The following is a 56,935-nucleotide window of genomic DNA, read 5'->3' as shown; positions in this document are numbered from 1 at the left end:
ACATTTTCAAAGCGGTGATGATGCCGGTGCTGGCGCCATCGGGGGTGCAGGAATACCTCGACTACGGCATGCATGGCTGGGCCATGTCGCGCTATTCCGGCTGCTGGGTCGCCCTCAAAGCGGTGGCCGACACCGTAGAGAGCGCGGCCGTCGTCGACATCGACATTCATCGCGTACAACCGATCATTCCCAATATCCCGCTGCCCGAAGGAGGCTTGAATATCCGTTGGCCAGACCCACCCCTGGCACAGGAACAGCGCCTGCTGGAACACAAGCTATATGCTGCCCTCGCCTATGCCCGGGCCAACCGCCTCGACCGTGTCGTGATGGACTCAGCGAAAGCGCGCATCGGCATCATCACGTCAGGCAAATCGTACCTCGACGTTTGCCAGGCACTGAAAATCCTCGGCATCGACGAAACACTCGCCCAGCAGATTGGCCTGAGGGTCTACAAGGTCGGCATGGTTTGGCCGCTGGAGGCTGAAGGCGTCCGGCAGTTTGCCGAGGGCCTGGAAGAAATCGTGGTGGTGGAAGAAAAACGCCACATGATCGAATACCAGTTGAAGGAAGAACTCTACAACTGGCGCGAGGACGTACGCCCGCGCATCGTCGGCAAGTTTGACGACAAGGGTGAGTGGAGCCTGCCACACACGGGTTGGTTGCTACCAGCCATCAACGACCTGACCCCGGCGATGATCGCCCGTGCGCTGGCCAAGCGTATTCTGCGCCTGCATCAAAGTGGCCCGCTGCAAGTGCGCCTGGCCGTGCTGGATGCGCAACTGGCCAGCAAAGATCAATTCAGTAACCTGATGGAACGCGTGCCCCACTACTGTTCCGGTTGCCCGCACAATACATCGACCAAAGTCCCGCAGGGCAGTCGCGCACTGGCCGGCATTGGCTGCCATTACATGGCCGCCTGGATCTATCCGCAGACCCAGACTTTCAGTCAGATGGGCGGCGAAGGCGTAGCGTGGATCGGCCAGGCACCGTTCACCACTACTCAACATGTGTTCGCCAACCTCGGTGACGGAACCTATTTCCACTCCGGCATTCTCGCTATTCGGGCTGCGATCGCCGCCAAGGTGCAAATCACCTACAAGATTCTCTACAACGACGCCGTGGCCATGACCGGCGGACAACCGGTGGACGGCAGCCTCAGCGTGGCGCAAATCAGCCGGCAGCTCGTTGCCGAAGGCGTGCAGCGCGTGGTGGTGGTCAGCGAAGATGTCGAGAAATATCAACACATCCATGATCTGGCAGACGGCGTTCCGGTGCTGCGTCGCGACCAGATGGACGAAGTGCAGGAACAGCTGCGCCAGTTCCAAGGCGTATCCGCAATCATCTATGACCAGACGTGCGCTGCGGAAAAACGTCGGCGGCGCAAGCGCGGCAAGTTCCCGGACCCGGCACGCCGGGTGGTGATCAACGAAGCAGTCTGTGAAGGCTGCGGCGATTGCAGCAGCAAGTCCAACTGCATGTCGGTGGTGGCAGTGGAAACCGAATTTGGCCGCAAGCGCGAAATCGACCAGTCTTCATGCAACAAGGACTTCACTTGCCTCAACGGCTTCTGCCCGAGTTTTGTCACGGTCGAAGGCGGGACGTTGCGCAAACCCAAAGCGCTGGCCGCTGCAGCAGATGAAGTGTGGGACCTGCCGACGCCTTCGACTGTTGCGCTGGACGTGCCTTGCAGCATTCTGGTGACCGGCGTGGGCGGTACTGGCGTGGTGACGATTGGGGCCCTGCTCGGGATGGCGGCGTTCATCGAGGGCAAGGGCACGCTCAACCTGGACATGGCCGGCATGGCGCAAAAAGGTGGCGCGGTGTGGTCGCACATCCGCATCGCCGCGCACCAGGACCAGTTGTTTGCACCGCGGATTGCCGAAGGAGAAGCGGCCCTGCTGCTGGGATGCGATCTGGTGGTCAGCGCCAACACCGAAACCCTGTCCAAACTGCGCCAAGGTGTTACGCATGCGCTGATCAACAGCGAAGAAACTATCACCAGCGCCTTTGTGCGGACCTTCGCGCAGCAGGCGGAAAGCGGTGACTTGCTCAAGCACCCGGATCCAACATTCAAGACCCAAACCATGACGGCGCAAATTGCTGAAGCGGTGGGTCATGCTCAGGCAGACTTCATCGACGCGAGCAAAATCGCCACAGCCTTGATGGGCGATTCGATTGCCACCAACACCTTCATGCTTGGCTACGCCTGCCAGAAAGGCTGGTTGCCGGTGGGCGAGGCAGCGCTGCTGCAGGCCATCGAACTAAACGGCACGGCGGTGCCCTTCAACCTCGCCGCGTTTGCCTGGGGCCGGCGCAGCGCCGAAGATTTGCCACGGGTATTGCGCAAGCTGGAAGCAGGCAAGGTACAGAATGCCGACCGCCTGTTGTCGCAAAGCATGGAAGAATCGCTGGAGCGGCGCGTGGCATTCCTCACCGACTATCAGAACAAAGCCTATGCCCAACGCTACCGGGACAAGGTCGAGCAGTTCATGAAGGCGGAGACTGCGCTGCTTGGGCAACCGGGCGAGCTGTCGGCAAACGTCGCCCGCTACTACTTCAAAGTGCTGGCAATCAAAGACGAATATGAAGTGGCGCGCCTGTTTACTGATGGCCAGTTTTTGAAAAAAATCCAGGCGGGCTTCGAGGGTGATTTCCGCCTGCGCTTCCACCTCGCTCCACCGCTGCTGAATGATAACGGCAGCGGCCGTGAGCCGAAAAAGCGCAGCTTCGGCCCGTGGATGCTACAAGGCTTCAAGCTGCTGGCCAGGTTTCGGTTTCTGCGCAACACCTGGGTCGATCCGTTTGGTCACACTCACGAACGCAAGGTGGAACGTAACTGGCTGGCCAATTACGAACGAGTCCTCGATGAAGTCTTGATGGATTTGACCGCCGACAACCTGAGCCTGGCCCAGGAACTGGCACAGCTGCCAGACAGCGTGCGCGGTTATGGTCCGGTCAAGGAGCGCTTCCTCGTCCACGCCCAACAGCGCCAGGCGCAATTGCTTGAACGGTGGCGCGATGGCTCGAACGCTCAGTTCCACGATGCCAGTCAGACCGGCAGCAAGATAGCCGTTACCCAACTTTAAGCCGGAGTGTGGCAGGCGTTGATTGCCTGAAAAGGCATCACGCCGTTCTACCGGAAACGGGAGCACAGCATGCTTGAAGTCGTGATAGTTGCCGCCGCCCGCACCGCCATCGGTACCTTCCAGGGCGCATTGGCCGACACCAGTGCCGTGGAAATCCGTGATGCTGGCGGCTCAGGCGATTCGCTGTGGGGATTCGCTGTGGCGATGCGTAGGTGGTGATTGCCGGCACTATGGAAAACATGAGCCTGGCTCCCTGCACGCTGGCCAAAGCGCGCACCGGGTTGCGCATGGGTCACGCGCAACTGGCCGGCTCGCTTCTGCAGGACGGCCTGATCGAGGCCTTGCACGAGTCATGAGCGTCCTGCTGCTCGCGGGTCGAGAAAGACGCGAGCGTCACCGCCGGCAACGCCTCGATGATCAACGATGTGCCGGGACTAAGAGCGCTCGGCACACACCAAGCGTGCGCGTATCTGCCGCTGATTGAGCTCCCGACAGTCAATGCCGAAGGTCTCTGCGATCACCTTGAACCGCTCGGGCGCGGAGGTATAGTTGAACGCTACGACGTGTTCGACAAGCACGGCGTTGCACAAGCCGTGCGGCAAGTCGAGGTGACCACCGAGGCTGTGCGACATCGCGTGTACCGCGCCAGTCGACTTCGCCGATCGCACTTGCTTGCGTGGGAGCGGAGGTCTGAGGCGACGGTCGTAAAAGCTGTACTAATCGATACTTCGCAAGCCGTTGATGAGGTCTTCCTTACACTTCAGTAGCGCAGCCTCTACCGTTTCCTTCGCCTGTTCGATTCGCCAAACCGGGCCGACCACATCGATAGCATACCGGCCTTGAGGCGTCTGTATGCCCACCGCTATGGCACCGACACCAATCGTGTGCTCATCGAAGTCATAGGCGAACCCGCCTTGCCTGACCTGCCCAAGCTGTATCAACAACTCTTGGAGCGTAGGTGTTTTGGGGGTGAATTGTTTGAGCTCCGGCCCCAGCAGCTCGCAGATAGCCTGGTCATTCAGGGTGGACAGCAAAATTTTTCCCCCTGACGTTGCGTAGATGCTCAAGAAACTGCCCGCAACGGGTGCAACCCTGAGTGCATGTGGCGAAACGATAGATTGAAGAATCATCAACTCCGTACCACTCGCCCCGACCAGAACTGCCGTCTCCCCGGTGACTCGCGAAAGTTCCTCCAGATAAGAGCGGGATTTTTGAGTGATATCGACATGACTGTGCGAGGCCAGGCGCATGAGTGCCGGCCCCAGGCAAACACCACCCCTTCCATGCACCTCCAAAAGATCCTCGTGTGCAAGTGCATCCACCAACCGCTGGACGGTTGAGCGCGGTAAACCGCTTAGTTTGGCGATTGCGCCAAGGCTTAACCCCGAGGGTTCGTTTTCCAGGCAGCGAAGAATCGCTGCCGCCCGAGAGATGACCTGGACGCCACCGCGATCAGATTCCTGAATTGTCATAGCATTGCCTTTAGTATCGCTCATTGGTACAGTGTACCGCATCGTAGGTTGTATATCATTTTGCATAGCAGGAATTTCTCCCTTGTCCGCATCCATTTCACCCCCCGCTCCTGCCCCTTTCGGCTTGAGGCTCGCCATCGGCTTGATCGGCGTTTTGATTGCCGCCCTTACGTCAGGCATCAATGACCGAGTCACTGATATTACCTTGGTCGATATCTTGGGCATCTATGGTCTCGGCCATGATGAAGGCACGTGGGTAAGCTCTGCATATGCGGCCGCCGAGGTATCCGCGATGCTTATAGCGCCGTGGCTTGCCGTGACGTTTTCACTTCGCCGTTTTGCGATTGTTGCCACTTTTGCCTTCACCACTTTCGGTGCAATCATTCCTTTCGCACCCAACCTTGAAAGCCTGGTTACGCTGCGGGTGCTGCAAGGTTTGGCTGGCGGCGCGTTGCCACCCTTACTAATGACTGCCGCTCTGCGTTTTTTGCCTTGGCACGTCAAGCTCTATGGGCTCTCCGCCTATGCCCTGACTGCTACCTTCGGTCCAAACATCTCAATGCCACTGGCCTCACTTTGGACTGAAGGTGGGGATTGGAGAATGGTCTTTTGGCAGATCGTACCGACAGGTTTGATCGGTGCAGCATTGATTGCCTACGGACTGCCGCAAGATCCAGTTCGCCTGGAGCGTTTCAAGCAAGCCGATTGGCGAGGAGCACTGCTTGGCATAAGCGGTATTTCAATGCTCGTTATCGCCCTGACTCAAGGTGAGCGACTCGACTGGTTGAATTCGTCGTTGATCGGCATCCTTCTTCTGGGGGCTGCGGTGTGCCTGCCGCTTTTCCTATTGAATGAGTGGTTTCACCCCCTTCCATTGTTCAAGCTGCAACTGCTGGAAAGGCGCAACTTTGCCTACGGCATTATCACTTTGTGCTTGTTTCTGTTTCTGTCCATGGCCGGCAGTGCAATCCCGGCATCATATCTGACTGAAGTTCAAGGGTATCGCCCGCTCCAGACAATGCCAACAGCGCTGATGATTGCCTTGCCACAATTGTTGCTGGCTCCGCTGGTTGCGGCCGTGATCAATCGTAACTGGGTCGACTCGCGCTATGTCATTGGCGGCGGTCTTATGCTACTGGCGCTTGCTTGTGTCGGCGGTTCGTTGATCACCAGTGACTGGATTCGGGACGACTTGTACGTACTTCAAATCCTTCATGCCTTCGGTCAACCCATGGTTGTGGTGCCCTTGCTGATGAACGCAACCGGCGTGATCCATCCAATGGAAGGCCCGTTCGCTTCGTCGATGGTCAACACAATGCGCGGGTTGTTTTCAGTGGTCGCAGCCTCGGCATTGGAGAACTTTGTCACGCATCGCGAGCACCTGCATTCCAATACTTTGCTCGATGCCTTGGGCTCAAAACACCAAGCGCTTGCTCCCCTGCTCAATGAAAACACCACCAGCTCCATTGCCGAGCGCATTCGTGAGCAGGCCTTTGTATTGAGCTTCAGCGACGCATACCTGGCATCGCTGTCTGTCATCACCGTTTTGCTTGTCGTCCTCCTGACCTTGCCCAAACGCGCCTTTCCACCGCAACCCCCGGTATCTCCATGAAACAACATAGAACTGCAATTGGTTTAATCACTACCGCCATCGTCATCTGTGCCGTCTACACCGGCTACAAACTCCTGAGTGAAGGTTCTGTCCAGCGCACGGATGACGCGTACATCAGAGCCGACTCAGTACTGGTATCGCCTCGTCTGTCCGGACAAATCACAAAGGTTGCCGTGGACGACAACCAGTCAGTAAAAGCAGGCCAGTTGCTGGCAGAGCTGGATGACCGGGACTTTCTCGTTGCACAGGCAGCGGCGGCGGCAAACGTTCAAGCGGCAAAAGCCGAGCTGAAGAATCTTGGCGCCAGTATCGAACGCCAATCAGCTGTCATAGATCAGGCCGCGGCGACGACACGCTCCACTGCCGCTTCGTTGAAGTTCGCGCAAGCGAATGCCCAGCGCTACTTCAACCTATCGAACGCGGGCGCGGGGACGCAGCAGGAACGGCAAAAAGCCGAGGCAGAGCTTCAAGGCTGGCAGGCTACGCGAGATAGGGATGAGGCTTCCCGGATCGCTGCAATGAAAACACTGGAGGTATTGAAGGCTCAGCTTGATGTTGCTAAGGCCGCGCTGGAAAAAGATGAAGCGGCGCTCAGACAGGCTGATCTCAACCTGTCCTACACCAAAATCACCGCTCCCCAGGATGGAATGGTTGGCCAGCGTTCTGTTCGCGTTGGTGCGTACGTCTCTCAAGGGCAGCCGCTGATGGCTATAGTCCCCCTACGCGAGGCATTCGTGGTTGCCAACTTTCGCGAGACACAACTGGCTCACATGAGAGAAGAGCAGGCTGTGGACTTGCGTGTCGACAGCTTCCCGGATCACAGATTCAAAGGACGTATCGAGAGCCTCGCGCCAGCCACTGGCCTGTCGTTTTCGGAAATTGCCCCCGACAACGCCACAGGCAACTTCACAAAAGTCGTCCAGCGTATCCCGGTAAAAATCGTCTTCGACGAGAGCCAACCTGACCTGGATCGGCTACGCATAGGGATGTCGGTGGTTGTCAGCGTCGATACCATCAAGGAGCACTGAAATGAAACGTACTCTTTTGTTGATCGCGTTGAGCAGTCTTGGTGCTTGTGCGGTGGGGCCGGATTTTCAGAAACCGGAAAACCAATTGCCGACAACCTGGCAAGACTCCGTACAGTCTGGCGCTACCTTGCAAGGAAAGGTCGACAGCCAGTGGTGGCAGCAGTTGGGTGACACACAGCTGACCAGCCTGGTGGAACGGGCAGCCAACGCAAATTTCGACGTGCGCACCGCCAGTAATCGTCTGGAGCAGAGCCGACTACTGCGTCAGGTAACAGGCAGTGAGCAGTTGCCGGGAATTAGTGCCAACGGTGCGTACAAGCGCGCGCGAAACAGCTCGATGGGCGTGCTGGATGAATCCAACTTGAACGGCAAAGCGCCCTTCGAACTTTGGAGCAGCACCATCGACGCCAGTTGGGAGGTCGACCTTTGGGGTCATGTGCGCCGCAGCATCGAGGCTGCGGACGCAGAAGTCGATCTGACCCAGGCACAACGCGATGGAGTGCTATTGAGCATCGCTGCGGAGACCGCCACTGACTACATCCGCCTGCGTGGTGTACAGGCGAAACTGGCGGTCGCCAAACAGAATCTGGAAATTGCCAGGCAAAGCAGCCAGCTCACTAAAGCCCGTTTCGAGAATGGAGTGACTACCAACCTAGACACCTCCAACTCGGCCGCCCAAGTTGCGACGATTGAGGCTGTGTTGCCGGTGCTCGACGCTCAAAAAGATCGATTAATCAATGCACTGAGCTATCTGCTCGGCGAAGCACCTCGAACATTGCATGCTGAACTGATCGAACCCAAGGCTATTCCGAATCCGGCACCGGACGTTCCTGTCGGTTTGCCATCTGAATTGGCGCAACGCCGTCCCGATATTCGACAAAGTGAAGCCGCCCTGCATCGAGCCACGGCCGCCATCGGGATCGCGAAAGCAGATTTTTATCCTCGCGTCAGTCTGGGCGCGAGCATGGGTTTCCAAGCCCTGGATGGATCGAACCTGGGGGCATGGAACTCCCGGGAATGGTCTTATGGCCCGAGCCTGTATCTACCTGTTTTTCAAGGCGGCCGGTTGACCGGAACTCTTGAACTACGCAAGCGCCAGGAGCAAGAAGCCGCACTGAATTATCAGCATGTCGTACTTGGGGCCTGGCACGAGGTCGATAACGCCATGACAGATTACGCGGCCGAGAAAAAGCATCACTCCGCTCTCGAGGAGGCCGTCCACCAAAATAATATTGCCCTCAGTACGGCCAGGGATAGATACGCCCAAGGCGCAGTGGACTTCATCAACGTGCTGAACGTGCAACGCTCACTGCTGGCAACACAAAGCGATCTGGTAGACAGCGCTACCGAAGCGGCGCTGGACCGTGTGCGTCTGTATCGCGCGCTCGGCGGCGGCTGGACCAAGAGCTGAAGAGAGAGACTATGGATTTATTTTATGCCATGCGCGTGTTTGTGAGAGTCGTCGAAACCGGCAGCTTTACGGCGACTGCGGACTCGCTGAACGTCTCAACTGCACATATTTCTCGGTCAATCGCGTTACTTGAGCACACAATCAAGGCTCGCTTGATACAACGCTCGACTCGAAGCCAGGTCCTGACAGACGTAGGAGCCCGCTATCTAGAGTCCTGCAGAGAAATCATTGTGCGGGTTGACGACGCCGCTTGTGAGGCGGGTTCGGCGTCCCATAAGCCCAGTGGGTGCCTGAAAGTACATTCGGTCACAGAGTTCGGACTTGAGTGCCTGATGCCTCTGGTGGTCGAGTATTCCAGGAGTTGCCCTGAGGTGACCCTCGATTTGTCGCTGGCCCGCCAGAGACCGCACTTGATCGACGACAACATTGACGTCGTGATTAACCTCTCGCGCAGTTTGCCGGATTCGGATTCGGTGGGTCAGCATCTCGGGAGCTTTTTCAGCGTGGCCTGCGCATCCCCGCAATACCTGACTCGCTGCGGAACCCCACTAACCCCATCTGACTTGGCTCACCACACCTGTCTGCGACTCACAGACTCGATGTCTCCCGACAGCTGGGTTTTTGAAGGATCGGAAGGTGAAATGGTCATTGATCCAGGCGAGACCTTCAAGGTAGACCTTTCGCAAGCGCTTGCATTCAGTGCTGCTGCGGGTATGGGGATCTGCCTCTTGCCAAGCTACGTCGCGAGCAAGCTCCTAAGGGAAGGTAGCCTGATTCGGGTGTTACCTCAGTACAGAATTCACGAACGAAGCGTATTCGCCACCTATTCCTCCCGAAGATATCTGGATGCGAAGATCAAGACTTGGGTAGAGCTGTTGAAAGCTCATCTTCCGAAGATTTTTGAGAGTCATTTGTCAATCGTAGACTCTCCAAAATATTGGGTCGATGGTCAACGCCAGACGCCATTGGAATGAGCGCAAGCACCCTGTGCGCGCCAATACCCATGCGCTCTTTTTTCGCTGGAAAAAAACAATGCTCAATTACTGATCTTCGCAGTGTTGGTCTGCGTGCTGCCCGTTAGCAGAATGACAAAAGGAAAGGCCGATGCCCGCCAAATCCCAACACGAGCTTCCCGAACAAAACGATCTTACGGCGCAAATTGGCTTTGACCTGAAAAACGGAAAAATCTGGTTGCATGAGCAACGGCTGCTGCTGACCCCGACCTGGTTTTTCAAGAACTTGCGCGCCGAACTGATCACCACCCTGGGCCCTGTCCGCACCAAAAGCTTGTCAATGCGGCTGGGCTATCTGTCCGGCTGGCGCGACGCCCAACTGGCGAACGCCTTGCGCCCGGACCTCAGTGCGCAGGAAAAATTCTGGGCCGGTCCGCAGCTCGCGGAACTCAAAGGGATGGTCAACATCAAACAGCGGCGGCTCGAACTGGATCGCGAGGCCGGCCTGTTTTATGCCGAGTTTGAATGGTTCGATGCCTTTGAAGTCGAGGGCATTGAAGCGGGAACTCCGGAAATGGAGCCGATGTGCTGGTTCCTTACCGGCTACGCCAGCGGCAATTCCAGTTACTACATGGGATGCAACGTGCTGTTTCGCGAAGTTCAGTGTAAAGGCTGCGGAGCCGATCACTGCCTGATCATCGGTAAAACGGCTGAACATTGGGAAGAACGTGAGGAGCTGGAAGCCTTTCTTATCCCGGACAAGCTCGAACAAGCTTTACAGCGCTTGCAGGATCAAATGATTAAGGCGCGAAACCAGGCTTCCTTCGAACAGGACCCCATCGTTCACTCCATAGGCCGCTCACCGGAATTCCGGCATGCCTGCGCACTGCTGAAAAAAGCCATGGGGGCCGACATCGCGGTGCTGCTTCAGGGCGAAACCGGTGTCGGCAAGGAGATTTTTGCCCGCTCGTTGCATCAAGGCTCTGAACGCCGCAACGGCCCTTTCGTAGCGGTCAACTGCGCCTGCTTTCCTCCAGACCTGATCGAAGCAGAATTGTTCGGTGTAGAGAAAGGTGCCTACACAGGCGCCCATAGTAGCCGTGAAGGCAAGTTCGAACGTGCCAATGGCGGTACCCTGTTCCTTGATGAGGTGGTGGAATTACCAGCCAGAGCCCAAGCGGCATTACTCCGAGCATTGCAGGAAGGTGAAATAGAACGTATCGGCGGTGGTCAATGTGTGAAAGTTAACGTACGTATCGTCGCTGCCAGCCATGAAAACTTGCGCCAAGCCGTAGAGCAAGGTCGATTTCGAGCTGACTTGTACTATCGACTGAGCGCCTTCCCAATAACCATTCCACCGTTACGCGAGCGGCGCGAAGATATCCCTCTGCTGATTGAACACTTCCTGGGAAAATTCCAGGAGCGCTACAGCAAGCGTATTCCTGGTATGACCGACAAGGCGCGCCAGACCCTGATGCAGTACGCCTGGCCGGGTAATATTCGCGAACTGGAAAACATTATCGAGCGCGGAGCGCTGCTGGTGGAGAACAACCAGCTCATTGATGTGCCTAGCTTGTTCCCATCCCTGAGAGAGCCCACCCATCCGCTGAATTACGTCAGTGAAGAAGGACGTATCGTCCCGGGTGAATCGGACGATGAGGCATTTTTCAGACAATGGATGCAACAAGGTCAAAGCATCGGAGCACTCGAATCACGGCTGGCCAAGGGCGCCCTCAAGCACGCCAACGGCAACATATCGCAGGCGGCGCGGCTACTGGGGCTGACTCGGGCGCAAATGATTTATCGGTTGGAAAAGCTGAAGAATCAGACTGCACAGTGAGCCACGCTACTTACTCCTCTGACATCCAGGGAAGCCCTCAGTAATTCTCTGACGCTTGTGCTTACCTCGGCCACTCGGGTGATGTTGCCGTCTTATGGCCTGACACCTTCATAAGCATTCTGCAACAGCTGTCGCAGCGGCTCGCGTTCCAGCGGACGTGGGTTCCAGTAAGGGTTGTCCAAGGCAATGTCCAGCGCCACATCGACATCCTCAGCCTTGAGACCCAAAGTCTTCAGGGACATGCAAGCCCCGTTGTCCCTCGCCAAATCATAAAGGCCTTGAGCCGCATTGCTGCAACCCAACGCCCGCTGAATGCCAGCCTCCGCTTGCGGGGCGAACGCCAAGTTGTAAGCCAGCGCGTGGGGCAATACCGCGGTGTGGGTTTCGGCATGCGGCAGGTTGAAGGTGCCGCCCAAGGTATGGCAGAGCTTGTGGTGCAGCGCCATGCCGACGTTGCCCAGTACTTTTCCACACAACCAGGCGCCATACAGGCACTGCGAACGCCCCTGAGCCGTCGAGTCGCCGTCTTTGATCAACGATAACCCTCCGGCCAGGACCCGGATGCCCTCCTCCGCCATAAGACTGATGATGGGATTGGCATCGCGCGTGTACAAACCCTCCACGGCATGGGCAATAGCATTCATGCCACTGGTGATAGACATTGAACGTGGCAGACTGTAGGTCAGCACCGGATCGTAAATCACTGTAAGTGGCTGGACCCTGGGGTTTCTGCCAGTGGTTTTAAGTTGGCTTTCGGTAATGCCCCACAGCGGTGTCATTTCCGAGCCCGCATAAGTAGTCGGCACGGCAATGATCGGCAAACCAATACGCAATGCCAGGGCCTTGGCCAGACCGATGGTTGAACCGCCGCCAATCGCCAGGGTGCCGTCGGCGTGAGTTTTCAGTGCCTGATCAATGGCCTGGTTTACGACAACTGCGGGCACGTGCATCACCGCCAGGTCACAGATGCCGACACAGCGCTCACCCAACGCCTTGGCTGCACGTAACGCCTGAACCTTTTGGTCCGGGGTGCAAATCACCAACACGCGCGACAGGTTCAGTTGCTGCGCCTCACGCTCAAGACAGCTATAGGCAGCCTCACCGAATACCACGCGACTGGCTACTTCATTATAAATAAACGGTTTCACGCCAAAGCTCCTGAGTGTCGAGAATCATCAGTCGTACCCTTAATTGTTTCGGTCTGCAGCAGGAAGTTAAGGCTGTGGAAGGGATGCTCGCTATGCTTACTCAGGCGCACCTTACGAGAAAAATTGTGCAGGAGATTAACCAGGATCTCATGACGGTCTTGAGCCGAGGGGTTTCGCAATCGGCTTGCTGCTTTAGAACAGCATCGCTGATGCTTTTCTCGTTGAGATTGATCATGGGTGATGCTCCTAATTATTAATCAGTTCGCCGCCAGCGCCCCGTGTTCCTGGACGACTTCAACCAGGCCTTCAACCGGTTGCACACGTTCTCATCGAGGAAGACGAATCAATTTTGATGCCAAGTTAAAAACAATCTTAACTTATTGAATTATTGAGATATTTACAAATTTCAAGCGTTGGACAAAGCGCCGCCATGAAGTAAATTCGACACTTTCAATAATTTTCAACACCCACTCTGGAAGCCTTGAGCATCCCAAGTACTCAGGCTACGTTTGGCCGCATGGCACCTGTTTGTCATGAGAACCCGGTGCGATATTTACACTTGCGAAAACGATCGCCGCCAGCTCTGTTGGAGCTGAAGGTTGATGCTCGGATTTCTAGTGAGTAACTTCGACATGACGACACAACTAACTGATCACCGCAGGCAACTTTCCGAGTTTCAGACTGGCAGTTGCCCTCGAGAAGTAGATTTTGCCAACCGAGCACTAAAATGGGTGATGGCTAACGAAGGAGCCTAAACGAAAATCCTCCACCAGCTTGACCCAGCAATCAGAGCCCAGGCGGGTTCATCGCTGGCTATATCAGGTCTGATTATCCGACGTCATATTCTTAATACTGGAATTATGTTCCGTTGAACATAGTAGGAATACAGAACAGTTGCTCTTGGTCGATGAAGACCCGCTGGACCCGCATCTCCTCGGGCTCAACACCCAGGAAGCGGCAGCAGCTTTTATCACTGCCAGCATCGCGGCGCATGCGATGCGCAGCTATCTCAGCGCCGTCGCCTACTGGTCGGCCTGGCGTAACAGCCAGGCGCTGGGTAACGCCCCACTGCAGCCGTCAGTGGCGATTCCGTTCGTGCTGGATCACTTGTCGCTACCGCTGGAAGACGGCACTTGGCCGTACCTGATGCCGCCAGGTGTAGGCGCGGCGCTAGTCACCGCCAGGGTCAAGACCAGACTGATGCTTGTTTGAGGCTATCTGCGCTGCTGGAATCTTTAGTGAAAGAAAAGTTGAAAAACGAACCTGACGTTATGATACGAAGCCCTATCCCATCATGGAATGAGATCCATAATGGCCTACCGAGCAGTCACAGGAGTCTTTTTACATGCAGGATCTCATCACGCGCATGGACGGGTGGTTGCAACAGCACCGCCCAGCCTATTACGCAACGCTTGCTACTGGCGTGTCAGTTGCTGCATTGGATGATTACGAGCGCCGAACTGGCATCACACTCCCAGCAGACCTCCGGGCGCTCTGGTTATGGAAGGATGGGAGTACCGAGGAAGCGCTATTTACCAATCACATGTTCATCTCTGTCAAAGACAGCCTGAGCAGCAAGCTGGAGCTAGACGCAATGATAGGTTCTGACTTCGAAGACCCAGAATGGTGGAAACGGCAGTGGGTACCATTTACGCAGAGCTTTGGCGGCGATCATCTCTGCATCAATATAGTGTCTGAAAAACCAGGTGAGATCATCGACTTCTGGCACGACGAGCCACTACGCGAAGTGGTTGCTCCAACGCTGGAAGATTGGTTGCACAGTCTTGTGGAAACCATGGAGTCCGGGCGGCTGGAGCTGGCCTAGTCCCTGTCTTTGCCATCTAAAGCGTATCGCGTTATCCGCCACCCATCTGGGGGGCAACATAGCGCGCTATACGCCCTACGCTACGCCTACGCCTACGCGAAACTCGATGATCCTGACGCACGTACGATTAGCCGCCTAACCAAGGAAGCCAGGAGCGCCTCTACATCGACTTGACCGATACTACTTCCACATACTTGTACTTCTTCCTGGCAGCTTTCACGGCTTCTTGCTCGGCAAGCAACGAGCTCAACGTGTCGGCCTCGTGAATTAACTCGTGCATCTTCCCCTCAAATTCGTTGCCAACCCGAAGCGTGACTCTAAGCCTAGGCGTAAATGCTTTCGCTACCGCTTTCTTAACTATGGGAGCTTCAACCGGCTTGGTATGTACAACCTCGGGCGCAGGCTCCTGCACCGGAGGAGCAGAAACCTGCACTTCGGGCTCATCCGTACCGAACAGGGCACGACGCATTTCTTCTTCAGTTAACTCAGAGTTCATAGGGCATCTCAAAGGAGTGGTACTTAGCTCGACAAATGTTACTAGGATTGTTACTGAGTGGCGTCATTGGGGAACCTGCATAGACGTCACATCTCCACTTCGAATTCGATCCGAGAGCCCCTCAAAGCTCGCGATCCCAGCTCTCGGCGGCAGCGAAGCTTGTATCGCTGGATTGGGGTCCGAAGATGGACGCGAATTCTACGCGGAATTTTTCAACCCATGGCGAGAAGAAGGCGCAATCAGCAGGCGATTGATGACTTTGCGGCTAGGCTGGTTATCGAATTGCAATGTTTAAATCTTGATTTCGTTATTTCGCGTAATTGGAAATTAAAAGGAAACCCCTATGAGCAGCAAAACTATCTTCGTCCAACCCGGTGGCGGCTATGAAAAGGTTGTGGTTGGCAGCAGCGAAGTCCGAGCCGCAGCTCGTGGCGAAATCACCGTACGCCTCCACGCCAACTCGCTCAACTACCACGACTTCGCGGTGGTCAGCGGTATGTGGGGCCCCAGCGAAAAACGCATCCCCATGGCCGATGGTGCCGGTGAAGTCATTGCTATCGGCCCGGATGTCACCGAATTCAAGGTGGGTGACTCGGTCGTCAGCACCTTCTTCCCGGAGTGGATCAACGGTGCGCCCCTGGTCGAAGGTTTTGTTAGCGTGCCAGGTGATGGCATTGACGGCTACGCTCGTGAGCAAGTGACGGCCAAAGCCACATCGTTCACCCTCGCGCCTACTGGCTACAACCATGCTGAAGCGTCGACGCTTACCACCGCCGGCCTTACTGCATGGCGCGCCCTGATGGCCGATGACTCACTCAAGCCGGGCGACACCGTGCTGGTTCAAGGCACTGGTGGCGTTTCAATTTTCGCCCTGCAGTTCGCTAAAATGGCCGGTGCTACCGTCATTGCTACCTCTTCAAGCGACGAAAAACTTGAACGTCTGAAAGCGCTAGGTGCTGATCATGTGATCAATTACCGCAAAGACCTTAACTGGGGCGAAACTGCACGCGTTCTAACGGGTGGCCGCGGCGTTGACCACATCATCGAAGTCGGCGGCCCTGCGACGCTTGAGCAATCGATGACTGCAATTCGGATTGCTGGTCACATCTCCATCATCGGGATATTGAGTGGCGTAAGCGGTGCAATGAACTTTGTACCGGCACTGATCAGGCAAGTGCGTCTGCAGGGTGTATTGGTGGGTAGCCGCAGCCAGCAGCAAGACATGATCCGAGCCATCAATGCTAATGGCATGCGCCCGATTATTGATCGTCATTTCCCTTTGAGCGAGATTGTCGAAGCGTTCAAGTATCAGGAAACCAACCAGCATTTCGGCAAAATTTGCCTGGATATCTAAGCACGCATGAATGGTCATGATCCGTATGCCTATTTCATAGATGTGCTGACATGGCTGCCTACGCATCAGGCGAGAGAGAGTCGACGCTCTGGCAACGTCAGACACTTTTTCGGCATAGCCGGCGATCTCGCCTGTATGAAGGTAGCTGCGGGTCTAGATAGCCAATGCCTGCTTGATCTTTCCCTCGCTACGTAACCCTGAGCCATACGCGCGACGTTCCCCAACTGTTTTTCGAGCTTTATGAATAAAGCGGTGCGCTTGGCGTAAAACGTGTCGCGGGCACTCAGGGTGCCAGAGCCGAGGTAATCGCGGTGTAGTTCCTCGGTCTCCTCAAGTGTGAGACTTTCACCGGATTCAGCGTGCAGTGGCACGGATACCGTGGGACCTGCGCACCTTGTCCAGCTGGTTCAACGTGATGGACATGGCCGGTTTTTAACGGGTGGGCCTGCAACAGCCGCCGCACCCGCAAAGTCCGGTGCGGCAGTCGTTGCTGCTGGTGGCTGAGCCGCGCTTCCCGGGCGTTAAGCTGGGTTACATGCGCATCCCTTTGAACGGATTCCAGCCCTGCTCGCCCTTCTGCTCCTTGAGGTAGTACGCGTAGTTAGTGGACAGTGCGTAAAGCAGATTAAACGCGAAACCCACGGCAAAGTTGACGTTATTGGCATACCTGAAATCAATCAGCTCATAGACCAGATCCAGCACGAAAGTCAGCGCAACGATTAGCGCAATCAGTGTCAGGTTCTTCTTCCACAGTCCCAGGAAAAACAGGTAGATGGGGCCGAAAAAGAACGCGATGATGTTGGCATTGACGGTGATCTTCCTTTTAAATGGAAGCTGCTTGAGGGCCGGCTTGTAGCCGGGTGCATTGGGAGCCCCATGGGCGTCAAAGAAAGCAAAACGCTCTTGCCATTTTGCGCTGTATTTACTCTGATCCTGTACTTGATCCGTGGTGTTCATTCGATAAATCCCTGTAGTCCCTGAATGGAGTGGTGCTTCCCGCAATCCTGTGTAACTGTTGTCGCACGTGCACCATAGCCTAATATGCCGGAAGAGGGTTCCAGTTCCCGAGCGAAACATCAACACTTCTGAACCGGCCCCGCAATTGCGCGACCTGCTCGGCACTGCACACCCTGATCCGCAGCATTTCGGCTGGATAGTCCACGCCCTGATTCTCGGCAACCCCCCTATAAGTAAGGCTGGCCATCGCTCCGCTAGAAGCAAGTGAGGTCGTAGGCACGCCATCGCCAACCGCTCATCAGCGCCGGATGAAGGTTCCATGACCTTAATGATCAGCGAGCCATCTCCATTCAGCATGTAATAAAGCTCAAGAATCCCGGACGCCATCCTGCAGATAATTCAATCGCAGTCCCCCGACCTTCTTGGGTTTTGTTCCTCGCTTCGCCTGGAGGCACTATAATAGAACCCACACGCCAGATAAGGATTTGCAATGTCAGCCCAGAAGGCGGTTGCCATGCTCAGAGTTGCGGTAGTGATATCTACCGCAGCTTGCTGCGCTTACTTTATAGGGAGGCAGATCGATTACCTGCATCAAAAGCTTTCCCCGCCTGCAGAAGATCTGAATTTCACGACCGAATGGCCCAATACGGAAATGGCTCTCCCAAAACTGGAAGACCATTTTTCTGGTCGCTTACAAACGAAATCTCAGTTAACGCTAACTGATTTTTCTACTGAAGAAGCGGTGATGCACCCATCACGATAATTTCACATCTGCAGGCGTACAGTCGTACCAGCTCCTTTAGTGATTCCTGGCCCGCTCCCCCATCGCGGGCCTTTTTTTGTGTAGAAAAAGGGATCAGCTGCGAATCGGTTCAGTACGTGGCTCTCACGTAGCTCTGACGGGCCGGGCTTTCCCTGAATAGCTGTATTCACGAGTGGACAGCTGTATTGCGCATACACAGTCAGCGAGGATCCCGCTGGTTATCCATCACCGCATTATCCGTTTCTTCCCGCACCCGCCCAGGATCCAACCCGGCGTTGTCATCATCAAGCGGACGCTCGCCTTCATTATCCGGAAGTTCGTCAACCTCCTCCTCTTTCATCGGGTCAACTTCAGTGCGCCCCGGACTCAATGGATCAGGTGATGTGGGCATTGGGTCATCCTCACCCATACCGCCTTGCAGCTTCGAATCGCTATTCATACACACCTCTCAGTACCCTCAATGGTGAGGGTATGTAGCTTGGAGAGGCTTTGAATTTCGAGTGTTCGATTTATCGGCTTACCGATCGTCGCCATCGCGCGATTCTGCCTTTCAGTCATCTCGATGGAACGTTGCGCCAAGCCGCATCCTCTATCGCAACACCAGCGAATCTGAGGACTTCATCATGATTGACCCTGCAACCGGTATGAAGGCGGGCGAGCGCTACATCGTAGAAAGTCTCGAACGCACACGACATTTCCCAGGCTTCTTCCTCGACGGGAAATTTTACCTTGGCCCCGAGTTGATGACAGCCATAGGTTGGCTGGAAGGACAGCAGTTCTATTACGATGAGCTTGATCCCACGGGTGAGCCGGTATTTCCCAATCGACTCGCTGGCACTATCGAGGATCTCACCTTGATCCTCGCGGACGGTGCGCGTTTGCCGTTAAACGAAATGCCATACAAAGCAGGAATGGACTCCACTGACAATTCATTCAGCCTTGATCCATCGTCTTCAGGAAATCCGCTTACTCCTGCAAGCGATCAACGAGGAATCGCGGGCGTCCGGATGTCAGGTAAACATCCATATCCCATAGTCTTAGCGGCGGGCGCAGCGCTAATTCTGGGAATACTGCTTGGGGTCAAACAAGCAAATCGCCGTCCTACCCGAAAAATGAGGTAGTCGTCCTTCGTGAATTCTCTGGACAAGCGCCCTTGAAAGATCGGAGGTGACGAATGCATCCAGTGACACCTGCGGTCGTTACTTCATTTCAAGTGGTGCATTGCTACAAGCGGAGGGATGGATACTGCAGCAATTAATCTCAAGGCACTTGGCCTCGATATCGCGCAGGTCAATCTCATCACCCGTGATGACGTCAAGTATGGCAAGCCCGATCCAGACCTGTTCCTCGCCGGTGCAAGCAAACTCGATGTCCCCATCGAAGAATGCTTGGTGATCGGCGACGCCATCTGGGACATGCTTGCCGCACGACGCTGTAAGGCCACGGGTATAGGGCTGCTTTGCGGAGGTTACGACACAGGAGAGCTTGAACGCGCAGGTGCACTCCGAGTCTACGAGGATCCTCTTGCACTGCTGCAGCACCTTGACGAGGTGGCTTCCCGTCCGTGAGCCATGAGTGGGCACGCGGCTTGAATTGGAGCGCTCTCCCACTCGGCGGAGGCGGAAAAGTTGCCGCCTGCGTGACGAGTTGTTGCAGCTGCTGACAACCGACGAGCCGAAGCAGTGGATGCACCTGATTACAATTGCGTTCCGCTGTCGCTGAGATGACCTACTCCACCGACAGGGGAATGCGCTTACAACACTAGCCTGGCTCTGCTGACGCGGGTAACGCGACTTTTGTACAGGCGAAAAGCAGAATGCCAATCGCGATCAAGGCCGCTCCACGCATCCAGGTTTCCAAACTTTGCTGACTGAGCAATACCAAGCACGAAACGATAGCGAGTACTGGAATCCACGTCGGCACACTAAAGTGATCTTCCGCAACCACATCACGGCGTAGGATTAACACGGACAAATTAGTGCTGAGAAACACGAACAGTAGGAGCAGAACGACGGTTTCAGCCAACGTGGCTAAAGTTCCTGTCAGCGTCAGTGCGATTGCTACAAGGGTGGTAGCGATGATCGCTATCCAAGGGGTGCGTCTCTGAGGCAGCACTCTACTCAGCGCCCCGGGCAAGAGCCCAAGACAGGCCATGCCGTAAGCAAGACGGCTGGCCATGATCATGGTTAGGAGCGCACCATTGGCTACCGCGATCAATGCAATGAAGGCGAAGACGCGAGGCGAAATATGTAGACCTGACGCCCGGACCACTTCCAGAAGAGGAGCTGAGGTTGCAACCAGTTTTTCCATTGGCAGTACGGAAGATGCAGCGATTCCGACGGCCATGTATACGACGCCGGCGGTTAGCAATGCGGCAAACAATGCGCGAGGGTAAACTTTTCGAACGTCGCGAATTTCTTCTGCGAGATTGGCGGACGTTTCGAATCCGACAAAGGAATAGAAGGCGAGCAATGCCGCACCCAAAACAGCTAACATTGGGCTGATTCCTGGCTTGAACTCCAGGCTGCGACCCAAATCCGCTTCGCCTGTTCGGAAATACCAAGCAGCGGCCACAACGACCAAAATAAGACCCGATAGCTCAATCACTGTCATTACCAGATTGGCTCCCAAGGACTCTTTAATTCCCCTTGCATTGAGCAGCGCGATTACCAGAAGGAAAAGTAACGCCGCAATGTGAGGCGATACGCTGATGAACGCCGCGAGGTAATCTCCAGCAAATGCAAGCGATAAGCCCGCTGCGCTCGTGACAGCTGCAGATAGCATGCAAAAGCCAACGAGAAAAGAAATGAGCGGTGACCGGAACGCTTTCTCAGCGAAAACCGAAGCGGCGCCCGCGTGGGGATATTTTGTCACCAACTCTGCATAGGAACCGGCAGTAAGCATCGCGAAAAACAGTGCTATGAGCAGGGGCACCCATATTGCGCCACCCACCTCCCCCGCAATTGTCCCGGCAAGAGCATAAACGCCCGCGCCGAGAACATCACCGAGAATAAACAGAAAAAGCATCGGGCCGGTAACGGCGCGGCGCAAGGAGGTCTTGGAGGTCAAGGTCTTCACATTCAACGTCCTGGCTTGAGGTTGCGGCAGCCGATTATCGGGCTGATGGCTAGGTGGCTTCACTCGCAGACAATGGAAATTTGCGCATGACTAAAGTTCACATATCTTGGCAAAGAGCCGGGTATAAGACGCCGCCCCTACAAACTGAACAAAGCTTCGGGATCACCCTCATGCTGACTAAAATCAATTACAAAAAGGGCCCTGGATCGACCTCTTCTTGTACGCACACCAAAATCACGTCAGCCAAGACTCGAAGATGGTGGATGGCCAAGCGATTATTCGGCGCGAATGATCTGCCTGGCACACATTGGCACACAAGAGAGGCCCATGCGGATCCGGTTTAGTTTGAACCTCTGTTGCTTATGCGGGCTCCCAGCTCTACATCCAGGAGAAACGTATGACCCAGACAGCATTGGTCGGGGGTGCCAGCGGCATGGTTTCCCATCCCTCAGGAAGTGGACGGCTAGTGCCACCAGGCGAAGCAGTCGTTCTATTCGATGGCACCTGCAAACTCTGCAATGGGTGGGCGAAATTCATCATCCGACATGACCGGGCACATCGGATCAAGCTTGCGACCGTGCAGTCTCCTGAGGGTCAGGCCTTGCTCGAGTGGGCCGGCCTACCACGGCATGAGTTCAACACAATCGTATTAATCGCTGATCACCAATTCCACGTCCGCTCTGATGCGATGTTCAGAATTTTTGATCGCTTACCTGCACCATGGCGCTGGCTGAGAGTCGCCCGAATCATCCCTGGCACGTTCCGCGACTGGATGTACAACAGGATCGCCCTCAACCGTTACCGGCTATTTGGCAAATATGATTCCTGCCAATCGCCTTCTCCCGATCATCTCGGGCGATTTCTGAAGCATGAATGAGTACAAACGCATCACCACCATGGTCTTAGGCAGATCGAACGTCGGAAGGTCCAAGGGACGCGTATCAAACCTTTCGGCCCTGCCAAGGAGTGTTGGTAGTTGAACTCGAGGATCTTCCAATGAGCAAGCCGCAAGCCATGACAGCTGTCGTAGAAAAATTCATGTTTGAACGCAACGGATGGGTTCCCAACAACCCTCGCTTGCCGGTACTCGTTTACCCCCAAGCCATGCCCGTGCAGGACAGCGACCCGGCAGCAGTGTTCGAGAAAGTCTTCAGCGCCAATGGCTGGCCGCCACAGTGGCGCTACGGCATTTACAGTTATCACCACTACCATGCCGAAGCTCATGAAGTGCTTGGCATCGCCTGCGGCAAGGCCCGGCTGATGCTGGGCGGCCCCGATGGCCATGTATTGGAGGTCAGTTCAGGAGACGTATTGCTACTGCCCGCTGGTACCGGCCACTGCAATTTGGAATCAAGCGAAGACTTCCTGGTCGTAGGTGCTTATCCGCCGGGGCAGCATGCGGATGTCTGTCGCGAGTCACCCACGAGGGCACAGCTGGCGAGCATCGAAACGCTGCCGTTTCCCGACCAGGATCCGGTACAGGGCTCGCAAGGAGCTGTACAGCGTTATTGGGCTGTACAGCGTTAACAGTCTGCAAACCCGTCACGAACAGCCCGAAGCTTTCTGCTGAGGACGCTTAAGCCGTAAATGATATGGATGACCGGCGTAGGGATCAGGAAGGTGATCGAAACAGCACCGCTGATGCTTCCCTCATAAAAATCTCGATAGTCTTCGGCCCAATACCTTCAAATTCAGACAAGCGTTTTTCGAAAGCCTGAAGATCAGCGCTCGCTTTGGCTATGTTGCTCACCTTGCCCTCGTACTCAACGTTGAGCTTGCTGGCCAAGGCGAGCAACCGGGATGCTGTGGTTTCGTCGTAGCGCACGTAATGAGCCTGACCTAACATCACGACCAGTTGACGGTGAGTGCAGTGCGCCAGCTTTTGCGGCGTATCCAGCTGATGTTGCTCGATGATGACCTGGTAAGCCTTGGCGGCGATTGCCCCTTGAATTCTTTTACCCATCAGGAAACTGGCGAGCAGCCATTTGAATAGCCCGGCTTCGTTCCCGCCCTGAAGTTCGATTCTCAAATCATGCGCGCTGATGTTTTTGCTCACTGATTAATTCCTTCAAACCACCGTCTCGGTCCGGAATGTAGACCCCGCATAACCGTGAACAATCCACAGGAGCAGCTTGGATGAAGGAACCCTTAGCACCACGTGGCACCTAATGAAATAAGCGACAGGAGTGCACGTACTGGGGAAATCGGAAGCCGTAACTAACCATCAAAGCCCCGATTAAATGACGCAGTGCTTAGCGATTCAGCGCATCGAAACGTGTCGGGAGGAAATTTGGCTTATCTGGATTGGGTTCAATGGCCAGCGATGGCTGTCACCGTTCTCGCTGCCTGGTTAATTGGATCTCAGCGACCAGGACGACGAATGACCGGCTTTGTATGCTTCAGTTTGAGCAACGTGCTGTGGGTCGTTTGGGGAGTCTATGCAGGGGCGTATGCATTAATCATCTTGCAAATTTGTCTTTTCCTCATGAACCTTCGGGGGCTCAGGAAAAATTCGAAGGGCTTGGAAAAGGAGCAGAGTCAGGACTGACGGTAGCCAGCAGTATCGCTTGCTTTGGTGTGCGCACTCAGCAACAACGCGCACGATCATGGCAGGTAAGCCGTCACGCGCAGTTGCAAGGTGCGAGCCGAAAAGTCTCAATGACCTGTCTTTAAAAGGTGGCCAGCCGGCCCTCTTCATGCCCAGAGATGACGTCAGGAGGAATAAACTTGCGAGGGTTGTTGCGCTGGTTCCTTATGCCTGAGCGGTTGCTGCCTAGCGAGCTGCGCTTGGACTACAGCGACAGCATCCAGGACTTTCTGCGCCCAGCTCTCATCCTGCGGATGCACGACAACAACGCGAAAACCGTGATCATGCCCTTCAATCCGCACGCCCTCGGAATCATCGACATGCAAGTCGATATCGAATGCCGGCGGAAATTTCGAGGGGGCGTTCGATAGGCCATGCGCTGTCAGAGCGCGATTATGCAGCACACTGTTGACCACGCCGTCGACGCGGATGCCGTACAGCAATAGCCAACGCCTGATGTAGGACGGAGTGCGACCGGACGAGGTGTAGACCCATATACTGCAGCCCTGGCGACGTAATTCCCGGGTCAGGGAGCGTGTTCCGATACGCAACGGTTCACCCAGCCAACGATGAACGCAGACAGGTAGCCGGCTGCCCTCGACCGCGCAATGGTGAAGTTGGCAGGCCAGGGTGTCATCGATATCGAATGAAATTCGTATGCGCTGACGCCTGAACAACTGCAACGGTATGGCACGCCGGATGGCTTGCCATACCTGGCTGCCGGAAGCTCGGATTTTTGTAGCGAGCAGTGGATTCCAGCTCATCAATGACCCTCCTGGTAGAGGGGCAAGGGCTTGTCCTTAAGAAAAAACTTCATTGGATCAGGCGCCTGTTCTTCCAGGAAGGCTGCATATTTTTTCTTGATCTTGGGCAATTCGTACAACGCCTTGACTCCATGCTTGGCAGAGTTGCGTATGACCGATGACGGGTTGAAGTAGCCCTCGGCGTTTTCCAGTGTCAGCACGAACGGCGGCAAACCTGCACGCATGAGCAAATAGCTGACGATAAGCGACCCGCTGCGGTTGTTACCTTCAATGAACAATTGCGGCTTGCTGAGGATTCGGACATACACACCGGCCGCGCGCTTCCACACGGACTCACTGCGATAGGCGCAATACCAGTTGTACAAATCCTTTATCCCCCCCTCAACGTTGTTGAAGAAGTGTTCCTCGGTCGCCGCAAGGTGCTGAGCGTATTCATGCCGGCGCGCCGGGTTTCGGCCGCACAAAACGGTGGCATTGATCTCCAGCATCAGGTTCAGTTGCTGCAGGTCGAACAGGTCCACGCCGCGTGCGACATAGTCATCGATCAGCGCGTAGCCTTCGAGCACATTCTGCAACACCTCGTCGGTCAAGGGATCACGCTGCTCGGTAAAGTGCCGGCTGAGCTCGGAAAAACGGCCCTGCACCTTACGTAGTGCGCGTTCAATCGCGGGTAAATCAAGACGACGCATTGCAGACATTGGCGATCCTGCGAAACGGTAGATAAGAAAGTAAAACGACCCGATCCCAGCCAAAGGCGCTCTCTCTGCGCTGGAGAGGCAGGCGGCCTTGAGCGGATGTGTGCTGCCTAGCTGAATTTGCCGCTGATGTAATCTTCAGTCATTTGTTCGCGCGGGCTGCCGAAAATCTGGGTGGTCGGGCCCATTTCAACCAGATAGCCGGTGCGCGTTCCCTGGGAAATATCCACCGAGAAAAAGGCAGTCGTATCAGCCACGCGTATGGCCTGCTGCATGTTGTGGGTCACCAGGGCGATGGTGTAATCCTTCTTCAACTCGACCATCAACTCTTCAACACGGCGAGTGGCGATCGGATCAAGCGCTGAACAGGGCTCATCCAGCAACAGCACTTCCGGCTCGGTGGCAATGGCGCGGGCGATGCACAGCCGTTGCTGCTGACCGCCAGAGAGTGACAGGCCGCTGACCTTGAGCTTGTCCTTGACCTCATCCCACAACGCGGCGCCCTGCAGCGCATGCTTGACACGGTCGCCCAGGTCACCTTTATAGCGATTCAGGCGCAGGCCGAAGGCAACATTGTCGAAGATGCTCATGGAGAACGGATTCGGCTGCTGAAACACCATGCCGATATAGCGGCGCACGACGACTGGATCAACGCCCTTACCATAAACGTCCTGCCCGAGAAAATGCACATGGCCCTCGAAGCGGAACCCTTTCACCAGGTCGTTCATCCGGTTGAGGCTACGCAGCACGGTGCTTTTACCGCAGCCGGAAGGACCGATGAAGCCGGTGATCTTGTTTTTTTCAATTGGCACATGGCTGTCACGCACCGCCATGAAATTGCCGTAGAAAATCTTGTCGAGCTTGCAGTCCATGACCACCGGTGTCTGGGTAACAAACGGAGCGGCTATTTGCGCAGTTGATACGTTCAAAATTCAGATGCTCCCGTTCTCAGTACTTGGGCTTGCCGAAAATGCGGCTCAAAATATTCACGACCAGCACGATCATCACCAGCACTAGCGAGGCTGCCCATGCGAGCTCCAGCTGGTTGTCGAAGGGCATGCCGGAGAAGTTGTAAATCAGTACGGCAAGCGATGCCGTCGGATTCATCACCGCCAGGCTGCCGTCGTGGTAGATCCAGTAGTTGCTAAACAGCGCGGTAAACAACAACGGCGCGGTTTCGCCCGCGGCGCGTGCCACGGCCAGCATCACGCCTGTGAGGATTGCCGGCATGCCGGTCGGCAAGATTATTTTCCAGATCACTTGCGAGCGGGTGCAGCCCATGCCGTAGGCGGCATCCTTCATGATCTTGGGCACCATCCTCATCGACTCTTCAGCCGTCAGCACGACTATGGGCAGCATCAGTACCGCCAGTGCCACCCCACCTGCCGGCGCCGAGTAAGTACCGGTGGTCATCACCACCATGGCGTAGGCAAACACCCCGGCCAGGATGGAAGGCAGCCCCGTGAGCATCTTGGCGGCAAAGCGCGCGGCATTTGCCAGCTTGCTGTCGGGCCCGAGTTCAGCCAGGAAGATAGCGGCCATGATGCCGACCGGAACCGCGATGGCGGCCGCGATACCGACCATCACGAAGGTGCCTGCCATCGCGTTGCCGAAGCCACCGCCCGTCTCGAAACCGGTTGGCGGCAGTTCGGTGAATACTTCCAGGCTCAGGCGTGCCCCGCCCCGCATGATCAACATATAGAGCACGGAAATCAGCGGCACGCTGGCCAGCAACGCGCCGGTCCAGACTAACGTGGTCAACACCAGGCTGCGCAGGGCGCGGCCTTCGAACTTGCGCTGCAGGCTGGGGACTGCGGTTATAGCGGACGTGAGGTCAGTCATTATTTGTTACCCCGCTGGGCGTAGAGCATGATCATGGAACCGAGGACGTTCACCAGCAGCGTGATGAACATCAGCACCAGAGCGGCATACATCAACACCTCAATCTCGTTGGGCCCGGCTTCGGGGAAGTTCAGCGCCAACAAGGCTGCCAGGGTATTAGCCGGAGCAAACAGAGAAAGCGAAATGTTGTTCGCGTTGCCCACCAGCATGGCCAGCGCCATGGTTTCACCCAGCGCACGACCCAGGCCGAGGACCAGGGAGCCGAAAATACCGGTCGCCGCCGAGGGCACCATCACTTTAAGAATTGCTTCCCAATGGGTGGTCCCCATGCCGTAGGCGGCCTGTTTGGTTTTCATCGGTACGCCGGTGAGGGCGTCCTGCGAAACGGCAGCGATGGTCGGCAGAATCATGATGGCCAGTACCAAAGCCGCAGGCAGAAGCCCCGGCCCACTCAAGGACGTGCCGAAAAAAGGAATCCAACCCAGTTCGCTGTTCAACCACGTCGTCAGAGGGCGGATCGCCGGTATCACCACGTAAATCCCCCACAAGCCATAAACGACGCTGGGGATGGCCGCGAGTAACTCGACGATAGTGCGAAACACGGCTGCCAATTTCGCCGGCAGGAAATCCTGGGTAAGGAAAATCGCCATGCTGACGCCGAAAACGCCTGCGATCAGCAACGCGATCAGGGCGCTGTAGAGCGTGCCCCAAATGGCCGGCAGAATGCCGTACTTGCCTTGGTTGACGTCCCAGACGCTGCCGAAGATGACGTCAAAACCGTGTTTCTCCATGCCTGGAAGGGCCTTGCGTCCCACCTCGAACACCAAGGCGAAGACCAACGCCAGAATCAGAACCACCCCTATTCGCGCAAGCGCACGGAAGGTGCGATCAACCAGGAAATCCTTCGTAGAGCGCGGCTGACAGGCGGAACCCGGGTTAACCGGTACGACAAAAGGTGTGTTCATTGGCTAATTCCGGAACAGGGGGAAAACGCCCCCGGCATGCTGAACGCGCACACCGGGAGAGGCCTCATGAGCGTTACTGGATGTTGGCGGACGCTTTGCGAACCTGATCGACAACCGACTGCGGCAACGGGATGTAGCCCATCGAATCGGCAATTTTCTGCCCCTCGGTCAGGCTGTATTCGACCATCTCGCGCATGGCCTTGGCCTTGGCCGGGTTACCGTTATCCTTGCGGAAGATCATCCAGGTGTAGGAAGTGATCGGGTAGGACTTGGCACCGTCCGGATCCGGCAACCAGGCCACCAGGGTTTCCGGCATCTTCACCGCTGCGAGGGCCTCAGCACCGCTTTCTGCGTTCGGCACAACATAGTGGCCGGCCTTGTTCTGCAACTGGGCGAAGTCAACCTTGGCCAGCTTGGCGAAGCCGTATTCGATGTAGCCAATCGCCCCTGGGGTCTGGCGTACGGTGGCGGTCACACCATCGTTCTTCGGCGATTTGATGAATTTGTCACTGGCTGGCCAGTTCACGGTGTTGCCTTCACCCAATGTCTTGTTGAACTCTGGATTGATTGCTGCCATGTGCTTGGTGAACACTGCAGTCGTACCGCTGGAGTCCGCACGCACGACAACCGTGATTGGCATGTCGGGCAGTTTCAGCTCGGGATTGGCTGTGACGAGCGCCGGATCGTTCCAGCGAGTGATCTTGCCCAGGAAGATGTTGGAGTAAACGTCCCGTGGAAGCTTCAGCCCTTTGGGGCTGCCCGGCAGGTTGTAAGCCAGCACGATTTCGCCTGCTGTCATCGGCAGCAACTGCGCGCCCTCGGCTACCTTGGCAATGTCCTCGTCCTTCATTGCAGAGTCACTGGCCGCGAAATCAACGGTTTTGTTCAGGAAGTCCTGTACACCTGCCCCGCTGCCCTTGGATTGGTAATCTACTGTTACGCCTGCGGTTTTTTTGCTGAAATCTTTAAACCAGGTGAGGTAAATCGGAGCCGGAAAACTGGCGCCGGAACCTGTCAAGCGGACACTTTCCGCAGCGAAGGACACTGAGGTGGCGCAAAGAGAAACCGAGATGGCGAGCGCAGCAGATTTCATCAAACTTTTCATCGAGGGAACTCGTTGTGATTACGGGCTCCCAAACTGTGCAACAATTTTGTTACGGTTTTATGAATCCGAATGGCATAAAAATGTCGGTCACCTCAATTGTGTTTCCAGGCAGCTGTCACGTGGCGCAGGCGTCCACATTCCTTATCCGGTCATTCCGAATCACAAGTTGATGTAATTGAATCGTGACAAATCACTACTAAAACTTTACCAAGCCCTTCTCGACACGAGTTAATTGTGACCATGCCTCTGCATATCAATACTCCCCTCATCGAATCCCGACCACTCAGCGCTGTTGCAGAGCGTTCCGTTTGGCTCAAGATGGATGCGTTACAGCCATGCGGATCCTTCAAGCTCCGTGGCGTCGGCCACGCTTGCGAAACGCACCACCGTCATGGGGCCACGCATTTTGTGTCCTCTTCCGGAGGTAACGCCGGTCTTGCAGTCGCTTACGCGGGACGCCAGCTAGGTATACCCGTAACAGTGGTGGTTCCCAAAACGACGAGTGAGCGCGCGAAGGAATTGCTGAACCTGGAAGGAGCGGAGGTCATCGTCCACGGAGACTCGTGGCAAGAAGCGAATGAGCTGGCGTTGACGCTGATGTCACCCGAAAAAGCATTCATTCATCCCTTCAATGATCCGCTGCTATGGTCTGGACATGCCTCTCTGATTGATGAAGTGGCGCAAGCAGGCCAGAAACCTGATGTGGTAGTCCTTTCAGTCGGTGGTGGCGGCCTGCTATGCGGCATTGTTGAAGGCTTGCAGCGAAACGGCTGGCATGACGTTCCGGTCATCGCCGTTGAAACTGAAGGAGCCGCCTCGTTCCATGCTGCAGTGGTTGCTGGTAAACCGGTTGAGTTAGAGCGCATTGAATCGATTGCGACATCGTTGGGAGCAAAGCGAATTTGCGATCAGGCATTCCAATACGCCAACACTCATCAAATCCACAGCGTGGTAGTGACCGACCAGGCAGCCCTGGATGCCTGCGAACGATTTCTGTTTGATCATCGCGTACTCGTCGAGCCTGCCTGCGGCGCTGCGCTATCTCTAGCCTACAATCACCACTCCCTGAAGCCGTACAGCAAGGTTCTTATGGTTGTTTGCGGGGGTGCGACGGCAACACTGGCACAAATTCGACAATGGACTGCGCAGCCATGAAGGAAGTGGTGCAAAGCCAGTGCACGCACTGAACAGGCGGACGTGCCACCAGCCATACGTCGGTTAATTTTCGCTGGTTAAGGGCGGAGTCTTAAATTTCCAACAGTGCGCACTGGTCCAAACCTGTCGATATTCTTCTCTGACCTGACAAAAAAGAGACTTTCGCGGGCGGTTTAACAATCTTTGCAAAATCTCTGCTTCGCGCCCGCCTTCGTTCAGGCGCGGCAGGACAACGAAATGCGCTTTCCCTGAAATTATGGTTTAACTAGATAGTTACCTATCCATATAATGCTCACATCATTTCAGCGGGATACTCAACGTGAAGCAGAGTCAACGCCTCTCGGGCATATCAAAATTCATCCTGGTCGGGCTGGGCGTGATCATCGCCCTGCTCGGCTTGGCACTGGCTGCAGGCGGCGTGAAATTGGTCAGCCTTGGAGGTTCCTGGTACTTCCTGGTGGGTGGGCTGGTGATGGCCACTTCCGGTCTGCTGATCGCTCGTTACAAACCGGCAGGTGCCTGGCTGTTTGCTGCGTTTTTGGTGGGTACCGCCCTCTGGGCTATCAGCGACGCGGGCCTGGTGTTCTGGCCGGTGTTTTCGCGCCTGTTCATGTTCAGCGCGATCGGTTTGGCCGTGACCTTGGTGTATCCGCTGCTCAAGCGGGCAAACGGTGGCGTTCCGGGCCGTGGCGCTTATGGCATCGCTACTGTACTGGCAGTCGGACTGGCGGTGGCCGCCGGCAATATGTTCGTTGCACATCCGACAGTGGCCGCGACCGGCACAGGCCCGGGACTGACGCCGGTAGAGCCGGATAAAGCGCAAAAGGACTGGGCCCACTACGGCAATACCGAAGGTGGCAGCCGCTTCGCCGCACTGGATCAAATCAATCGCACCAACGTCGACAAGCTGAAAGTGGCGTGGACTTATCACACCGGTGACGTCGCCCAAAGTGATGGCAACGGCGCTGAAGACCAGCTCACCCCGCTGCAGATAGGCAACAAGGTGTTCATCTGCACCCCGCACAACAACCTGATCGCGCTGGACGCCGATACCGGCAAGGAACTCTGGAAAAACCCGATCAACGCGCAGTCAAAAGTCTGGCAGCGTTGCCGAGGCATGGCGTATTTCGATGCCACCAAGGCAATCGCTCAACCAGGCAACTCGAGCATTATCGAAGCCACACCTGCCCCGGCAGCCAATTGCCAGCGCCGTTTGTTGACCAACACCATTGATGCCCGCCTGATCGCGGTCGATGCCGACACCGGTGAGTTCTGCCAGGGTTTCGGCAACAACGGTCAGGTCGATCTGAAGGCAGGCCTGGGTGATGTGCCGGACAGCTACTACCAGTTGTCCTCAGCCCCGTTGATGGCCGGCACCACCGTGGTGGTTGGCGGTCGCGTGGCCGACAACGTGCAAACCGACATGCCCGGTGGCGTGATCCGTGGTTTCGACGTCATGACCGGCGCCATGCGTTGGGCCTTCGACCCGGGCAATCCGCAGGATCAAAAGGCACCGGCAGACGGCAGCACCTATGTGCGCAGCACCCCGAACAGCTGGGCGCCAATGTCTTACGACGCGGCAACCAATACCGTATTCCTGCCGATGGGCAGTTCCTCCACCGATATCTATGGCGTGGAGCGCAGCAAGCTCGACCACACCTACGGCGCCTCGATCCTGGCGCTGGACGCCACCAGCGGTGAAGAACGCTGGGTCTACCAGACCGTTCACAACGACCTCTGGGATTTCGACCTGCCGATGCAGCCGAGCCTGATCGACTTCACCAAGGACGGCAAAACCGTACCGGCGCTGGTCATCGGCACCAAGGCCGGGCAGATCTACGTGCTTGATCGCGCCACCGGCAAGCCGCTGACCGACGTTAAAGAAGTACCGGTCAAGGCGGCCAACATCCCTGATGAACCCTACTCGCCAACCCAGCCGAAATCGGTGGGCATGCCGCAGATTGGTGCCCAGCACCTGACCGAATCCGACATGTGGGGTGCAACGCCGTACGACCAGCTGTTGTGCCGAATCGATTTCAAATCGATGCGTTATGACGGGCTGTACACCGCGCCAGGTACCGACAAATCGCTGAGTTTCCCAGGTTCGCTGGGTGGCATGAATTGGGGCAGCATTTCCACCGACCCTGTGCACGGCTTCATCTTCGTCAACGACATGCGCCTGGGCCTGTGGATTCAGATGATCCCGTCGCAGAACAAGGCTCAAGCCGCTTCCGGTGGCGAATCGTTGAACACTGGCATGGGCGCCGTGCCGCTCAAGGGCACGCCGTATGCCGTGAACAAAAACCGCTTCCTGTCGGTTGCCGGTATTCCTTGTCAGGCTCCGCCGTTCGGCACCCTGACCGCCATCGACATGAAGACGCAGAAAGTTGCCTGGCAGGTTCCGGTCGGCACCGTAGAGGATACCGGTCCCCTGGGTATTCGCATGCACCTGCCGATCAAGATCGGCCTGCCAACCCTGGGCGGCACCCTGTCGACTCAAGGTGGCTTGATCTTCATTGCCGGCACTCAGGACTTCTACCTGCGCGCCTTCAACAGCGGCAACGGTGAAGAGGTGTGGAAAGCCCGCCTGCCAGTCGGCAGTCAGGGCGGCCCGATGACCTACGTTTCACCTAAGACCGGCAAGCAGTACATCGTCATCACCGCCGGTGGTGCGCGCCAGTCGACCGATCGCGGCGACTACGTGATGGCTTACGCATTGCCGTAAGCCGCTGTGCCCGCCTCGCTGGCGGGCAACTCCTCTGTGCGCGGCACCTGCGGGTGCCGCGCCGCTTTGCACAATCATTCAAGATTGCACCAGGAAGTCTCCCATGTTTTTGGCTGTTCGCTTTTCCCATGCCGGCTGGCTCAACGGCTTGCTGCTGGGCCTGACCTGCAGCGCCACCCTGCCCGCCTTCGCCGATAGCGATTCGAACCTTCTGACCCGCAATACCCTGACCGGTGATTGGGGTGGTCTGCGCCAACAAATGGATCAGGACGGCATCAAATTCACCGGCGATTACAGCGGCGAAACCGCCTACAACGCCGATGGCGGCCTGCACCGTTCGGCCCGTTACTCGCAGAACATCAAGCTTGGCGCACAGTTCGACCTGAGCAAACTGTATGGCGTGGATAACGCCGGCAAGATTCAACTGACCATCAACGACCGCCGCGGCAATAGCGCCTCCGAGGATCTGGTCGGCAACCGCCTGCCCATCCAGGAAAACTACGGTGGTCTCTACACTCGCCTGACTGAACTGAGTTACGAACGCAGCCTGTTCACCCCGGCGCTTAACGTAAAGCTGGGTTACATGGCCATGGGCAACGACCTCGGTGGCCTGGACAGTGGCATTCTCTGCAACTTCATGAACGCCGGTTTCTGCGGCCATCCGCTGAACATGTCCGGCGGTAGTGGCTGGACCAACTACCCCAACGCCCACTTGGGCATGCGCGTGAAGTACGACCTGTCGTCGTCATGGCAGCTGCGCGTGGCGGCCTTCAATGTCGATCCTGAGAGCAACGGTAATTCCAGCCGTGCCTGGCATCCGGGCCCGAAACATACGACCGGCACCGTGGTGCCGATCGAACTGGTGTACAAGCATGCGGGTGAGTTGCCCGGCGAGTACAAGGTTGGCTACTACTACGACAGTTCCGATGTGAAACGCATCGGCAGCGATAAACAAGTGTCCGGCCGCGGCGGTCATTACCTACTGGTTGATCAGGCCGTGTGGCGTTCGCAATCGTCCGAGGGCCGCAGTCTGCACGCCTTCGGCCAATACTCGGCGGCCAGCGAAGCGGCTTCACCGTTCAGCAAGTGGTACGGCACCGGCGTGGTGCTGTACAAACCGTTCGAAGGCCGCCCGCGGGACACCGTCGCCCTGGGCTATGGCCGGGCGGTGCCCAATCCTCGCAGCCGGGATGTGCAGCAGGACGCCGCGCTCGCCAATGGCGCATCGTTTCCAAATCTGGACAGTGCCGAACAATTGATCGAGCTTGGCTACGGCTACCAGGCCACTCCCTGGTTGACGCTGCGACCGAATGTGCAATACATCATCGAGCCAGGCGCGTTTTCCGGGCAGGACATCGACAATGCGCTGGTGTTCGGTTTGCAGGTGAAAGCTGCGCTCTGAACGGGTCACGCAGCAATGTGCCGGACGGATTCAAGCTGTCCGGCAACGGGAATTCACAGCTCCAGGGCTCAACACAGAGAGCGACCGGTCACTAGAATGTAGTTGAATATTTCAACTATATGGCTATACTTCAGCCATTCGAATGGAGCCTGCCATGTATTCCGACTTTCTGAATTTCAAGCTGGATATGACCAGTGCCCTGCTGATGGAGCACGCGAACGCCGTGTACCGTCAGCACTGGGATCTGGATGTCCGCGGATTGCGGGTTTTGCGTCTGATTCAAGCCTGCCCGGACATCACTCCAAAAGAAGTTTCATCACGCGCCTTTCTCGAAAAGACACTGCTCTCCAAGACGTTGGCGCAGCTGGAGTCGCGTGAGCTCATCTCGCGCGCCCCTCACCCTGTCGACCGCCGCAGCGTTGGTTTGCGCACGACCGTCGAGGGCTCGCGGATCGCTGACGAGTCCTCTGTCGTCGGTTCTCAACTGGAAGACCAACTGGTTTGCGCGCTCTCGCCCAAGGAACGCGTGACACTTGATGGCCTGCTTTCAAAGCTGATGGAAAGTCTGCTTCCGCCTTCCTGACACCGTCTCTCTCCCACTTTTTGCGCCCTCTTTTACATAAGGAGTACCCCATGTCGTCCCTGGAAATGTTGATTCCTGATCTCGATGCCTTGTTACCTGAGCTGGAAGAGGTCTACAAGGACTTGCACCGTCATCCTGAACTGTCGATGTATGAGTATCGCACCGCAGAAATCGCCGCCGAATACCTGGTGCGCTACGGATACGAGGTGACACGCGAAATCGGTGTCACCGGTGTTGTCGGCGTGCTGCGTAACGGTGACGGCCCGGTGGTGATGCTGCGCGCCGACATGGACGCGTTGCCGATGGCCGAAGCAACAGGCCTGCCCTACGCCAGCGACGTAGTCACCCGTGACGAAGACGGTGTTGAGGTTTCTGTCTGCCACTCATGTGGGCATGACATGCATGTCACCTGGTTGATGGGGGTTGCTCGGGTATTGTCCGAAACTCGCAGCACGTGGCGGGGTACTCTCCTGGCTGTTTTCCAACCGGGTGAAGAAGTGGGTGTGGGCGCGCAGAACATGATCGACGACGGCATGCTCGATCGCTTTCCCAAGCCAGACATCATTCTGGGGCAGCATGTAATGGTGGGGCCAGCCGGTACGGTGGGTCACCGCAGCGGCACCATCCTTTCGGCAGGTGACAGCCTGAAAATCAAGATGTTCGGCCGTGGGGCTCATGGCTCACAGCCACAAACGTCAGTAGATCCGGTGATCATGGCGGCATCGACGGTGCTGCGCCTGCAGACCATTGTGTCGAGGGAAATTTCCCCGCTGGATCAGGCAGTCCTTACGGTTGGTTCGTTACAGGCTGGCACCAAGGAAAACATCATCCCGGACAATGCGACGTTGAAACTCAACATGCGCACTTACGACGAGGGCGTGCGCAAGCACATGCTGGGCGCCATCAAACGCATCTGCTGCGCTGAATGCTCTGCATCCAATGCACCACGCGACCCCGAGATCACCACCATCAACCGCTACCCGTTGACGGTTAATGATGAGCGCGCCTCTGCCCGTTTGGCTGATGCATTTGACGCCTGGTTTGGCGACAGGGCCTATGAAACGGCGCCGGCCGCCGCGAGTGAGGATTTCAGTGTGTTCGGCCGCGCATGGAAGGTGCCCTACGTGTTCTGGTTTGTCGGCTGTACGGACCCACACGTTTACGAACAGGCCAAGGCCCAGGGAAAAATAAACAGCATCCCGAGCAATCACTCACCCCAGTTCGCGCCTTTACTGCACCCTACATTGCGCACCGGGCTGGAAACGATGATTTGCGCCGCATTCGCCTGGTTCGGCAACGCCGAGTAGCACAGTCATGGACACCCACCTGATTTACACCGTCATCGATCTGCTCGGCACGTTTGCCTTTGGTGTAAGCGGTGCAGTTGCCGCACGCCAGCAACGATTGGACCTGTTCGGCATCGCCACCATCACGTTCATCGTCGCATGCGGTGGCGGAATTCTTCGGGATCTGTGTCTCGGCACACTGCCGCCGGCCGGGCTGTCGAGTTGGCGCTATCTGGTGGTGTCGCTGTTCGCTACAGCGTGGGTGGTGTGTGCTTACCCGATGGTGTGTCGAATGAAATCACCGGTGCAGCTGTTCGACTCCATTGGGCTTGGACTGTTTGCAGTGGCAGGGGCGAAAAAGGCGCTGGCCGTGCAGGCCGGCGCCGAGGTCGCGATAGTTCTGGGGATGGTCAGCGCTGTCGGTGGCGGCGTACTCAGGGATGTTTTGCTGTCACGAGTGCCAGGCATCCTGCAGCGGGAAATCTACGCGTCAGCCGCGTTGGCAGGCGCAGCTGTCGAGGTGTTGCTCAGCTACAGCGGCGCCAATTCGGTGGTGACCTCGTGGCTGACCGCCGCGGGATGTACCACGCTGCGCATGGCGTCACTTCACTACGGTTGGCGGCTGCCTTCTATTGGCGATGATCCTGATAATTAGCCAGCCAGTGCTCTGGTCGCGAGCATGGAGTATTTCCGGGCGGTCGTCGTTGTCGCTAGTGTTGCGCTGGTGGTTTCCGTGACCCAGAAGACATTCAATTGAGACCTGCTGCACATGTCAGTCTGAATCACTGCCAATGCGCGCACAGCCTGACCAACTCATCGACCACATACCTGACCTTCGGCCGCAGATGCGATACCTTCGGCCATACGGCATGCACATCGACAGCTTCGGGTTCATAAACTTGCAGCACCTCCACCAGCCTGCCCGCCTGGATATCGTCCTGGAACAGGCTGCGTGGCATCTGGCACAAACCGGTGCCGGCGACTGCGGCGAGAATCATGGCTTCCCCGTCGCCAATCTGATGGGTCGACGGTGGTGCGTATCGTACGGTTTGCCCCCCCTGCATGACCCGCCACGACAGCGGCTGGCCGCGTCGATGCCCGACAATGCAACGGTGCTGGCCCAAGTCCTCCAGGGTCTGCGGAATGCCAAAGCGTATGAGATAGTCGGGGGCGGCACAAATGGCCCAGCGTTGCCGGGTCAGGCGCCGAGCCACCAGGCCGCTGGTGTCTTGGAGTTCTCCGAAGCGGACCAGCAAATCGATGCCCTCCTCAATCGGATCAACCAAGTGGTCTGAGAACGTCAGGTTGAGTTGCAACGCCGGGTACTTGTTGGCGATCTCAAACAGCAATGGCGCCACGACCCGACGCCCGAATGCCACAGGAATGTCGACTCTCAAACGCCCCGAGGGCTCGCCACCACCGGGCCCCAGGCCACTCTCTGCGGCACCGATTTCTTCCAGGGCAGTAGAGCACGCCGCGAAATAGGCCTCACCATCTGCGGTCAGGGATATACGACGCGTGGTGCGATGAAACAGCTGTGTGCCCAAACGTTCTTCCAGGCGTGCAATGGCTTTGCCGACGGCGGATTTTGAAACCCCGAGGCGTTCGCCAGCCTGGGTGAAGCTGGCCGAGCGCGCCGCCACGACGAACGTGATGACGCCTTGAAAAGAATCGATAGGTACCATGCAGAGGCCCGGCAATTGTAGAGTTTAGATCTACCCAGATTATAGTTTTAGGTTATTTATCGCCAGCATACTCGACAGTAAGATGGGCTCCAGCAATGCAACGGTGCAGATCGTGATGGCACGCCGCGCACCGCTCTCCCGATCATCAAAGCCCAAAAAGGACATCACCATGCCCGTCGTACGTGTGAGCTGGTTCGAAGGTAAAGAACACGCGCAAAAAGCCGCGGTCGCCGCCGACATCACTGAAAGCATCGTTAAACACACCGGTACCGATGCTAATTACATCTACGTCATCTTCGAGGACGTTGCGGCTTCGGATTGGGCTGGCGCCGGCAAACTTTTCGGGGAAGCCCCCGCTAAGTCCTGACGCCCCCGACCTGCACTGCATGCATCGGCTACACCTGCAATGCTGCCGTGCAGGTATTTGTGATAAATCTGCCGGAGAAAACCACCATGCATCCGCATATTTCCTGCCTGTTCTCTCTCGCGGTCAAACCCGCAGATTTCGCTGAGTTCAAGGCATTGATCGCCACTATCGTTGCTGCAACCCGTGCCGAGCCGGGCACGCTGGTTTACGAATACAGCGTCAATGAAGACAACAGCACCGTTCACATCCTTGAGCGTTATAACGTCGATGCCGTGGTGAGCCACGTAGACACTACGTTCGCGCCTTTCGGCCAGCGCTTCCTCGAGTTGTGCACCATCACTAGCCTGGTGGTCTATGGCACCCCCGATGCTGAAATCCGCAAGCGCCTGGACCCGTTCGGCGCCGTTTACATGACCCCGTTCGACGGTTTCAGCCGCTGAGTTGAAACGAGGCGCAGGCTCAAGAGTGACAACCGTGTCCTGCGCATCCCTATCCCGCACAGAGATCACCATGTCCGCTATCGCTGAAGTTATTAAGTCCCGCATCTCCGCCAATAGCTACGACACTGAACGTTCATTGACGGACGCCCAGGTCGCCGAGCTGGTCAACCTGGCGACCCACGCCCCCTCCGCTTTCAACCTGCAAAACTGGAAGTTCATGGCCGTGCGCAGCACCGAAGCCAAAGCGCGCTTGTTGCCATTGGCGTTCGGCCAGCAAAAGGTCATGGATGCCGCCGTGACGTTTATTGTCTGCGGCACCCTGAACCCACACGTAACCCTGCCTGCTGCATTGAAGCCGACCCTGGATGCCGGAATCATTGACCAGTCCATCTACGACATGTGGGTGGGTGCGGCTCAAGGCATGTACCAGGAAAATGCTCAATTGCAGCGCGACGAGGCCATTCGGTCTGGCTCACTCGCGGCCATGACCCTGATGTTGGCCGCCAAAGGCCAGGGCCTGGTTTCGACGCCGATGATCGGGTTCGATCAAGCTGCAGTGGCCAGGGAATTTGGCTTGTCGGATGAAGAAGTCCCTGTGATGTTGGTCACGGTTGGCTACCCGGGCGCGGCCAACTGGCCACAAAAGCCGCGTAAAGCCGTGAACGACGTTTTGCAGTTCGTTTAATCTGCCGCCCCGCATGTTCGGATTATCCGGGCATGCGCGGGTATTGTTGACCGGTTGGCATTAAAGCAACCCATGCTTCAACTCTCTGTATCTGTATGAGAAGGCTGAACAGGGCGACCACTGCCTGGCATTCAAGAATTCGCGGGAGTTCGCCGCTGACCTGCACAGCTTTTCGCAGCGCTCCTGATGCGTGCCAATTAAACCCTTTAGCGCTCCCACTCGGGATGTGCGAAACGTTCAGTCAGAAAGCTGATCAGCGCCCGCACCTTGCTCGCCAAGTGCTTGCGCGTGGGGTAAACCACGTAAATGCCCAACTCGATGGAGCGGTACTCCGGCAGGATTTCTACCAGGGCTCCGCTGCGTAAATCGTCACCGACCATAAAGCTTGGCTGCAGGGCAATGCCGCCACCCGCCAGGGCAATGCTGCGGCACGTATCGCCATTATTGCAGCGCACGATGGAACGGGTACGCACGCTGACGCGACCATCGGGCCCGTCGAACAGCCACTCATTGCCAGTCGCAAAGTTTGTATAGGCAATGACGCCATGGTCAGCCAGGTCCGCCAGAGTGCGGAGCGGCGGATGACTGGCCAGGTAATCGGGGGATGCACACAGGCACATACGCGTGCCAGCCAGCCTCCGCCCCACCAGGGACGAGCTCTCCATGCGCGCAATACGTATGGCCGCATCAAAGCCCTCATCCACCAGGTCCACCAAACGATCATTCAGGCTGATATCCAGCTCGACATTCGGGTGGGCGTTCATGAACGCTCCCCACAGCGGCGCAAGGTGCAGAACGCCGAAACTGACCGGCGCATTCACTCGTAGTACACCGCTTGGTTCCGGCGCGGCGGACGAGACAGCCTCCTCGGCCTGATCCATCAGGGCCAGCACCTCTCGCGCCTGATGGTAGAACTGCCGGCCTTCCTCGGTCAGCGAGAGCTTGCGCGTGGTGCGATGCAGCAACCGAGCCCCCAACCGCTCCTCAAGGGCACTTACATACCGCGAGATAGCCGCCTTGGACATTTCGAGGGCGTCGGCTGCGCCTACAAAAGTACCTTTATCGACCACCGTGCAGAACACCTGCATCTCCAACGCCCTGTCCATAACTGTCTCATTTAGTGGAACTATCTATCACATGTGGCCTTATTTATCTCAAATTCACAACCTATAAACTTAGCCCATCGAAACAAGCATCAGCGCGGCGTTTCCGTCGTCCTGCCTGCCTTGACCCGTTACTCCTTCGGAGCATTCCACCATGAACACCCCGTTCCCTCTGCTGTTTGTGTCTCATGGTGCTCCCATGTTCGCCATCGAGCCTGGGCTGGCAGGTCCCCGCCTGGCCCAGGTCGGACGCGAGCTGCCGCGACCTGACGCCATCGTCATCCTCTCTCCGCATTGGATGACGCGCGGCGAAGTCCTTGTCACGGCCAGCACCGCGCCTGCGACCATCCACGATTTTGGCGGTTTTCCCGACGCACTGTATCAACTGATCTATCCCGCACCGGGCGCTCCAGCCTTGGCCGGGCACATCGTAGACCTGTTGCAGGTCGCCGGCTGGCAGTCGCGACTGGACGCTCAACGCGGGCTGGACCATGGCGCGTGGGTACCGCTGTTGTACCTGGCACCCGAGGCGGACATCCCGGTGGTCCAGGTCTCCATGCCGGCCAGTCTTGACACCCATCAGGCCTGGAAGCTGGGCGACGCGCTCAAGCCATTGCGGGAGATGAATGTACTGATCGTCGCGTCAGGCAGCCTGACCCACAACTTGTACGAGTTCCGCGGAGCAACCCGCGAGAGCGCTGCCTACGTCGAGGCGTTTGCCGCGTGGACAGCCCAAACCCTGCAAGACGGTAACACCGAGCAATTGCTGGACTTCAAGCACTATGCGCCGTCGGCTGAGCGGGCCCACCCCACCGATGAACACTTTCTGCCTTTGCTGATCGCCTTGGGCGCAGCCGGGGAAGGCTACAAGACACAGGTGTTGAAGGGGGGGGTGACCTATGGCGTGCTGGCAATGGACAGCTACTTGTTCACCTCGGCCCCGTCCAATGGACACGAATCTATTCAACTGACTCAAGGCACTCTCGACCATGCGTGACACTACATTTTCCGACGCAGCGCGCGAACCACAAACCGGTCTGTTTTTCCGCAAAGGCTGCCGCACCTTCACCCCGAAAGGCCGCTTGATTCTGCTGCATGGTGTGGGTTCGAACGAGGGCAATCTTGCTTCCCTGGCCGAATCACTTCCCGAAGAGCTGGAGGTCATTCTGGTGCGCGCGCCCTTGCATGTGGGCCCCCAAGGCTTCGCCTGGTACCAAGTGAACTTCACCAGCAACGGCCCATCCTTCAACCAGGAACAGGCTGAAGCCAGTCGCTTGCTGTTGCAGCGCTTCATCGAAGCGCTGCCCGCCCTGCCGACGGTCATCGCAGGTTTCAGCCAGGGCGGCATCATGAGCGCGAGCCTGGGCGTCACTGAACCCGAACTGGTGGCAGGCTTTGCGATATTGAGCGGCCGCATGCTGCGCGAGATTGCGCCTCGGATCGCCTCAACCGAGCGCCTCAAGTCAGTGACGGCGTTCATCGCCCACGGCCACCAGGACGCCGTCCTGCCGGTGGACTGGGCAAACGAGGCAGATGCCTGGCTGGATCGCATCGGCGTCAAGCACGAAACCCATTTCTACAACATGGCCCACGAGATTATCGGTGAAGAACTGGTCGACTTTTCTCAATGGCTACGCCACACGCTGGCCCTTGCCAACTAATGCAGCTCGACATCGGCGCCGCTGTGGGCCAGCGACCAAGCCCCCCAGCAATGCTTGATTGAGCCTCACATAACAGCTGCTGGCGCCCAGTGCGCCGGCATTTGCGCGTGGGGCACAGCGGGGTTCACGTCAAGCGTGAGGCCATGAAGCTGACAAACGCCTTGATCTTGGGCAGCGGCTGCCGGCTGGATGGCCACAGGATGCTGAACGTACGGTGATCACTGATGTAGCGGTCCAACACCGGCACCAAGCGCCCAGCCGCGATGGCGTCCTCGATAAAAAAGTCAGGCAGGCAGGCGATGCCCTGCCCCGCCTCCGCCATAGCCAGCAAGGCTTCAATCGCGTTGGACGTCGCCGATTGCCCCAGCTCCAGCGTGTCTTGTCCTTTCTTCATCACCAATGGCCAGGGGTCAAGCTTACCGCTGGTGGGATAGCGGTATCGCAGGCAAGCATGGTTTGAAAGGTCCGCTGGCCGCAAAGGGACACCCCGACGCGAAAGGTAGTCTGGCGATGCAACCAACCGATGGCTGTAGCCGTTGAGCTTACGCATCATCAGTCGGGAGTCGTCGACTTCGCCGATGCGCATCACCGCATCGAAGCCCTCCTCGATCACATTGACCAGGCGATCACTGAACTCCAGCTCCAATTCCACTTCGGGATACGCTTGCTGAAACGCAATCAAATGAGGCATCAACCGCATGCCGAGCTGTGGCAAACCGAGGCGTAACTTGCCCTGGGGATTGCCTGCAGCCTGCGTGAGCTCTCGCTTGGCGACTTCATATTCAGCAAAAATCCGCTGGCAACGCTCCAGAAAGAGACTGCCCTCAGCCGTCAAGGTAATCGCCCGCGTGGAGCGATGGAATAGCCGCACGCCCAACTCTTCCTCAAGCCGCGCGACGGCCTTGCCAACGGCCGACGAAGACACCCCGATCCTGCGTCCGGCCTCAGTAAAACTACGGGTATGCGCCGCCTGAACGAATGCGCTGAGCGCGCCGAAATGATCCATAAACAGCCTCGTCTATTTGAGCTTTATGTTCACAAATGATCGGAATTGCATCCTATTTTTCTTTCTAACTATACCGTTTATAGTCCCCTCCATCGTGACTTTATGAAGTGCTTCTCGCCTTCAACGTCGCGGCCATCCGCTAATACGAGCCTACCCCGATGACCTCTCAGCCTCGCGCGCGCGCAATCGCCCAGGACCTTCAGCAGCACCCCGGCTATGCCCGTGTATTCAAACCGGGGCATTTGACCTTCGGTTTCATTGCTCCGCTGGAAAGCTACCCCAACAGCCCAGGCCCCACCTTGCAGGATCACGCGCAGATGGCTCAACGCGTAGACGAAGCTGGATTTTCCGCGATCTGGCTGCGCGATGTGCCGTTCTATGACCCTAATTTTGGGGACGTTGGCCAGATTCTCGATCCACTGGTCTATGCGGGCTACCTGGCTGCCGTTACCAGGCAAATTGCGATTGGCACGGCGGGTATCGTCCTGCCGTTGCGTGATCCACTGATTGTTGCCAAGCAGGCCGCGAGCGTGGACCAACTGCTGGGCGGGCGGTTCATCCTGGGGCTGGCCACCGGCGACCGGCCGATCGAATACCCGGCGTTCGGACTGAATTTTGACAACCGCGCCGAACGCTTCCGGGACGCACTGGGCATCATCTGCGCGACCACGCAAAGCCATTGGGCCGCGCATACGTCGCGTTTCTATGGCCAGTTGAACGGTGAAATTGACTTGATCCCCAAACCCGTCGGGGCGCGCTTGCCCACCCTTATCGTCGGCCACGCGGGCCAGTCGCTGGAATGGATCGGTGAACACACTGACGGGATTCTTTCCTACACCTCCAACCCCGTGTTGATTCCCCAGGTGATCGAGCGCTGGCGTGCGGTCTGCGGCAACGAGGTGCACAAACCCTATGGCTACGGCACGTTGTTTGATCTGGATCGCGATCCGAACCATCGCGTTGAGGCGGGACGCGTGCTGCGCGCCGGGCGTAATGCGCTGATAGAGCACTGGAAGCGCCAGCAGGATCAGGGTGTGGGTCATGTCGCCCTGCACTTCAAACCACAACGCCGCCCTGCCGCTGAAGTCATCGATGAGCTGGCTGAATACCTCCTTCCGCATTTTCCAAGCATCGCCCTCCCCGTTGCCCCTCAACCTACGCAGGCCGCCCGATGAAACACCCCCTTCACCACATGGATTTCATCTTCCAGACCGCCATGGGCACCTATCCTCTGGCCGCACAGTGCGAAATGCTCGCCGAGCATGGCTATCAAGGCTTGACGATGTCTGCGTGGAGCCAAGACCTGAAGTCGATTCCTCGCGTCAAACCGACCTGGGGCCTGGACGTAGGCGCGGTCTACTTGATCTACCGCAAGGGCCTGGAATCATTCGTGACCCAGGTTTTCGAGAGCCTTGAAGGTTGCACCACGATTGAACTGGCGCTGCATTCAGGTGATGAAGTCACGAATTTTGACCGCCGCATGCTTGAGCGCCTGTTGCCTGTTTGTGAGCGCAGAGGCCTGAACATCAACCTTTATCCGCACGCACGCTACGGTATGCAAACGACCTCGGAAGCCGTCGCACTGTGCCGGGAGTTCAACCATCCCCTGCTCAATATCGTGTTCAACGGTTATCACTGGTACGCCACTGAAGAACAAGCGTTGGAAGAACGCCTTGATGCGATGTGGCCTTGGCTCCAACACGTGAACATTGCCGGCACACGTCGTTCTCCATTGGGTTGGGGTGGTCTGGCGACCATCGAACCGCTTGATGAAGGCGAGATGGATAATTTCGTTCTGCTGGGCGCCCTTGAACGCCGCGGTTTTACCGGGCGTGTTGGCGTGCTGGGGTGGCAAAGCATGGGTGGCGACGTCTACGGCAACCTGCGCCGTTCAGCCGTGGCATTTCGTTCAATGGAGCAACGCCTGGCCGAACACCCTGAATGGGCCTTATTGACCGAAACGCCACGCTAGGCGAGGAGACAGACCGTGGCCCATCGCGTCCATGCACTCGATTCATTTTTTTACTCTTCAATGGGCGTTTACGCCTTCCAGTCGCAGTGCGAAATGCTCGCCGAACTCGGTTATGACGGCCTCACTGTTTCGGCCTGGGGCGGCACGCCGCTGACCGACCTGCGCCTGCTGCCGCGCGTGGGTGAACTGTATGGTCTGCGCGTCGAAGGCCTCTACCTGGTGCTGCACGAAGGCCGCAATGATCATCTCATTAGGCGAATCATCGAAAGCGTCGAAGGGGTGGAACTCATCGAACTGGCGGTCCAGACCTCGGTCAACGGCAGCCCGGCCATTATGCGGTTCATCGAGTCGGTGCTGCCTATCGCAGAACGTCGAGGCTTGAAAATCGCGCTGTATCCCCATCTTCATCACGTCACCCAGACCACGGCTCAGGTGGTGCAGATCTGTGAATACTTCGCCCACCCGCGCCTGGGTGCATCGTTCAATGGCTATCACTGGTACGCCAGTCAGGAAGGCGAGCTTCAACAGCGCCTTGAAGCGATGCAACCCTGGTTGATGCAAGTTGTACTTTCAGGCAGCGCGCTCAGCGAACTGGGCTGGGGCGGCGTGGCCACGATGGAGCCGGTAGACCGTGGAGAGTTGGACAACTTCGCCGTGGTCGCAGCGCTGAACAGCGTGGGATACACAGGCAGCATTGGCGTGCTCGGCTGGGACTACGGCGGCGATATTTACCTGAAACTGCAACGCTGCCTGGTAACCCTTCGGGACATTGATCGTCGCCTGGAACGTCATCCGCACTGGTCGGACTTTTCATCGCTGTAACGCCTTCTCTACCTGATATGAAAAAGGAGCCTGCAATGACTGCCCTCTCTGTGCTTGACCTGATGATGATAGGCGAAGGTAAAACCTTCACCGACACCCTGGATGACGCGGTCGCACTGGCACGACATGTGGAAGCCCATGGTTACAAACGTTACTGGGTCGCCGAACATCATGACCTGCCGGGTATCGCCTCTTCGGCCACCACCCTGCTCATCCAGCATCTGGCAGCGGCCACCAGCAGCCTGCGCGTGGGCTCGGGCGGCATCATGCTGCCCAACCACGCCCCATTGATGGTGGCTGAGCAGTTCGGAACATTGGCCACCTTGTTCCCTGGCCGCATCGACCTGGGTATCGGTCGAGCACCAGGTTCTGCAGGGGCAGCCATCCGCGCCTTGCGTGGTGACGCTTCTGAGCGTGACTTCACGCAGGATATTCAACACTTGCAGGATTACCTGGCAGACAACGGGCATCAGCCGGTGCGGGCGATTCCCGGAGCCCACGACGTGCCACTTTGGCTCCTGGGCTCAAGCATGAACAGTGCAGACCTTGCCGCCAAACTCGGGCTGCCCTATGCCTTCGCGTCACACTTTGCACCGCGCTTTTTGATGGATGCGATCACGCACTACCGTACGTCGTTTCGCCCATCGGCGACGCTCAAGCAGCCCTATGTGATCGCAGGCGTCAATGTTTTTGCAGCTCCGTCGCGGGCCGAAGCCGATTACATCGCCAGCTCTCACCGGCAGTGGGTGTGCAACCTGTACACAGGTAAAGCAGGCCCGCTGCCCCGTCCCTCGGAGGGCTTCATGGATAAGCTTTCAAATAGTGATCGGCACACGCTCAATCAGGCGATGCTATGCACCTCAACAGGTGACCAGGACGACGTCAGCAGTTGGCTGCGCCAGTTCATTACAACGACCCAAGTCGATGAAGTGATCATTGATGCGCGCATTTATGACGCCAAGGCGCGTTGCCGATCCTATCAACTGATCGCCGAATCCCTGGCCGATGTAATGACTTGAGCCGGTCTGAGTTCCGTGACCAAAAAAGCGCCGTCAATCCGGTTGAACGATTGACGGCGCCAAACCGTTTCAGCGCTATGGACGCCTCAAAACGGATGCTCAATCAAGTGGCTAGTGCACAGCCTTTTGTCGCTTGAACGCCTGCATCAATGCGTCCGTCGCCACGATCGCGTCATACACCAGGTCCGGCGTCACCGTGAACGGCATGTTGTGCATCGTGTCGTTTTTATCGCAGGCCAACTCCGCCACTTTTCTCCACTCCGCTTCCTTGAAATGTTTGAGCCCCAAGTCTTCGAGCGTCAGTGGCAAACCTACGGCTATTGCAATGTCCACTACTTCCTCGATTTCAACCATAGGCGCAGCTTCCATCACGAGCTGGGTGAACAGGCCGAACATGACCTTTTCTCCGTGCTGTGCGCTGTGCAGATCATGCACGTTGGTCATGCCGTTATGGATCGCATGCGCAGCGGCACAACCACCCGACTCAGCCCCGACAGCGGACATGTAGATGGTGGCTTCAATCGTATTCTCCAGGGCGGCAGTAATGGCTTTCTTCTGCACCGCAAATGCCGCCTGGGCCGAATACTTTTTGATGGTCTCGAAGCACGTTTGGGCAATCGCAAACCCGATCAATGTGGGTTTGAGCATCTTGCCGTCATTGCCCAGGATCAGATTGTCGCGCTGCGCGGCAAAGCATGCCCGCGCCTCGAAATACGTGGCCAGACCGTCACCCACGCCCGCGGCAAAAAAACGCGGGGGTTGTTCGGCCAGAATGCGCGTGTCGGCTAGAACAACGTCCGGGTTTCTGGATAAGAACAGATAGCGGTTAAACGTATCGTCGTCGTTGTAAATTACCGAAATCGCCGTACAGGGCGCGTCCGTAGAGGCTAGCGTAGGCAGGATCAGCACAGGTTTTTCCAGGAAGTGTGCCGCCGCCTTGGCGGTATCCAGGGTTTTTCCGCCACCTATCCCGACCACATAATCAGCCCCACGTGCCGCTTCCACGTGCCTGTTGATTTCGCTGTCGGAACACTGCCCGCCAAACACAGCCAACTCCGCGCGTTGTTCGTTTTTGAACCCCGGCATCGCTTTCTCATGAACCCGGCCGACGATAAATTGATCGCAGATCAAATAGGCATTGGTCCCGAAGGCTTTGCCATGTATCGCTAAATCCACCAGTGCATCGGCCTGGACCAGAAACTTGGCCGGCGATGCAATGCCTTTGGTAATAGTCATCTCATTCCCTCACGTCGCCTGCGCATAACGCTCAACGTCTGCACGCTTGAGCGTTCTTCTGCGCTGATGACGAATCAGTTAAATACCATTCCGCCATCAATGATCACGGCCTGACCGGTCATGTAGTCGGAGTCAGGGCCGGACAGGAACGACACGCAGGCTGCCACGTCTTCGGGCTGGGAAAGCCGCTTCAAGGTGATGTGCTGGGCAAACTGTTCCATCCCCCACTCAATGCTTTGATTGGCATTATCAGCCACATCCTGGGCAACCTTGCGCATCATCGGTGTATTGACGATGCCAGGGCAGTAGGCATTCACGGTGATACCCAGGTGCGCCAATTCCCGCGCCGCTGTCTGGGTGATGCCACGCACGGCAAACTTGGTTCCGCCATACACCGCCAGGTCCGGGTTGCCGATATGGCCCGCCTGCGACGAAGCGCTGATGATTTTGCCGCCATGACCCAACGCCTTGAACGCGTTGACTGCCGCCTGTATGCCCCAGAGCACACCGCCCACGTTGATGTCGAACGTTCGCCGATAGATCTCTGGCGTAATCGCCTCGATGGGAGCAATGGGCGCAATACCTGCGTTATTGATGACCACATGCAGGTCACCCAAGCCATCCACCGCTGCCTGCACGGCCTCGAAAACATCCTCCCGAATGGCCACATCGACCTTTATCGCCAGGGCTTTGCCGCCCGTTTTCCTGATGTTTTCAGCCACTTGATCGGCCGTTTCAAGATTCATATCGGCGCAGGCTACGGCGAAACCATCCGCCGCCAAGCGCAAGGCAATGGCTTCTCCGATCCCTTGACCGGCACCGGTTACAAAAGCAACTTTTCCCAAGGACTTACTCATGCTGGTGTTCCTTCTTATTCGTGATGGGGGGTTAAAGACTGCTCACACATCTGCCCAGGCTCAGAAACTCGCCTGCAGCTTCACACCGGCGACCCAGGCATTGTCCACCTCGTAAACGCCACCTGGATTGCGCACGTACTGCACGTTCGGGCGCACGGTCAGCCAATCGGTGACGTGCACGCCGTAATTGAGTTCGATGTTGTATTCGCTGTGCTGCACGGGAACGTACTGCGGGTCGTTGTAGTCACTGATGCCGGTGCTGTCATTGATCAGGCGCTGGCGCTTGGTGACGTCGTCATTGACCTTGAGGCGGGCGATGCCCACGCCGAGGTCATCTTTGGGCCGCGCATCAAACGGGCCTTTGTAGACCGCGCCGATATTCTGGAAGCTTTCGATGCCACTGGTGGCTTTGTCGTGCACGGTCAAGCTGGCAAATACGCTCAGACCGCGTGAGGCATCGCCGTTATGGGCAGTGAGCTGCTGTTGGCCAATGATCCATGCGCCGTGTTTGCTGCTGCGCGACTTTGGCGCCTGCCCGGTCAACACCTGCGGGTTACCGTTGACGTCGTCGTACAGGTCGTTGGCGCTGGCACTGCTGTGGTAGTAACCCAGGCGGTATTCACCGGGTAAGGCTTCTTTGCCTAGGGTTGGCTTCCAGATAATCTCCACCGGTACCAACGCGCCTTTGGTACCACTGCCGCTGAGCTTGAAACCGTTGCCTGTCTCCAGGTACGACGGATTCTGCTCATACACCCCGACCTGCACCGCCCAGCGTTGATCGAGGTTATAGCGCACACGGCCGCCCCACTGGCTCACCGGCCCGCTGTACCAGATATCGCCGGCGACGTTGCCGATGGGGGCACTGCAAAACGACAGACTTTGAAAGTCGCATGGAAAGCTGGCGAAGTCCTCGTTGACGCCCACGCGGCCAAATTTGAGGTCCAGGGCGCTGTTGAAAAATTTCTGGCGGTACCACATCTGGGTCAGGCGCCAGGTTTGTCCCCTGCCCCACACCTCCTGCACCGAGCTGAGTTGCGGTGCGCGGGGGTCAGAAACACGCTCGTTGGAGAGGTTGTTACCATTGCGCTCCGTCACCAGCAGTTGGAACTCGGCGTCATTCCAGCCAAATAATTTTTGCAGATCCAGGTGCGTGCCCAGTGCCCATTGCGCGGTGTAGCGCGCCGTGCGGTCATGGTTATAGCCTCCGTGCACATTGGTGGCGGCTTCGCCGACATAACCGACGATCACGTCAACGCCCTGCTCCAGCAGCTCACTGCGTACCCCTCCCCAATCTCCGGTCCCCCATTTCGAGTAAGCGTCGTCCGCAGAGGCAGGCACAGCGATGCATGACAGGAGCCCGAGCCCCAGCGGCAATTTCCAAGCGATGTTCATGTCGATTTACCCTATTGTTTTTATGTTTACGACACAGCGTTGCCCGGACCGCAGGGCAGCGCCCTTGCGGTCACTCAAGAAAGCAATCAGTTGAAAATGGGTCGATACAGATCAAATGCCGGCCAGGCACAGGTATTTGATCTCCAGGTAATCCTCCAGGCCGTATTTGGAGCCTTCCCGGCCAACACCCGACGCCTTGACCCCACCAAACGGTGCGGCTTCGGAACTGATAATCCCGGTGTTGACGCCGACGATGCCGTACTCCAGCGCCTCGCCCAAACGAAACACCCGGCTCAGGTTCGCGGTGTAGAAATACGCTGCCAGGCCGAACTCGGTGTCGTTGGCTTTAGCGATGACTTCGGCGTCATCGAAGAAGCGAAAGACCGGTGCAAGCGGACCGAAAGTTTCTTCCTTGGCGACACGAGCGTTGTCCGGCACATCCACCAAGATCGTGGGCTCAAAGAAATTGGCACCCTGGGTATGCGCACCACCACCCTGGACAACCTTGGCCCCTTTAGCCAAAGCATCCTCGATATGCTCGCGCACCTTGGCGACGGCCTTGCCATCAATCAGCGGCCCAAGCGTCACGCCCTCGGTAAAACCATCGCCAATCTTCAGAGCGGCCACGGCTGAAGCAAGTTTGTCGACGAAGGCGTCATACACCTTGTCTTGCACATACAGTCGATTCGCGCAGACACAGGTCTGCCCTGCATTGCGAAACTTCGACGCGAGTGCGCCTTCTACGGCAGCGTCCAGATCGGCATCGTCGAACACAATAAAGGGCGCGTTGCCGCCCAGTTCCAGAGAGACTTTCTTTATGTCGTGGGCACATTTTTCCATGATCTGGCGACCGATCTCAGTGGACCCCGTGAAGGAAATCTTGCGCACCACCGGGTTGCTGGTCAGCTCCTCGGCAATCTCTGCCGCTGCGCCCGTCACCACCGACAGCACCCCTTTGGGAATGCCCGCCTGTTCGGCGAGATACACCAGCGCCAATGCCGAAAACGGCGTCTGGGAGGCCGGCTTGATGACCATTGTGCAACCAGCGGCCAGCGCCGGACCGGCTTTACGGGTGATCATTGCGCTAGGGAAATTCCAAGGCGTAATGGCGGCGCACACGCCCACGGGCTGCTTGATGACCAGCAAGCGTTTGTCCGTTGCGCCCGGAATAATATCGCCGTAGACCCGCTTCGCCTCCTCCGCATACCACTCGATATAGGAGGCGCCGAAGACGATTTCACCCAGCGCCTCAGGCAGCGGCTTGCCCTGTTCCAGGGTCATGATGTGAGCCAGGTCGTGCTGGTTTTCGATAATCAAGTCGTACCAACGCCGCAACGCATTGGCGCGGGCCTTGGCAGGAAGCTCACGCCACGCTGGCAGAGCGCGCTCGGCAGCCTCGATGGCGCGGCGTGTTTCAGCCTTACCCATGCGCGGTACCTGGCCAATGGTGGCGCCCGTCGACGGGTTGCTCACCGTGATCGCGGCTTCGTTGTCTGCGGCCAGCCATTTACCGTCGATAAAGGCTTGATGACGCAAGAGCTCGGGGTTGTTCAAGTTCATTGCAGGTTCTCCGTTACGCGACGTTTGGGCGCCCCTTCGACACTCATGGCCTTGAACTTGAAGCCCCGGTAGTCATCGTTCTTGACCGCTGCCAATTGCTCGCTGAACGCGCCCAACCCCCCCATGTAGAAATACACCTTGTTGCTTTTGCCGGGGATATTGGCGCCGAAGATCCATGAGTCAGTCTTGGCAAACAGCGTCTGATCGGCAATGTCCTGGCAGGTCTTGCCCCATTCCTGCTCGCTTTGCGCAGACGGTTCCACACAGGCCAACTCGTTCTGCTCCATGAACCCAACCAGATCGGAGACCCACTCCACTTCGGTCTCAATCGTCGGTGGAAGATTGGTAAACGGACCGTTAGGCCCCAGGATCATGAACATATTCGGGAATTTGGCGGTGGCCACCGACAAGTAGCTGGACGGCCCGTCCGCCCAGTGATCCTTCATCGAGACGTTATCGCGGCCGCGAATATCGATGCGTTTGTAGTTACCGTCCACGGCGTCAAAACCGGTGGCAAACACCAGAACATCAAGCTCGTGCTCAATGCCATCGGCCGTCCGAATGCCCTTGGCGGTAATTTCTTCGATCGGGTTGGCCTTGACGTCAACCAGCGACACATTGGGACGATTGAAGGTCGCGTAGTAACCGCTGTCGCACAGCGGGCGCTTGGCGTAGAGATCGCGGGGCATCAACTTGCGAGCGGTTTCCGGATCCTTGACGATCTCGGCGATTTTCTCGCGAACGAAATTTTGCGCCTCGATATTGGCCTCTTCACTGGTGGCGATATCGTTGAAGGTTTGGAACATGTAGCGGAAGCCGCCGCCGCCATCCCAGGCGCGCTGGAAGATGGCTTTGCGTTCAGCTGCGTCCACGCTCATGGTCGGAATGTCGCTTTCGGGGAAGCCGAATGCCAGTCGCGAGGACCGCACCTCCTGCCAGATGGCGTCGTAGTTACGTTTGATATCGTCGACGTATTCGCGACTGACCGGACCGTTGCCCACCGGCACGGTGTACTGGGCAGAGCGTTGGAAAACGGTCAGGTGGCCAACGGTCGGTGCGATCGCGGTAATGACCTGGCAACCTGTCGAACCCGTACCGATCACACCTACGCGCTTGCCTTCCAGTACGGCATCGGCCGGCCAGTTGGCGGTGTGATACATGCTCCCCCTGAACTGATCGAGGCCTTTGATCTTGGGCACATTCGTTGCGGACAACAGGCCTAGCGCCGTCACCAGGTATTTGGCGCTGTATTGACGACCGTCATCGGCCGTGACCAGCCAGCGGCTGCTCTGCTCGTCGAACACGGCGGCAGTGATGCCTGTCTCAAGCTGGATATCGCGGCGCAGATCGTGGCGATCCACGGCGTGGTTCAGGTAGCACAGGATCTGCGGCTGGGTCAGGTAGCGCGTGGTGATGTCCCACTCCTGACACAGCTCACGGTCCCAGGAGAAGCAATAGACAAACGATTCACTGTCGGATAAGGCGCCGGGGTAGCAGTTCCAGAACCAGGTACCGCCGATACCACCGGCCTTGTCGAAGGCGCGCACCTTCAAGCCTAATTCATCACGCAATTTCTTGAGCATGTAAATGCCGCCGAAACCTGCGCCGATCACGATGGCGTCGTAGTTGATAACGTCGGTGCCAACGGAACGTTTGGCCAGAACTGTAGTTGTCATTATGTTCTCCTGTTTCGATCAGTGCGCCTGCAGGCTTCACTCAACAACAAAGCTGCAGGCAAGCCGTATCCGCTCCCCTGAATAAGGATTCAGCGGACATAAACCTGCTAAGTGAGCGGGGGTCAGTTAGAGCGAGAAGCCGCCATCAACAGCGATCGCCTGCCCGGTAACGTGGGGAGCGCACGCCAGGTAAACCGCCAATTGGCCCATGTCTTCCACGGTTTGCGCTTCCCCCTGAGGGAGCAGGCTGGACTGATGCCGCTCCCAGGATTGCACTTCGGTTTCGCCGGGTTGCGCCCATCGCGCGGAAAGCCCCTCATCACCGCGCCACATTCCGGTGCCCACCACACCGGGGCAGAGGGCGTTAACCGTGATGCCTTCGCGGGCAACTTCCTTGGCGAAGGCATTGGTAAAACCAATCACGGCGAATTTGGAGGCGCTGTAGTGGGAGAGGTCCGGGAAACCGACTTTGCCGGCAATTGAGGCAAGGTTGATGATGCGGCCGAAGTTATGCTCACGCATCAGCTTGAGTTCGGCCTGGCAGCAGAGGAATACGCCACGGGCGTTGATGTTCATGATGCGGTCCCACTCGCTGACGGCCAGTTCATCGACCCGACCGAGGCTGACCACGCCCGCGTTGTTGACCGCCACATCCAGGCGGCCAAATTGCGCCCTGACCTGCTCAATCAAACGGGCAACACTCTCGGGTTTACTGACATCAACTTGCAGGGCCACAGCCCGACGACCCAGGGCCTGGACCAACGCGGCAGCCTCTTGCGCGATGCCCAGGTCGTAATCGGCCAGCACCAGGTCTGCACCGGCCTGGGCCAGGCTCAGCGCAATGCCCTGGCCAATGCCACGGCCAGCGCCGGTCACCAGGGCAACCTTGCCGTTCAGGGAGAAATTCACAGCGTTGAATTCGCTCATGTATTGCCTCTGTCGTTATTGTTGTTGAGATGCGACCGTTCGACGCGGCCTGCTGAGACTGACAGAGCAAGTCGGGTGCCAACCTCTTGCTGTCGCTCCATAACGCCCGGAATAGAGCGCTAAACGCGTAATGGATCGCTGCTGCCCGACCGGCCGCCGCAAGACATAACCGCTCGTGTCTCCCGCGAGGCGCTGCGAATACTGAGCGGTTATGTCTCACCGGCACCGGCCGACTGATTCAGCTTGAAGGGATTGGCCAAGCCGCCTTTAATGGCCATCAACAGAAAAATAAGATCCAACCTTCGGAGGTACCATGTCCTCTGGTTTTTCGAAGACTCATGTGGAACACGTGAGTCGCGTACTGCGCACTGCCCAGAATGCCCCGACCCTGCCGGTGCCCAACGCCATCCTCGATTCCTGGCGTCGCTCGGTGCAGCATTACAAGCTCGACCCGGGATCCCTGCAGGGGCCAAGGGTGCTGGAGGCTCACCAGATCAATGAGCACCGCCAGCGTGTCGACGATTTCCTTCATCTGGCAGGAGATGAAATGTCACGGCTTCACAGCCGCGTACGCGACGCCGATTACTGCGTGATGCTCACCGATACGCTGGGATGTACCGTCGACTACCGCATCGACTCAGCCCTGCGCGGCGAGTACCGGCGCTCCGGCATGGACGTCGGCACCTGCTGGTCGGAGAAGGAAGAAGGCACGACAGCGGTCAGCGCGGTGTTAATCGACAAGCTGCCGGTCACCGTGCACAAACTCGATCATTTCCGTGCAGCGTTTATCGGCAATACCTGCTCTGCGGCGCCGATATTCTCACCTGGCGGCGAGATCCTGGCGGTATTGGACGTTTCTTCAGTGCGTGCTCCCGATGACCGGCGCAGTCAGCATTTGATTCGGCAAATGGTCATTCAAAGTGCTACCGAACTCGAAAATGCGTACTTCATGTACAGCACCCAAGACCTATGGGTATTACGCGCACACCCCCTGCCCGGTTATGTCGACAGCCAACCGCAATGCCTGTTCGCCTGGGACCGGGATGGCCGCATAGAGGCGCTCAACCCCGCTGCGCGGCGCCTGCTGCTACAGCGTTGTGGCCGAATCCCTGCACATATCGATGAAGCCTTTGCCTCAGCAAAGCTGCCCGCCGCTGGGGATGACAACATCCACTTTTTGCCGTCGATGGGGTTGCACGTGCGCCTCAAGGCGCCCCGCCGGCCCATTAGCGTCCCACTGGCCAGCAGCCCGGCATCAGCGCTGGACCCCAAGGTTGCGCAGGCACTGGAGCTGGCGGTACGTGTCAAGGATCGCGGTTTGCCCGTGCTGATCCATGGTGAGACCGGTGCGGGCAAAGAGTTTTTTGCCCTGCAACTGCATGCCGCCAGCAAGCGTCGAGACAAGCCCTTTGTCGCAGTGAACTGTGCAGCGATTCCCGAAAGCCTGATAGAGAGTGAGTTGTTCGGTTATGCCGCTGGCGCCTTTACCGGCGCTTCGACCAAAGGCATGCGAGGCCTGTTGCAGCAGGCTGACGGCGGCACATTGTTTCTCGATGAAATCGGCGACATGCCCCTGGCCCTGCAAACCCGCCTGTTACGAGTACTCAGCGAAGGCGAAGTGGCTCCCCTGGGCGGTGCACGCACCCAGTCCATCGATATTCAGGTGGTGTGTGCCAGCCACCGTGATATTGCAACGCTGGTTGAGGCTGGCAGCTTTCGTGAAGACCTGTTTTTCCGTCTGAGCGGCGCACGCTTCAATATTCCGCCGTTACGCGAACGCAAAGACAAACTGGCGTTGATCAACCGACTCCTGGACGACGAGTGCGAGCGCTCGGGCGAGCGTGTGGAACTGAGCGAGTCTGCGCTGGAAATGCTCTTGAATTACAGCTGGCCGGGCAACATGCGTCAACTGCACCACGTGCTGCGATATGCCTGTGCTGTGTGTAAAGGCCCGGTGATCGGCGTGGATGACCTCCCAACGATGCTCGGCGCGAGTGCGCCGGTAAAAGGCCAGGATACGGCCAGCGGCAGCCCGGCACGTCAGGCGTTGATCGACACGCTTGTGCGCAACCGCTGGAAACCCCTGTTGGCCGCCCGCGAACTGGGGATCTCCCGTGCAACGCTGTACCGCAAAGTGAACGCGCATGGCATCAAAATGCCCGGCAAGGGCTCGTATGATTGAGTCAGTGCCAGGCGGGCTTTTCGCCCGCCTGGCGTGCGATGCTTACAGAGCCTGCTGCAGCGCCGGAACGGCTTCGAACAAGTCCGCCACCAGGCCGTAATCGGCCACCTGGAAGATCGGTGCTTCTTCGTCCTTGTTGATCGCGACGATCACCTTGGAGTCTTTCATGCCGGCCAGGTGCTGGATCGCGCCGGAGATACCGACGGCGATGTA

General features: G+C 57.3%; 53 protein-coding genes and 6 pseudogenes (1 of these 59 cut by a window edge). 34 read left to right on the top strand and 25 right to left on the bottom strand.

Features of this window, described 5'->3' with window-relative positions; all coding sequences use genetic code 11:
• Nucleotides 1-3,086: the 3' portion of an indolepyruvate ferredoxin oxidoreductase family protein gene (locus HYI44_RS20555; protein ID WP_225570324.1), read on the top strand. 478 nt of this gene lie to the left of the window's left edge; 3,086 of the gene's 3,564 nt are visible here — the last part of the coding sequence; its start codon lies beyond the left edge, outside the window; its stop codon occupies nt 3,084-3,086.
• A 69-nt stretch (nt 3,087-3,155) separates the two neighbouring features.
• Nucleotides 3,156-3,436: pseudogene (locus HYI44_RS20550) on the top strand (acetyl-CoA C-acetyltransferase); the annotation flags it as partial.
• Between the two features lie 102 nt (nt 3,437-3,538).
• On the opposite strand, the pseudogene HYI44_RS20545 reads toward HYI44_RS20550, so the two are convergent.
• A pseudogene (locus HYI44_RS20545) lies at nt 3,539-3,733 on the bottom strand (iron-containing alcohol dehydrogenase); the annotation flags it as partial.
• Between the two features lie 69 nt (nt 3,734-3,802).
• Nucleotides 3,803-4,654, bottom strand: a complete 852-nt coding sequence (locus tag HYI44_RS20540) for an IclR family transcriptional regulator (protein WP_225570323.1) — start codon at nt 4,652-4,654, stop codon at nt 3,803-3,805.
• On the opposite strand from HYI44_RS20540, the gene HYI44_RS20535 reads away from it, so the two are divergent.
• From HYI44_RS20535 to HYI44_RS20515, 5 genes are all read left to right on the top strand, one after another.
• On the top strand, nt 4,641-6,170 hold the full coding sequence (locus HYI44_RS20535; protein ID WP_225570322.1) for an MFS transporter: 1,530 nt from the start codon (nt 4,641-4,643) through the stop codon (nt 6,168-6,170). The genes HYI44_RS20540 and HYI44_RS20535 overlap by 14 nt on opposite strands.
• Entirely contained in the window at nt 6,167-7,198 is a 1,032-nt protein-coding gene (locus tag HYI44_RS20530) for an HlyD family secretion protein (RefSeq protein WP_225570321.1), read from the top strand. Before HYI44_RS20535 ends, HYI44_RS20530 begins: the two co-directional genes overlap by 4 nt.
• 1 nt (nt 7,199) lies before the next feature.
• A complete protein-coding gene (locus HYI44_RS20525; protein WP_225570320.1) occupies nt 7,200-8,609 on the top strand; it encodes an efflux transporter outer membrane subunit in 1,410 nt (469 codons plus the stop codon).
• 11 nt (nt 8,610-8,620) lie between these two features.
• A complete protein-coding gene (locus tag HYI44_RS20520) occupies nt 8,621-9,583 on the top strand; it encodes a LysR family transcriptional regulator (RefSeq protein ID WP_225570319.1) in 963 nt (320 codons plus the stop codon).
• A gap of 130 nt (nt 9,584-9,713) precedes the next feature.
• Entirely contained in the window at nt 9,714-11,402 is a 1,689-nt protein-coding gene (locus HYI44_RS20515; RefSeq protein ID WP_225570318.1) for a sigma-54-dependent Fis family transcriptional regulator, read from the top strand.
• Nucleotides 11,403-11,494: 92 nt separating this feature from the next.
• Here HYI44_RS20515 and HYI44_RS20510 read toward each other — a convergent pair whose 3' ends face one another.
• A complete protein-coding gene (locus HYI44_RS20510) occupies nt 11,495-12,550 on the bottom strand; it encodes a maleylacetate reductase (protein WP_225570317.1) in 1,056 nt (351 codons plus the stop codon).
• Between the two features lie 894 nt (nt 12,551-13,444).
• Here HYI44_RS20510 and HYI44_RS20505 point away from each other — a divergent pair.
• Together HYI44_RS20505 and HYI44_RS20500 are read left to right on the top strand one after the other, a co-directional pair.
• Nucleotides 13,445-13,762 (top strand): hypothetical protein, encoded by a 318-nt coding sequence (locus HYI44_RS20505; protein WP_225570316.1) that lies wholly within the window; start codon nt 13,445-13,447, stop codon nt 13,760-13,762.
• A gap of 133 nt (nt 13,763-13,895) precedes the next feature.
• On the top strand, nt 13,896-14,375 hold the full coding sequence (locus HYI44_RS20500; RefSeq protein ID WP_225570315.1) for an SMI1/KNR4 family protein: 480 nt from the start codon (nt 13,896-13,898) through the stop codon (nt 14,373-14,375).
• A 160-nt stretch (nt 14,376-14,535) separates the two neighbouring features.
• Here HYI44_RS20500 and HYI44_RS20495 read toward each other — a convergent pair whose 3' ends face one another.
• Entirely contained in the window at nt 14,536-14,871 is a 336-nt protein-coding gene (locus tag HYI44_RS20495) for a hypothetical protein (protein ID WP_225570314.1), read from the bottom strand.
• Between the two features lie 343 nt (nt 14,872-15,214).
• Between HYI44_RS20495 and HYI44_RS20490 the strand changes: the two genes are divergently transcribed.
• A complete protein-coding gene (locus HYI44_RS20490) occupies nt 15,215-16,225 on the top strand; it encodes a zinc-dependent alcohol dehydrogenase family protein (protein WP_225570313.1) in 1,011 nt (336 codons plus the stop codon).
• A pseudogene (locus HYI44_RS20485) lies at nt 16,226-16,303 on the top strand (transposase domain-containing protein); the annotation flags it as partial. It abuts the gene before it with no gap.
• Here the strand turns inward: HYI44_RS20485 and HYI44_RS20480 are convergent.
• A pseudogene (locus HYI44_RS20480) lies at nt 16,301-16,563 on the bottom strand (hypothetical protein); the annotation flags it as partial. The pseudogenes HYI44_RS20485 and HYI44_RS20480 sit on opposite strands and share 3 nt — an antisense overlap.
• Between HYI44_RS20480 and HYI44_RS20475 the strand changes: the two are divergent.
• Nucleotides 16,564-16,817 (top strand): annotated as a pseudogene (locus HYI44_RS20475) (hypothetical protein); the annotation flags it as partial.
• Here the strand turns inward: HYI44_RS20475 and HYI44_RS20470 are convergent.
• Complete coding sequence (locus HYI44_RS20470; RefSeq protein WP_201148180.1) at nt 16,757-17,182, bottom strand: DUF2628 domain-containing protein; 426 nt, start codon at nt 17,180-17,182, stop codon at nt 16,757-16,759. The pseudogene HYI44_RS20475 and the gene HYI44_RS20470 overlap by 61 nt on opposite strands.
• 490 nt (nt 17,183-17,672) lie before the next feature.
• Between HYI44_RS20470 and HYI44_RS20465 the strand changes: the two genes are divergently transcribed.
• Nucleotides 17,673-17,945: a hypothetical protein gene (locus HYI44_RS20465; RefSeq protein ID WP_225570312.1), complete on the top strand. Its 273-nt coding sequence runs from the start codon at nt 17,673-17,675 to the stop codon at nt 17,943-17,945.
• A gap of 199 nt (nt 17,946-18,144) precedes the next feature.
• On the opposite strand, the gene HYI44_RS20460 is transcribed toward HYI44_RS20465, so the two are convergent.
• Nucleotides 18,145-18,384, bottom strand: coding sequence for a hypothetical protein (locus HYI44_RS20460; protein WP_225570311.1), 240 nt, complete (start codon nt 18,382-18,384; stop codon nt 18,145-18,147).
• Nucleotides 18,385-18,568: 184 nt separating this feature from the next.
• Between HYI44_RS20460 and HYI44_RS29665 the strand changes: the two genes are divergently transcribed.
• Both HYI44_RS29665 and HYI44_RS20450 read left to right on the top strand, forming a co-directional pair.
• Nucleotides 18,569-19,066, top strand: coding sequence for a short chain dehydrogenase (locus tag HYI44_RS29665; RefSeq protein WP_225570310.1), 498 nt, complete (start codon nt 18,569-18,571; stop codon nt 19,064-19,066).
• 69 nt (nt 19,067-19,135) lie between these two features.
• A complete protein-coding gene (locus HYI44_RS20450) occupies nt 19,136-19,513 on the top strand; it encodes an HAD family hydrolase (RefSeq protein ID WP_263868827.1) in 378 nt (125 codons plus the stop codon).
• Nucleotides 19,514-19,706: 193 nt separating this feature from the next.
• On the opposite strand, the gene HYI44_RS20445 is transcribed toward HYI44_RS20450, so the two are convergent.
• Nucleotides 19,707-21,023 carry an APC family permease gene (locus HYI44_RS20445; RefSeq protein WP_412548501.1) on the bottom strand — a complete coding sequence of 439 codons (1,317 nt, stop codon included), beginning with the start codon at nt 21,021-21,023 and terminating at the stop codon, nt 19,707-19,709.
• A 433-nt stretch (nt 21,024-21,456) separates the two neighbouring features.
• On the opposite strand from HYI44_RS20445, the gene HYI44_RS20440 reads away from it, so the two are divergent.
• Nucleotides 21,457-21,900, top strand: a complete 444-nt coding sequence (locus tag HYI44_RS20440; protein WP_225570459.1) for a thiol-disulfide oxidoreductase DCC family protein — start codon at nt 21,457-21,459, stop codon at nt 21,898-21,900.
• Between the two features lie 119 nt (nt 21,901-22,019).
• On the top strand, nt 22,020-22,550 hold the full coding sequence (locus HYI44_RS20435; protein ID WP_225570309.1) for a cupin: 531 nt from the start codon (nt 22,020-22,022) through the stop codon (nt 22,548-22,550).
• An 85-nt stretch (nt 22,551-22,635) separates the two neighbouring features.
• Here the strand turns inward: HYI44_RS20435 and HYI44_RS20430 are convergent, their stop codons facing one another.
• Entirely contained in the window at nt 22,636-23,079 is a 444-nt protein-coding gene (locus HYI44_RS20430; protein ID WP_225570308.1) for a DNA methylase, read from the bottom strand.
• A 267-nt stretch (nt 23,080-23,346) separates the two neighbouring features.
• Between HYI44_RS20430 and HYI44_RS20425 the strand changes: the two genes are divergently transcribed.
• Nucleotides 23,347-23,571: a hypothetical protein gene (locus HYI44_RS20425; RefSeq protein ID WP_122840413.1), complete on the top strand. Its 225-nt coding sequence runs from the start codon at nt 23,347-23,349 to the stop codon at nt 23,569-23,571.
• Between the two features lie 164 nt (nt 23,572-23,735).
• Here the strand turns inward: HYI44_RS20425 and HYI44_RS20420 are convergent, their stop codons facing one another.
• From HYI44_RS20420 to pstS, 6 genes are all read right to left on the bottom strand, one after another.
• Nucleotides 23,736-24,374, bottom strand: coding sequence for a hypothetical protein (locus HYI44_RS20420; protein WP_225570306.1), 639 nt, complete (start codon nt 24,372-24,374; stop codon nt 23,736-23,738).
• Complete coding sequence (locus HYI44_RS20415; RefSeq protein ID WP_225570305.1) at nt 24,374-25,072, bottom strand: hypothetical protein; 699 nt, start codon at nt 25,070-25,072, stop codon at nt 24,374-24,376. Before HYI44_RS20415 ends, HYI44_RS20420 begins: the two co-directional genes overlap by 1 nt.
• A 107-nt stretch (nt 25,073-25,179) precedes the next feature.
• Nucleotides 25,180-25,941 carry a phosphate ABC transporter ATP-binding protein PstB gene (gene pstB, locus HYI44_RS20410; protein ID WP_045058436.1) on the bottom strand — a complete coding sequence of 254 codons (762 nt, stop codon included), beginning with the start codon at nt 25,939-25,941 and terminating at the stop codon, nt 25,180-25,182.
• Between the two features lie 76 nt (nt 25,942-26,017).
• Nucleotides 26,018-26,911 (bottom strand): phosphate ABC transporter permease PstA, encoded by an 894-nt coding sequence (pstA, locus tag HYI44_RS20405; protein ID WP_225570304.1) that lies wholly within the window; start codon nt 26,909-26,911, stop codon nt 26,018-26,020.
• The gene (gene pstC, locus HYI44_RS20400) at nt 26,911-27,876 is read right to left on the bottom strand and encodes a phosphate ABC transporter permease subunit PstC (protein WP_225570303.1); all 966 of its coding nucleotides are present in this window, start codon (nt 27,874-27,876) and stop codon (nt 26,911-26,913) included. Before pstC ends, pstA begins: the two co-directional genes overlap by 1 nt.
• Before the next feature lie 73 nt (nt 27,877-27,949).
• Complete coding sequence (gene pstS, locus HYI44_RS20395; RefSeq protein WP_122840408.1) at nt 27,950-28,981, bottom strand: phosphate ABC transporter substrate-binding protein PstS; 1,032 nt, start codon at nt 28,979-28,981, stop codon at nt 27,950-27,952.
• Nucleotides 28,982-29,221: 240 nt separating this feature from the next.
• Between pstS and HYI44_RS20390 the strand changes: the two genes are divergently transcribed.
• From HYI44_RS20390 to HYI44_RS20365, 6 genes are all read left to right on the top strand, one after another.
• Nucleotides 29,222-30,136, top strand: coding sequence for a pyridoxal-phosphate dependent enzyme (locus HYI44_RS20390; protein WP_225570458.1), 915 nt, complete (start codon nt 29,222-29,224; stop codon nt 30,134-30,136).
• A 319-nt stretch (nt 30,137-30,455) separates the two neighbouring features.
• The gene (locus HYI44_RS20385) at nt 30,456-32,861 is read left to right on the top strand and encodes a glucose/quinate/shikimate family membrane-bound PQQ-dependent dehydrogenase (protein ID WP_225570302.1); all 2,406 of its coding nucleotides are present in this window, start codon (nt 30,456-30,458) and stop codon (nt 32,859-32,861) included.
• Nucleotides 32,862-32,964: 103 nt separating this feature from the next.
• Complete coding sequence (locus tag HYI44_RS20380) at nt 32,965-34,263, top strand: carbohydrate porin (RefSeq protein ID WP_122840405.1); 1,299 nt, start codon at nt 32,965-32,967, stop codon at nt 34,261-34,263.
• A 154-nt stretch (nt 34,264-34,417) separates the two neighbouring features.
• Nucleotides 34,418-34,846 (top strand): MarR family winged helix-turn-helix transcriptional regulator, encoded by a 429-nt coding sequence (locus HYI44_RS20375; RefSeq protein WP_122840404.1) that lies wholly within the window; start codon nt 34,418-34,420, stop codon nt 34,844-34,846.
• Nucleotides 34,847-34,896: 50 nt separating this feature from the next.
• Nucleotides 34,897-36,153, top strand: coding sequence for a M20 family metallopeptidase (locus HYI44_RS20370; protein WP_225570301.1), 1,257 nt, complete (start codon nt 34,897-34,899; stop codon nt 36,151-36,153).
• Between the two features lie 7 nt (nt 36,154-36,160).
• Nucleotides 36,161-36,787, top strand: coding sequence for a trimeric intracellular cation channel family protein (locus HYI44_RS20365; protein WP_225570300.1), 627 nt, complete (start codon nt 36,161-36,163; stop codon nt 36,785-36,787).
• A gap of 127 nt (nt 36,788-36,914) precedes the next feature.
• Here HYI44_RS20365 and HYI44_RS20360 read toward each other — a convergent pair whose 3' ends face one another.
• Complete coding sequence (locus HYI44_RS20360) at nt 36,915-37,817, bottom strand: LysR family transcriptional regulator (RefSeq protein ID WP_225570299.1); 903 nt, start codon at nt 37,815-37,817, stop codon at nt 36,915-36,917.
• Between the two features lie 169 nt (nt 37,818-37,986).
• Between HYI44_RS20360 and HYI44_RS20355 the strand changes: the two genes are divergently transcribed.
• From HYI44_RS20355 to HYI44_RS20345, 3 genes are all read left to right on the top strand, one after another.
• Nucleotides 37,987-38,184 carry a tautomerase family protein gene (locus HYI44_RS20355; protein WP_045058447.1) on the top strand — a complete coding sequence of 66 codons (198 nt, stop codon included), beginning with the start codon at nt 37,987-37,989 and terminating at the stop codon, nt 38,182-38,184.
• A gap of 86 nt (nt 38,185-38,270) precedes the next feature.
• Nucleotides 38,271-38,624: a putative quinol monooxygenase gene (locus HYI44_RS20350; RefSeq protein WP_225570297.1), complete on the top strand. Its 354-nt coding sequence runs from the start codon at nt 38,271-38,273 to the stop codon at nt 38,622-38,624.
• 70 nt (nt 38,625-38,694) lie between these two features.
• On the top strand, nt 38,695-39,309 hold the full coding sequence (locus HYI44_RS20345) for a nitroreductase family protein (RefSeq protein ID WP_225570296.1): 615 nt from the start codon (nt 38,695-38,697) through the stop codon (nt 39,307-39,309).
• 206 nt (nt 39,310-39,515) lie between these two features.
• On the opposite strand, the gene HYI44_RS20335 is transcribed toward HYI44_RS20345, so the two are convergent.
• Entirely contained in the window at nt 39,516-40,415 is a 900-nt protein-coding gene (locus HYI44_RS20335) for a LysR family transcriptional regulator (RefSeq protein WP_225570295.1), read from the bottom strand.
• Nucleotides 40,416-40,566: 151 nt separating this feature from the next.
• Between HYI44_RS20335 and HYI44_RS20330 the strand changes: the two genes are divergently transcribed.
• Complete coding sequence (locus HYI44_RS20330) at nt 40,567-41,409, top strand: DODA-type extradiol aromatic ring-opening family dioxygenase (RefSeq protein ID WP_225570294.1); 843 nt, start codon at nt 40,567-40,569, stop codon at nt 41,407-41,409.
• Entirely contained in the window at nt 41,402-42,073 is a 672-nt protein-coding gene (locus HYI44_RS20325) for an alpha/beta hydrolase (RefSeq protein WP_225570293.1), read from the top strand. Before HYI44_RS20330 ends, HYI44_RS20325 begins: the two co-directional genes overlap by 8 nt.
• A 124-nt stretch (nt 42,074-42,197) precedes the next feature.
• Here HYI44_RS20325 and HYI44_RS20320 read toward each other — a convergent pair whose 3' ends face one another.
• On the bottom strand, nt 42,198-43,079 hold the full coding sequence (locus tag HYI44_RS20320) for a LysR family transcriptional regulator (RefSeq protein ID WP_122840395.1): 882 nt from the start codon (nt 43,077-43,079) through the stop codon (nt 42,198-42,200).
• A 158-nt stretch (nt 43,080-43,237) separates the two neighbouring features.
• Here HYI44_RS20320 and HYI44_RS20315 point away from each other — a divergent pair, with 158 nt between their 5' ends.
• From HYI44_RS20315 to HYI44_RS20300, 4 genes are read left to right on the top strand one after another with little or no spacing between them, the layout of a single operon-like run.
• Nucleotides 43,238-44,254, top strand: coding sequence for an LLM class oxidoreductase (locus tag HYI44_RS20315; RefSeq protein ID WP_225570292.1), 1,017 nt, complete (start codon nt 43,238-43,240; stop codon nt 44,252-44,254).
• A complete protein-coding gene (locus tag HYI44_RS20310) occupies nt 44,251-45,051 on the top strand; it encodes a sugar phosphate isomerase/epimerase family protein (protein ID WP_225570291.1) in 801 nt (266 codons plus the stop codon). The genes HYI44_RS20315 and HYI44_RS20310 overlap by 4 nt, the downstream gene beginning before the upstream one ends.
• A 15-nt stretch (nt 45,052-45,066) precedes the next feature.
• A complete protein-coding gene (locus tag HYI44_RS20305; protein WP_225570290.1) occupies nt 45,067-45,873 on the top strand; it encodes a TIM barrel protein in 807 nt (268 codons plus the stop codon).
• A gap of 35 nt (nt 45,874-45,908) precedes the next feature.
• Nucleotides 45,909-46,892: an LLM class flavin-dependent oxidoreductase gene (locus HYI44_RS20300; RefSeq protein ID WP_225570289.1), complete on the top strand. Its 984-nt coding sequence runs from the start codon at nt 45,909-45,911 to the stop codon at nt 46,890-46,892.
• A gap of 111 nt (nt 46,893-47,003) precedes the next feature.
• On the opposite strand, the gene HYI44_RS20295 is transcribed toward HYI44_RS20300, so the two are convergent.
• From HYI44_RS20295 to HYI44_RS20270, 6 genes are all read right to left on the bottom strand, one after another.
• Nucleotides 47,004-48,128, bottom strand: coding sequence for a glycerol dehydrogenase (locus tag HYI44_RS20295; protein WP_225570288.1), 1,125 nt, complete (start codon nt 48,126-48,128; stop codon nt 47,004-47,006).
• Nucleotides 48,129-48,202: 74 nt separating this feature from the next.
• Nucleotides 48,203-48,985 carry a (S)-acetoin forming diacetyl reductase gene (locus HYI44_RS20290; protein WP_225570287.1) on the bottom strand — a complete coding sequence of 261 codons (783 nt, stop codon included), beginning with the start codon at nt 48,983-48,985 and terminating at the stop codon, nt 48,203-48,205.
• A gap of 60 nt (nt 48,986-49,045) precedes the next feature.
• The gene (locus HYI44_RS20285; RefSeq protein WP_201148347.1) at nt 49,046-50,377 is read right to left on the bottom strand and encodes a carbohydrate porin; all 1,332 of its coding nucleotides are present in this window, start codon (nt 50,375-50,377) and stop codon (nt 49,046-49,048) included.
• Nucleotides 50,378-50,488: 111 nt separating this feature from the next.
• Nucleotides 50,489-51,937 carry an NADP-dependent succinate-semialdehyde dehydrogenase gene (gene gabD / locus HYI44_RS20280; RefSeq protein ID WP_225570286.1) on the bottom strand — a complete coding sequence of 483 codons (1,449 nt, stop codon included), beginning with the start codon at nt 51,935-51,937 and terminating at the stop codon, nt 50,489-50,491.
• On the bottom strand, nt 51,934-53,613 hold the full coding sequence (locus tag HYI44_RS20275) for a flavin-containing monooxygenase (RefSeq protein ID WP_225570285.1): 1,680 nt from the start codon (nt 53,611-53,613) through the stop codon (nt 51,934-51,936). Before HYI44_RS20275 ends, gabD begins: the two co-directional genes overlap by 4 nt.
• Before the next feature lie 126 nt (nt 53,614-53,739).
• The gene (locus HYI44_RS20270) at nt 53,740-54,540 is read right to left on the bottom strand and encodes an SDR family NAD(P)-dependent oxidoreductase (RefSeq protein ID WP_122840385.1); all 801 of its coding nucleotides are present in this window, start codon (nt 54,538-54,540) and stop codon (nt 53,740-53,742) included.
• A gap of 313 nt (nt 54,541-54,853) precedes the next feature.
• On the opposite strand from HYI44_RS20270, the gene HYI44_RS20265 reads away from it, so the two are divergent.
• Nucleotides 54,854-56,722 (top strand): sigma-54-dependent Fis family transcriptional regulator, encoded by a 1,869-nt coding sequence (locus HYI44_RS20265; protein WP_225570284.1) that lies wholly within the window; start codon nt 54,854-54,856, stop codon nt 56,720-56,722.
• 42 nt (nt 56,723-56,764) lie between these two features.
• On the opposite strand, the pseudogene HYI44_RS20260 reads toward HYI44_RS20265, so the two are convergent.
• Nucleotides 56,765-56,935: pseudogene (locus HYI44_RS20260) on the bottom strand (FAD-binding protein); the annotation flags it as partial.

It is taken from the genome of Pseudomonas sp. Y24-6, from assembly GCF_020295325.1.
Classification (GTDB): domain Bacteria; phylum Pseudomonadota; class Gammaproteobacteria; order Pseudomonadales; family Pseudomonadaceae; genus Aquipseudomonas; species Aquipseudomonas gregormendelii.
The sequence above is the reverse complement of the archived record's forward strand: the minus strand, read 5'-3'. Positions and strand labels throughout refer to the sequence as shown.

Coding starts and splice junctions, on each gene's coding strand:
- HYI44_RS20540 (WP_225570323.1), bottom strand. CDS start 4,654: ATGGATGCGGACAAGGGAGAAATTCCTGCTATGCAAAATGATATACAA.
- HYI44_RS20530 (WP_225570321.1), top strand. CDS start 6,167: ATGAAACAACATAGAACTGCAATTGGTTTAATCACTACCGCCATCGTC.
- HYI44_RS20525 (WP_225570320.1), top strand. CDS start 7,200: ATGAAACGTACTCTTTTGTTGATCGCGTTGAGCAGTCTTGGTGCTTGT.
- HYI44_RS20520 (WP_225570319.1), top strand. CDS start 8,621: ATGGATTTATTTTATGCCATGCGCGTGTTTGTGAGAGTCGTCGAAACC.
- HYI44_RS20515 (WP_225570318.1), top strand. CDS start 9,714: ATGCCCGCCAAATCCCAACACGAGCTTCCCGAACAAAACGATCTTACG.
- HYI44_RS20500 (WP_225570315.1), top strand. CDS start 13,896: ATGCAGGATCTCATCACGCGCATGGACGGGTGGTTGCAACAGCACCGC.
- HYI44_RS20495 (WP_225570314.1), bottom strand. CDS start 14,871: ATGAACTCTGAGTTAACTGAAGAAGAAATGCGTCGTGCCCTGTTCGGT.
- HYI44_RS20490 (WP_225570313.1), top strand. CDS start 15,215: ATGAGCAGCAAAACTATCTTCGTCCAACCCGGTGGCGGCTATGAAAAG.
- HYI44_RS20470 (WP_201148180.1), bottom strand. CDS start 17,182: ATGAACACCACGGATCAAGTACAGGATCAGAGTAAATACAGCGCAAAA.
- HYI44_RS20465 (WP_225570312.1), top strand. CDS start 17,673: ATGTCAGCCCAGAAGGCGGTTGCCATGCTCAGAGTTGCGGTAGTGATA.
- HYI44_RS20460 (WP_225570311.1), bottom strand. CDS start 18,384: ATGAATAGCGATTCGAAGCTGCAAGGCGGTATGGGTGAGGATGACCCA.
- HYI44_RS29665 (WP_225570310.1), top strand. CDS start 18,569: ATGATTGACCCTGCAACCGGTATGAAGGCGGGCGAGCGCTACATCGTA.
- HYI44_RS20440 (WP_225570459.1), top strand. CDS start 21,457: ATGGTTTCCCATCCCTCAGGAAGTGGACGGCTAGTGCCACCAGGCGAA.
- HYI44_RS20435 (WP_225570309.1), top strand. CDS start 22,020: ATGAGCAAGCCGCAAGCCATGACAGCTGTCGTAGAAAAATTCATGTTT.
- HYI44_RS20425 (WP_122840413.1), top strand. CDS start 23,347: ATGGCTGTCACCGTTCTCGCTGCCTGGTTAATTGGATCTCAGCGACCA.
- HYI44_RS20420 (WP_225570306.1), bottom strand. CDS start 24,374: ATGAGCTGGAATCCACTGCTCGCTACAAAAATCCGAGCTTCCGGCAGC.
- HYI44_RS20415 (WP_225570305.1), bottom strand. CDS start 25,072: ATGTCTGCAATGCGTCGTCTTGATTTACCCGCGATTGAACGCGCACTA.
- pstB (WP_045058436.1), bottom strand. CDS start 25,941: ATGGACTGCAAGCTCGACAAGATTTTCTACGGCAATTTCATGGCGGTG.
- pstA (WP_225570304.1), bottom strand. CDS start 26,911: ATGACTGACCTCACGTCCGCTATAACCGCAGTCCCCAGCCTGCAGCGC.
- pstC (WP_225570303.1), bottom strand. CDS start 27,876: ATGAACACACCTTTTGTCGTACCGGTTAACCCGGGTTCCGCCTGTCAG.
- pstS (WP_122840408.1), bottom strand. CDS start 28,981: ATGAAAAGTTTGATGAAATCTGCTGCGCTCGCCATCTCGGTTTCTCTT.
- HYI44_RS20390 (WP_225570458.1), top strand. CDS start 29,222: ATGCCTCTGCATATCAATACTCCCCTCATCGAATCCCGACCACTCAGC.
- HYI44_RS20380 (WP_122840405.1), top strand. CDS start 32,965: ATGTTTTTGGCTGTTCGCTTTTCCCATGCCGGCTGGCTCAACGGCTTG.
- HYI44_RS20375 (WP_122840404.1), top strand. CDS start 34,418: ATGTATTCCGACTTTCTGAATTTCAAGCTGGATATGACCAGTGCCCTG.
- HYI44_RS20370 (WP_225570301.1), top strand. CDS start 34,897: ATGTCGTCCCTGGAAATGTTGATTCCTGATCTCGATGCCTTGTTACCT.
- HYI44_RS20365 (WP_225570300.1), top strand. CDS start 36,161: ATGGACACCCACCTGATTTACACCGTCATCGATCTGCTCGGCACGTTT.
- HYI44_RS20360 (WP_225570299.1), bottom strand. CDS start 37,817: ATGGTACCTATCGATTCTTTTCAAGGCGTCATCACGTTCGTCGTGGCG.
- HYI44_RS20355 (WP_045058447.1), top strand. CDS start 37,987: ATGCCCGTCGTACGTGTGAGCTGGTTCGAAGGTAAAGAACACGCGCAA.
- HYI44_RS20350 (WP_225570297.1), top strand. CDS start 38,271: ATGCATCCGCATATTTCCTGCCTGTTCTCTCTCGCGGTCAAACCCGCA.
- HYI44_RS20345 (WP_225570296.1), top strand. CDS start 38,695: ATGTCCGCTATCGCTGAAGTTATTAAGTCCCGCATCTCCGCCAATAGC.
- HYI44_RS20335 (WP_225570295.1), bottom strand. CDS start 40,415: ATGGACAGGGCGTTGGAGATGCAGGTGTTCTGCACGGTGGTCGATAAA.
- HYI44_RS20330 (WP_225570294.1), top strand. CDS start 40,567: ATGAACACCCCGTTCCCTCTGCTGTTTGTGTCTCATGGTGCTCCCATG.
- HYI44_RS20325 (WP_225570293.1), top strand. CDS start 41,402: ATGCGTGACACTACATTTTCCGACGCAGCGCGCGAACCACAAACCGGT.
- HYI44_RS20320 (WP_122840395.1), bottom strand. CDS start 43,079: ATGGATCATTTCGGCGCGCTCAGCGCATTCGTTCAGGCGGCGCATACC.
- HYI44_RS20315 (WP_225570292.1), top strand. CDS start 43,238: ATGACCTCTCAGCCTCGCGCGCGCGCAATCGCCCAGGACCTTCAGCAG.
- HYI44_RS20310 (WP_225570291.1), top strand. CDS start 44,251: ATGAAACACCCCCTTCACCACATGGATTTCATCTTCCAGACCGCCATG.
- HYI44_RS20300 (WP_225570289.1), top strand. CDS start 45,909: ATGACTGCCCTCTCTGTGCTTGACCTGATGATGATAGGCGAAGGTAAA.
- HYI44_RS20295 (WP_225570288.1), bottom strand. CDS start 48,128: ATGACTATTACCAAAGGCATTGCATCGCCGGCCAAGTTTCTGGTCCAG.
- HYI44_RS20290 (WP_225570287.1), bottom strand. CDS start 48,985: ATGAGTAAGTCCTTGGGAAAAGTTGCTTTTGTAACCGGTGCCGGTCAA.
- HYI44_RS20285 (WP_201148347.1), bottom strand. CDS start 50,377: ATGAACATCGCTTGGAAATTGCCGCTGGGGCTCGGGCTCCTGTCATGC.
- gabD (WP_225570286.1), bottom strand. CDS start 51,937: ATGAACTTGAACAACCCCGAGCTCTTGCGTCATCAAGCCTTTATCGAC.
- HYI44_RS20275 (WP_225570285.1), bottom strand. CDS start 53,613: ATGACAACTACAGTTCTGGCCAAACGTTCCGTTGGCACCGACGTTATC.
- HYI44_RS20270 (WP_122840385.1), bottom strand. CDS start 54,540: ATGAGCGAATTCAACGCTGTGAATTTCTCCCTGAACGGCAAGGTTGCC.
- HYI44_RS20265 (WP_225570284.1), top strand. CDS start 54,854: ATGTCCTCTGGTTTTTCGAAGACTCATGTGGAACACGTGAGTCGCGTA.